Origin of the sequence: Bradyrhizobium sp. Mp27 (assembly GCF_029953005.1) — a bacterium.
Taxonomy (GTDB): domain Bacteria; phylum Pseudomonadota; class Alphaproteobacteria; order Rhizobiales; family Xanthobacteraceae; genus Bradyrhizobium; species Bradyrhizobium barranii.
Genome location: NZ_JASAUS010000009.1, coordinates 1 through 56,802, shown reverse-complemented (window position 1 = coordinate 56,802; position 56,802 = coordinate 1). Strand labels below are relative to the sequence as shown.

Sequence of the window (56,802 nt, the reverse complement as noted above, 5' to 3'; positions counted from 1 at the left end):
GGTGCGGCCTTCGTGATCAGCCGCGAGCGGACCGGCGAGGCCGGCGTGCGCATCCGCGGCTGCGCCCAGGCGCATACCCATCAGCATGTCACGGCCGCGCCCGCGCTCAGCGAGCTCGGTGCCGAAATCTCCATCGCCCGCGCCAGGGAGGCCACCGGCCTTGCGATCTCCGACGTGCGCTACGCCGCGATCTACGACAGCTTTACGATCACGCTCGCCATGCTGCTGGAGGACCTCGGCCTTGCCGGCCGCGGCGAGGCGGCTGCGCGCGTGCGATCAGGCCATTTCAGTCGCGACGGCGCGATGCCGCTCAACACCCATGGCGGCCTGCTCAGCTATGGCCATTGCGGCGTCGGCGGCGCGATGGCGCATCTGGTCGAGGCGCATTTGCAGATGACGGGGCGGGCGGCTAGCCGCCAGGTGCGCGACGCATCGATCGCGCTGCTGCACGGCGACGGCGGCGTGCTGTCGTCCCACGTGAGCATGTTTCTGGAGCGCGTGCGATGAGTGAACGAATCGCGGACTGGACCAAGGGTGAGCAGGCCATCACCTTTCAGACCTGCGGCGCATGCGGCCATGTGCAGTATTTCCATCGCGCCTTCTGCGCGGCCTGCGGCGCGCCCGATCCGCGCGATGCGCGCGCCAGCGGCAAGGGCAGGGTCTATGCGACCTCGCTGGTCTGCCGCGCCGCCACGCCCGAGATCCGGGCGCACGTGCCCTACAACATCCTGCTGGTCGATTGTGCCGAGGGTTTTCGTATGATGGCCCATGGCGACGACGGGCTTGCCATCGGCGATGCCGTGACTGCGAGCTTCAAACCGTTTGCCGGCAAGCTCGTGCCGTTCTTCGCCAAGGAGAAATAGTTGGATGGTCACCCGTAGCCCGGATGGAGCGCAGCGAAATCCGGGGTTCTCACCTCGCGGATAGACTTTCCCGGATTGCGCTTCGCTTCATCCGGGCTACGGCCACCAAGGGCGGGGAGAGGGATTCGTCATTCGGGGGCGGTCCAAGGGACCGAACCTGGAACGGGAATTCTGGGTCTGGCCTGTGCGAGGACCACCCCGGAATGACGAAAACTCTGAAACGCTTAACGCAACAACGCTTAACTCAACGCCCGTAGAACAGGATGCTGGCGATGACGAGCATCGCCGTCACCGCCAGCATATGCGCGAGCGCTCCCGAGGCCGCCCCCTTGGTGGCTTCCTTCATGCCTTTTTCTCCCTAGACTTGGGCGTGACTCATCGTTGCGCGGCTAGCGCACCCGACGGTCAATTGTTTTTTACTCGGAACACCCCTTGCGAGTATTCACCGTGATTTGTCCCCACGCGGCGAATATCGACTGTGCCAAGGTCGATCAGCAATGCGGCGGCATTTTGACTCGATGATGTTGCTGTTGCGGTCACGCCAGAATACAGTTTCGTGGAACTCTCGCCGCTAACGACAAAAAGCATCAAAGGCGCAGGGAAATCTTCAAGGAAATCTTTAGGTAAATCATGGCCCGCATCAACTACAGCGACCCGTTCAAGGCGTCCGACCGTACCCGCGAAATTCTCGACAAGAACCGCAACGCCAACATCTTCCGCATGATGGCGCACTCGCCGAGCTACTTTGAGCAATACTGCCGGCTCGGCGGAGCTATTCGCCACAAGGGCGAGCTCGATCCCATCGTGCGCGAGCTCGCGATCACCCGGACCGGCATTTTGTGCGAGGCGCCGTATGAGATCGTCGCGCACAAGCGCATCGGCAAGAATGTCGGCGTCACCGACGAGCAGAACGAAGCGCTGGAGAACTGGCAGGCCGCGACCTGCTTCAACGAGGTGCAGCGCGCCGCACTCGCCTTCACCGACGAGATCGTGAAGCTGAAGAAGCCGACGGATGCGACGTTCAAGGCGATCGCATCGAAGCTGACACCGGCCGCGCTGGTCGAGCTCCAGCTTTCGGTCGGCTTCTACATCATGACCTCGAAATTTCTGGAGACTTTTGAAATCGACCTCCAGCCCGTCACCGAAGTGGTGGGCTGATCCAAAACTGTGGCGAGGTTTGCCGATGACGATCGATGAATACGCGGTCTGGGCCGCGAGCATTGCGAAAGTCGATGAGCATCCGTCCAACGAGCGGCTGTCCTATCTCGGGCTCGGCCTCGCCGGCGAATCCGGCGAGGTCGCCGACCACATCAAGAAGCTGCTGCGCGATGACTGGCTCGACAAGGCGGGCCTCGTCGATGAGCTCGGCGACGTCATCTACTACTGGGCTTGCCTTTGCGCGGCGACTGGCCAGCAGCCGTCCGAATTGCTCAAGGCGAGCGCGGCCAAGATCAAGCGACGGCTGAGCGAAGCCGCGAGCCGCTGACACGGATCAGCGCGCTTACGTCGACGTCAGAATGTCGACCTTGGCATTGGCGACGATCAGGCGGTCGGCGAGCAGCTGCGCCAGATTGCGCATGATGCGCTCGGAGGCGCGCGGGTGCTGCTTGCGGAAGCGCTCGAAATCCTTCAGCGGCACCTCGAATGCGGTCGCCGCCATGTCCGCGAACACGTCAGCCGAACGCGTCGGCTCCAGCAGCGCCATCTCGCCAAAGGCCATGCCGGCGGTCAGCGTCGCGAGCCGCACGCCGTCGGGCAGGGTGACATGCACGGCGCCGCTGCGCAGGAAGAACAGGAAATCGGCGGGGGCGCCTGTCGTGATGATCTTTGCGCCGGATGGAAACGTCCGGATCGTGCAGATCGAGGCGAGGTCGGTCAGCTCTTCCTCGCTCATGCCTGATAGCAGCGGCTGTTCGGCAAGCTCGGTGGTCTCGTGGAAATCGATCGAGCCGCCATAGCGGTAGACGATCTGGTCTTCCGCCCATTCGATCGCGGTGTCGAGCAGATAGAAGTCGCGGACGTTCTTCAGCTCCGCCGTCCATTCCCGCAGGCTGTCCCATTCCTTCGACGCACGCCTGACCCCTGACAGTACGACGGTCACGTTCAGCGCCGCCAGTTCCTCGAACGCCTCGGCCACGAGCCGCGCCCCGGCGCGCGTGGTGGAGGTGACGCGGTGGAGATCGAAGATCACGATTTGCGGCCGGGGCTGTCCGGCCAGCCGGCGCGAGACATAGTCCACGGCCGACAGCGACAGCGTGCCGACCAGCTCGATGACCCGCACCTCCTGCTCATGCCCGGCCAGAATCTCGCGCTCCTGCGGCCGGCGCACGCGCCGCGACGGGCTCTTGCCGATGTCGTAGTCGGCGATGACGGCGTTGCGCGCGTCGTCGCTGCGGTTGAGCATGTGCAGGTCGTAATGCGAGGACAGCGCCTCGCAGACCTTGATGCCGCGCACGCTGTTGCCGTGCTTGTCGAGCTTCGGCGAATAGCTGCCGAGGCCGAGGCGGGCAGGGAGTGCGGCCAGGATGCCGCCGCCGACGCCGCTCTTGGCGGGGATGCCGATCCGGTAGATCCACTCGCCGGCATAGTCGTACATACCCGACGACGTCATCACCGACAGCGTGCGCGAGATCGCGTAGGGCGTCAGCACCTGCTCGCCCGTCACGGGATTGACGCCGCGGTTGGCGAGCGTCGCCGCCATCACCGCGATGTCACGCGCCGTGACCAGCACCGCGCATTGCCGGAAATATACGTCGAGGACATCAGCGACATTGTCCGAGATCACCGCATTGGTCTTGAGGAGGTAGCCGATGGCGCGGTTGCGGTCGCCGGTCTGGCTCTCCGAGCTGTAAACGGCCTCGTCCACCGCGAGATCGCGCCCCGCAAAACGGCTGAGCGCAAGCCGGATCTGCTCGAAGGCGTCCGGGCCCTTGCTGTCATGGATCAGCCCGGTGCAGGCGATCGCGCCGGCATTGACCATCGGGTTGAACGGATGGTTCTCGGAATTGAGCCGGATCGAGTTGAAGGGATCGCCCGAGGGCTCGACGCCGATCGCGCTCTCGACGCGGCCGGCGCCCAGGAGGTCCAGCGCCAGCGCGAACACGAACGGCTTTGACATCGACTGGATGGTGAAGGGCACCCGGCTGTCGCCGACCTCGTAGACATGGCCGTCCAGGGTCGCGAGGCTGATGCCAAAATGGGCAGGGTCGGCCTTGCTCAGCTCGGGGATGTAGTCGGCGACGTGGCCGGAGGTCTCGGCCGAGAATTCGTTGAGACAATTGCCCAGAAACCGCAGCAAGGGCGGCTTCGAGCGGGTCCAGGCGGAGGCGAGAGGCGAAAGCGTTGTCATCGCCTGTCTTTGTGCAACGCAATCAGGGCACGCGCAACCCGTCCGGCACCGCGGCCTGCCGCCGGACCAGCAGCAGGGCGATCAAAACCGTGGGCACCAGGATCGCGAGGCCCAGCAGCGTGACCTGCATTTGCGACAGCGGCATGATCCCGCCGCCCGGGGTGGCCACGACGAAACCGCCGATCACCAGCAGCACCCGCAAAGGCCACTCCATCAGGCCCGCGCCGCGAAGGTCGCCCACGAAAGCCTGGTAGCCCTGGATGCCGCCGCAGATGAAGACGATGCCGAAGCAGGCAAGTCCGGTCAGCCCGAATGCCTCCAGATACGGGTTGCTGCCCTGAAGCAGCAGCGCCGGATTGAGCACGAAGAAGAACGGGATGAAATAGATGATGCTGCCGACCCACATGCTCTCCCAGCCCGTCTTCATCGCGGGCGCACCGGCGATGCCGGCCGCCGCGAAGGAGGCGATCGCCACCGGGGGCGTGATCGAGGACAGCATGCCCCAGTAGAAGATGAACATGTGCACCGCCATCTTGTTCAGCCCGAGCTTCTCCAGCGCCGGCGCCACCAGGATGGCCAGGAAGATGTAGCAGGAGGTCGTGGTCAGCCCGAGCCCGAGGATCAGGCTGGTGATGGCGCACATGATCAGCAGCAGGAAGGCATCACCCCCGGCGATGCTGAGCAGGTCGTTGGCGAGGCTCGAGATCACGCCGGTGAGCGAGAAGGCGCCGATCAAGAGGCCACAACCGGCGAGGATCGCGATCAGCTCGACGAAGGTCTTGCCGTTGAGTTCGAGGAAATGCAGCCAGCGCGCGCCGCCCCAGTTCTTGCCGGGGAAGAATTCGTTCAACGCCGCCAACAGGCACATGCCCCACAGCGCCGCGTTGAGCACGCCGAACCAGAACATCGCAGCCGTTGCCGCGATCGAACCGGCGAGCACCAGCGTATTGCCGAGCCTCCAGCGCGCCGGCCCGGACCATTGATGCAGGATCACGAGCAGCACGGAGGCATAGAACGGCGCGTGGCTCTCGCGCTTGAAGTAGAGCAGCATCACCACGAGCACGACGATCACGAAGAGATAATACCAGCCCTCTTTGAAAGCGTCCCAGAAGCGCGGCAGTTCGGCGCGCGGCAGGCCCTTCAGCTTGTGGCGGGCGGCATAGGCGTCGACTTGCGCGAACAGGCCGACATAATAGAGGATCGAGGGGATGGTGGCGGCGAGCGCGACGTCGGCATAACCCGTGTTCATGAACTGCGCCATGACGAAGGCGGTGGCGCCCAGCACCGGCGGGGCCAGCACGGCGCCGGTCGAGGCGCAGGCCTCGATCGCACCGGAATAGGACGGGGTGAAGCCGGTCTTTTTCATTGCCGGGATCGTCATCGTTCCGGCGGTCAGAACATTGGAGACGATGCTGCCGCCGACGGTGCCGAGCAGGCCGGATGCAAACACGCAGACTTTTGCCGCGCCGCCGCGGAAGGTACCGCACATCGCGAAGGCGATGTTGATGAAGAATTTGCCCGCGCCCGTCATCATCAGCGCGGTGCCGAAGACGAGGAAGCCGATCACGGTGTCGGCAAAGGCCTGGATGGGAATGCCGAGCAGGCTCTCACCGGAGAGCATGTGATAGGACGTGGTCTGTTGCAGCGTCGATTGCGTGCCGCGGAACGGCCCGAGCCAGGAAGAGTCCGCAAACAGCGGATAGAGCGTGAAGGGCAGCACGCTGAGCAGCAGGCTCCAGCCGCCGGTGCGCCGTAGCGCCTCCATCAGCACGAACCACATCACGAGTCCGGCGGCGATGACGTTGCCCGGCGCGCCATCGAACTCCCAGCCGAATTGCGCGGCCTTGCGGATGTTGAGCATCAGCCAGATCGCCGAACCGAAGGTCGCGGCGAACAGCAGCAGGTCGTACCAGGGGATGCGGTCGAGCGGCGCCTTCTCCGATCCCGGAAAGATCAGGAAGGTGAACGGCAGCATCAACGCGATCAGCAGGTAGAAATATTCGGTGTTGAGCTGGGTGTAGTCGATGAAGAAGCGCAGCGAGAATTGCTGATTCACACACAACAGAATGGTGGCCGCGGTGGCCGCCATCAACACCCAGCGCCACGCGCCCTTCAATGTGCGGACGCGCGTGACCTCGGCTTCCTGCAGATCGGCGGCGGCACCGAGATGCGGATCTGCGAACTCAACCTTCGTCGCCGGCGCTGCCGCAGTCTCTGACATCGGCGCTCTCCTCAAACAGTTCTGCGGCAGGCAGCTTGACGGTCAGTCAAACCCGTTCGGCATGTCGGCCTTGGCCAGCGCCGTGGCGCGCGCCTTCATCCATCCGTCGAGGAAGGCCTTCTCGTCAGATGGCGGATTGGACTTGCCGTAATCCGCCCATGCCGCGCCAAGCACTTCCTGTCGCTTGAACAGCTTGTTGTTGTGGGCGTCCTGCGCGTCAGACCATTGCCCGGCTTCTTTCAAGGCCTTCACCGCGCCGGGATGCACGGGCACGACCCAGTTCTTGGTCTGGCGGTCGGCGGCGAGCCCGCCGGCGCCGGGTGCGGAATCCTTGTAGGCGTCGTAGTTGACGATCATCGCCTTGGTCATCGCATAGACCTGGTCGGCCGGTTGCGAGGCATAGGCGACGAAGATCGGGTAGGGGTAGTTGCCGAGCTCGATCGGCTTCTCCGGCGTGATGCCGGCACCGCAGGTTGCCGTCTGCGGGAAGAAGAACGAGCCGACCTTCTGCATCCGCGCCCAGCCCTCCTTGTCCTTGGCGGGCAGTGGCGGCCAGACCAGGCCGCGCGGCGAGGTCTCGGCTTCCTTGGCCGGGCCGGTGATGGTGGTGCCGAAGGCGGCGTCGGTGTCGTTGTTGATCAGGCCTTTCCACATCGCGCCGTAGCTCGCGAACTCGACGACCTTGACGTCCTTCTGCGTCAGGCCTGCGAAGGCGAGAACCGCGAGCGAGTTCTGGTTCAGCGCGGGCGAGCCGACCACGAAGCCCACGCGCTTGCCTTTCAGGTCTTTCAGATCTTTCACGCCACTATCGGCTGCGACCCCAAGCGAACCGCAATTGCAATCGACGCTCGAGAGCATGATCTGGAGCGGCTGCGGGCCCCATTCCTTCGAGCCGAACTCGAACACGCCTTCCTGCGCGAAATAGGTGCCAGATCCCATCGCGGATGACGCCGCGCGCTTGGCGCGCAATGGTGCTAGCCGCGCGACGTCGTTGCCTGCGGGCAGCACGCGCACATCGGTGCCGTATTTGTCCTTCATCATCTTGCCGACGCCGACCGCGATGTTGAAGCCGGCGGTGCCGGTGTCATAGGCGGTGAACGTCAATGTCGCCGGCAGCTTGATGTCTTCGGCGATTGCATAGCTTGTAGACGCAAAAGAAATGCCCGCAACCAAGGCAGGCGCGAGCATGGTCAGCCCACGAAGCATGTTTCCCTCCAATGATCCTCGCGTTTGCCGCGAAGAGTTTCATTCTTTGTTTGAAACAGATTTTTGTTTGAAACGGATCATGTCATCGCGATCAAGCGATGGCAACGCCGTACCGCGAACGCGGCGATGAGGCAGACAGATTGTCGCGGAAGCCACGGATAATGCAGTCAGTTCGCGACGATCGCGATCGCCTGTCCTTCGGCGACGACGTCGTCGAGCTTGACGAGCAGCGATGTGATCGTGCCGCTCGCGGGCGAGGGCACAGGTATCTCCATCTTCATGGCTTCGACGACTACAACGTCATCGCCATCCGCAACGGTTCCTCCAACTTGCACGGGAGTTGCGCAGATGCGACCCGCGACCTCCGTGACGATCTTAATTTCTGGCATGCCATCGCCTTTTTGTTGTCGTCGCAAAATGCCTGAGGTAGCGTCGTCTGCAAGTGGAATTTAATTCCGCAGCGCGGAACGAACGGTAGGGAACATGGGACGACGATCGGAGCGGTTAAGCAGGCAAGGTGCGCTCGCTGGCGATGCCGGCGAGGGTGATGTCATCCAGGTGGTGTCGCGCGCGTTCGACGTGTTGCGATGCTTCGAGGGCCACGAGGCCCGGCTCGGCAATCTCGAGATTTCAAATCGCTGCGGCTTGCCGCGCTCGACGGTGTCGCGGCTCACGCACACGCTGACGCGGATGGGGCAACTCGTGTACCTGCCGCGCGACCAAAAGTATCGCATCGGTCCGAGCGCGGTGGCGATGAGCGCCTCGATGATGAAGGGTGCGCAGCTGCGCAGCATGATCCGGCAGCGGCTGCAGGAAGTCGCCGAGCAATTGCCAGGCACTGTCGGCTTCGTCGTCCCCGATCGCTTCCATCTGGTCTATCTCCAGTTCGCGCGCTCGGCGACGGCGCTCGGCCTGCATGAGGGCACCGGCAGCCGCATCTCGATGGCCTCGACGGCCGCGGGCGCGGCCTACACCGCGGCGCTGGCGCCGGAGGTCGGCGACACCTTCATCGCGGACATGGAGCGGGAAGCCCCCGAGGCTGCGAAAATCCTGCGGCCGCGCATCGAGGCCAACCGGCAGTCGCTGCGCGAGCACGGCTATGTCGTGGCCTGCGGTCTGTGGAGCCCGCACATCAACGGGCTCGCGGTGCCGATCTGGTCGCCGCAGTACCAGACCTTCGTCGTCATCACGATCGGCCTTCTGTCGTCGATGTATGACGAGCAGCGCCTGCATGGAGAGGTCGCGCCGCTGATGCTCGCGCTCGGCCGCTCGCTCGGCAGCCTGATGGAGGGCGCGGAAGGCGACGTCTTCAACAACCGCCTCTCGCGCAAACCGGTCGCAATGGCCGTGCATAACAATAACAAGCCGATCAATTCGGAGGGAGTGAATGAACTGGAAGCCGGAACTCGACGAGCTAGCCCGGCGCGAAGCCTTCGCGCTGGAGATGGGCGGCGTTGACAAGGTCAAGCGTCAGCATGACCAGGGCCGACTGACTGTTCGGGAGCGCATCGACAGACTGATCGACGGCGGCAGCTTTCACGAGATCGGTGCCGTCTCCGGTATCGGTGAGTACGATTCCAGCGGCGAGTTGCAGAAGTTGACGCCGGCGAACTGCGTGTTCGGCCGTGCGCGCGTCGAAGGCCGCACGGTCGTCGTGGTCGGCGACGATTTCACCGTCCGCGGCGGCTCGGCCGATGCGTCGATCTCGGCCAAGCCGTTGATGGCGGAGGAGATGGCGCATGATTTCCGTCTGCCCATCGTCCGCATCATCGAGGGCTCCGGCGGCGGCGGCTCGGTCAAGACCATCGAAACCAAGGGCGCGGCCAACTTGCCGGGCGGCATCGGCGGCACGCGCTGGTATCGCTTCACGACGGAGAATTTGTCGCGCGTGCCGGTCGTCGCACTCGGTCTCGGCTCGGTCGCTGGCCTTGGCGCGGCGCGCCTTGCCGCCAGCCACTATTCCATCATGACCCGGAAGTCCGCGATGTTCGTCGCGGGGCCGCCGGTGGTGAAGGCGCTGGGGCAGGACCTCACCAAGGAGGAGCTCGGCGGTGCCGACATCCAGACTCGCGCCGGCGCGGTCGATCACGCCGTCGATACGGAGGAAGAGGCGTTCGCCTGCGCGCGGCGTTTCCTCTCTTATCTGCCGTCATCGGTCTACGAGCTGCCGCCGACCTTGCCCTGCACCGACAATCCGGAGCGCACCGAAGAAGCGCTGATGAATGCGGTGCCGCGCAACCGCAAGCAGGTCTACAAGATGCGGCCGATCGTCGAATCGGTCGTCGACAAGGGCTCGTTCTTCGAGGTCGCCAGAATTTCGGCAAGCCAATCATCGTCGGTCTCGCCCGGCTTGAGGGCAGGGCGGTGATGGTGCTCGCCAGCGACAGCTTCCACTACGGCGGCTCGTGGACCGCGGATGCGTGCCAGAAGGTGGTGCGCTGGGTCGACTTCGCCGAAACCTTTCACCTGCCGATCGTCTATCTCATGGACTGCCCGGGCTTCATGATCGGCCTCGATGCCGAGAAGGCGGCGACCATCCGCCACGGCGTCCGCGCCATGGCCGCGGTCAACCAGACCACCGTGCCCTGGTGCACCGTGATCCTGCGCAACGCCTTCGGCGTCGCCGGCGTGGTGCATCAGCCGGCCGACCGATTCTCGATCCGCTACGCTTGGCCCTCGGCCTATTGGGGCTCGCTGCCGCTCGAGGGCGGCATCGAAGCCGCCTACCGCGCCGACATCGATGCGGCCGAGGACAAGGCGGGTAAGCTGAAGGAGATCGAGGAACGTCTCAACAAGCTGCGCTCGCCGTTCCGCTCCGCCGAAAAATTCTGGGTCGAGGAGATCATCGATCCGCGCAAGACGCGGTCGCTGCTGTGCGAGTTCGCAAGGCTCGCCGAGCCGCTGCGAAAGGCCGGGCCGCCGGAGAACATGACGATCAGACCGTAGGTTGCGGTCATGGCGAGCAACCGGGGGCGCGCGAAGTCCCGATGACGGGCTCCGCGAAGCAATCCGGACTTTACCCGCGGAGGCCGTCTGGATTGCTTCGTCGCTTCGCTCCTCGTGGAGCGGCGCGGTGAAAGTCGTGATGGACGGAACCATTCGCGGCGCTGCGCATTCAAACGCGCATGAGGAACCTGTATTTCGGCATCGGGGCTCTCGCCGCCGCGCTGGTTCTCTTTACGATTTGGTTGGGCCAGCATGAACGGGAGGCATCAATCGATCGCCTCGAGCAATGGGTGATTCCGCGCCCGCCACCTGAGCGCTAAAGGAATCGCGGCCGTCACCGACGACCCTATCGAAATACCCACAAACACATTTCCTGTAAGCCGCCAGACGGGAGCGGCCACGCCTTCCGGACAGATCGACATTTTAAACCTGCGGGGCATGCCACTGCCGCCGGTCTTCGGCGGCAATGGCATGAGGATTGACGATTAGCGCTTGGGCAGCGAGGCCATCACTTCGCCCGCGTCGCCATCCTCCAGACAGGGTGTGACGGTCAATGGGAGCAGGTCAGCCCACTGCGCGAGCCAGCGATACATCGCCTTTGGATCGCTCGATTCAGAGATCGCAAATCCCTGTCCGTTCATGCCATGCCACCGGCCCAGCATCTTGACGCCTTCGGGTGGCGCTCCGCCGGTTTCCAGAAAACGGCTGACGGCCGCATTGAAGGTGCCTTGAGGTACACTCCAGGTTGTAATGAATTTCATGCGATTCTCTCATAATCTGAATTATTGGATGAATGCCGCGGCTGCGCCGCCCGCGCACAATAGCGCTGGCGTGTCGAATAACAACGGCGAATGAAGCCGTGGGTTAGTGCGATGCGGAAGGCGAAACGGACTTGGTCGTGCGTCCAAGGCGAGTATTCGTGTTCTGCTACCGCTCTGACATCGACGCAGCCGGAGACAAGGCGGCGAAGCGTCACCTCATCACAGCCGCAGCACCTTGCCCGGATTCATGATGTTTTGCGGATCGAGCGCGCGCTTGATGGTGCGCATGATGTCGAGCTCGGTCTTCGAACGGTAGTGACTGAGCTCGTCGAGCTTGTCGATGCCGATGCCGTGCTCCGCCGAAATCGAGCCGCCCATCGAGGTGATGAGATCGTTCACGGCCCGCGTGATGGCGGACGAATATTGGGTCAGCGTCTGCTGATCCATGCCTTTGGGGCCCATGAACGAGAAATGCAGATTGCCATCGCCGATGTGCCCCAAAGGATAGGGGCGAATGGTCGGGAGAATGTCGAACACGGCCTTGAGCCCCTGGTCGATGAACCCGGGAATCCTGGAGATGGCCACCGACACGTCGTAGCTCAGTCCCGGCCCCTCGGCACGGGAGGCCTCGGCGACGCTTTCCCGGATGCGCCACATGTTGCGTGATTGATTTCCGGTGTGCGCGATCACCGCGTCGAGCACACGGCCGGCCTCGAGCTGATCGGCGAGAAACTGCTCCAGCTTCTCGGTCATGCCCTCGGTCCCATCCTGTCGGGCCCGCGAGGACGACCATTCAAGCAGGAGGTACCATGGCGTGTCCGCCTCGAGAGGATCCTGGGTGCCGGGAATATGGCGCAGCACCATGTCGATGGCGCTGCGGCTCATCAGCTCGCAGGAGCCGACATTGTCCCCTGATGCCGCATGGGCATCGGACAGGATCTCCAGCGCCGCGCGCGGATCGCGGATCGCCAGCCACGCCGTGCAGACGTCCTTCGGCGCCGGCCACAGCTTGAGGACGGCCTTCGTGATGATGCCCAGCGTTCCCTCGGCGCCCATGAAAAGGTGCTTGAGGTCGTAGCCCGTGTTGTCCTTCTTGAGCGCGCGTAGTCCGTCCCAGACATCTCCGTTGGCCAGCACGACTTCGAGCCCCAAGACGAGATTGCGGGCATTGCCATAGCGGAGCACCTGCACGCCGCCAGCGTTCGTCGACAGATTGCCGCCGATCATGCACGAGCCCTGGGCGCCAAGGCTGAGGGGCAGGAACCTGTCGTGACGGGCTGCGGTCTCTTGAAGCGTCTGGAGAACGCAGCCGGCCTCGACCGTCATTGCGTAACCGACGGCATCGACGTCCAGCACGCGGTTCATGCGGCCGAGCGACAACACGATGCCGGTGTGCGCCGGCCAGGGCGTGGCCCCGCCCATCAGGCCGGTGTTGCCACCCTGCGGCACGATCGCGACGCCGTGCTCGTGGCAAAGCCGAACGACGTTCGAGACTTCCTCGGTGCTGCCAGGACGAACGACGGCGCCCGCGCCGCCGACCAGCAATCCACGCCAGTCCGTCACGAACGGCTGCTTGCCGTGCTCGTCCTCGATGAGGCCCTTCTCGCCGACGATCGCGCGCAACGCATCGCGCATCCGGGCGGTCAAAGGAGCGGTCGGGATGGTGGGTAGGGACGACGGGAAGGCAGCCGGCATTTTGTTTCCCCTGGCGCATCTTGGTGTGCACTGCGCACGTAACGTGCGGGGGTATTCTCCACGTTTGCGGCGGGGAGTCTAATGGCAATATGTCTCGAAGCGGGGACCGTGGACCAACGCGCCGAGCCGGTGCCCGTCACCGACGGCGCTTGGTCTCGGCCGAGCGGGATCCTAGTGGATGATCTGGTTCAGGAAACCCTTCGCCCGTTCCGTGCGCGGAGCCCGGAAGAATGTCTCCGGATCCGCTTCCTCCACGATGCTTCCGCGATCCATGAAGACGACCCGATCGGCGACCTCGCGGGCGAACCCCATCTCGTGCGTCACGCAGACCATCGTCATTCCGTCTCGCGCCAGCTCGACCATGGTGTCCAGCACTTCCTTGACCATCTCGGGGTCGAGAGCGGACGTCGGTTCGTCGAACAGCATGATCTTGGGCTGCATGCACAGCGCCCGCGCGATGGCGACGCGTTGCTGCTGGCCACCCGACAATTGCGCGGGATACTTGTCCGCCTGATCCTGGATGCGGACCTTCCGCAGCAGGCCGAGTGCGCGATCGCGCGCTTCCGCTTGCGAGATGCCGCGAACCTTGATCGGAGCCAGCATGCAGTTCTCGGCAACCGAGAGGTGCGGAAAGAGGTTGAAGCTCTGAAAGACCATCCCGACCTCGCAGCGCACGCTGTTGATGTCGGCCATGCGGTTGCTCAATTCGACACCGTCGACGACGATCCTGCCGCCGTCGTGTTTCTCGATATGGTTGATGCACCGGATGAGCGTCGACTTGCCGGAGCCCGAGGGACCGCACAGGACGATCTTCTCGCCCTTGCCGACCCTGAGATTGACGTCGTTCAGCGCATTGAATGCACCGAATCGCTTCATCACGTTCTCGACGAGGACGATTGCACCGGGTTGCGAGGCATTGCTGACAGTCTCTTGAGGCATGTTCGTCTCCCAAATACGAGGCCGTTTGGTATCCCGATGATCATCGTGCCGTCGCAAGGCCATATCGCTTGCGAAGGGTGGCGACGCACTGGGAAGCCGCCGAGCTGATGGCGAGGTAGGCCACCGCGACGACGAGGTACATCTCGACGAGACGTCCATTGAGCTGTGCGAGCTTGGAAGCCGCGCCCAGAAGATCCGTCAACGACAGCACGTAGACGAGAGACGTGTCCTGAAACAGGATGATCGTCTGGCTCAGGATGATCGGACTCGCCACGCGAAGGACTTGCGGCAGGACGACATGGCGGTAGGTGTCGTAGGTCGACAGCGCGAGCGCCTGGCAGGCCTCGAACTGCCCCTTGTTCACGGCTCGCAGCCCGACGCGGATGATCTCGGAGTAGTAGGCGGCTTCAAACAAGCCAAAGGTGATGAACGCCGTGTACGTCGCTCCGATCGGAATCGGGCGGCCGTTGCCGCTCAGGTGCCCAAGCACGATCGGCACCAGGAAGAAGAACCAGAAGAGGACCAGGATCAACGGGATCGACCGGATGATCGCAACGTAGCCGCGGACGATCTGCGCGAACACCGGGACCTCGAAGTGCTGTACCAGCGCAAGACAGGTTCCGAGGACCATGCCGATGGCGAATGCGGCCGCCGTGAGCGAAAGCGCGAAGAGCAGGCCCGACCAGAGATAAGGCCACGACTGCGCGACGATCGAGAAATCGAGGGTATTCATTTCACGGTCTCCATGGCGCCCGGCAGAGCGCTGCCTTGCTGCATGTCGGCGGCGAGGTCCTGTTCAGCAGTGAGCTTCACCGGGGCGCTACCCGGAATCCTGACGGCCTTGTCGATGAGCGTCATGATCTGATACGCAACCAGCGCCAGGCAAAGATAGATGATCGTCGCCGCGCCGAATGCCGAGAATGTCTGGAACGTTGCCTCGCTGATCTGGCGCGCCTGTGCGGTGAGCTCCATCAAGCCGATCGTGAGTGCCACGGACGTGTTCTTGTATATTCCCATCACCTCGCTGGTGAGGCTCGGCACGATCAGGCGCAAAGCCTGCGGCACGACGACGTATCGATAGGTGAGGTAGCCGCTGAGACCGAGAGCGTTGGCGGCCTCGATCTGCCCCTTCGGAAGCGCTTCGATGCCGGCCCGGACCTGCTCTGCTATTCGAGACGCCGTGTAGAGTCCGAGGCAAAGGAGAGCCGGGAAGAACGATGCCCAAGGCGGCGGCATCTGCTTGATGGCGTTTCCGAGCGCGGTCGGCACCACCTCCGGAAAAACGAAGTACCAGAGGAACATCTGCACCAGGACAGGGATGTTTCGGAATATCTCGACGTAGAGCCTAGCCGGAATCGACACAAAACGATTCTGGACCGTGCGGCCCACGCCGACGAACACGCCGATGCCGAAGGCGATCCACCAGCCGAAGAAGGCCAGAGCCAGGGTCCAACCGAGACCCGACAGAAGCCAGTCGATATAGCGCTGGCCGTCTGCCGCCTGTTCAAAAAGCACTCCGAACATCGCGAGCCTCCGGGTTGCAGGTGCGGACGAGGATGACTTTCGATCAGCTCCGTCAATCAGTCGACGGCATCGCTGGGATGTGCGATCCGCCCCATCAACTCGTCTGTGAGCGGGAATGCGAGGTTCTCACCCTTGGGCGGGATCGGCCTGGTGAACCATTTCGCGTAGGTCTTCTCGAATTGGCCGGATGCCATCTGCTTGGAGAGAACGTCGTCGACGAGCCTCTTGAAGCCGGCATCGCCCTTGGTGAACATCAGCCCATAGTAGATCTTCGCGTAACCCTCGGAAAGGAACAGGAGCGTGTCCGGATTCGGCGCCGCAGCCTTGAGCCCGGCGAGAAGGATATCGTCCTCCATGAAGGCGACGGCACGGCCGGTGTTCAGCATGAGGAAAGATTCCGCATGGTCCTTGGCCTGGACGATGTTGAGGCCGAGCTGCTCCTTGACGTTGACGCTCTGCGCGAAACCTACCGCGTTGGAGCCTTGCGTGGCGACAACCGTCTTGCCTTTCAGGTCGCCGGCGGTCTTCACGCCACTGGCGGCCTTGACGAGCCAGCGCGGCTGGCTGACGAACGTTGCGACCGAGAACGAGACCTGTTCCTGCCGCTTCTTGTCGTTGGCGGTGCCACCGCATTCGATGTCGACAGTCCCGCTCTGGATCAGGGGAATCCGGTTCGAGGAGTTTACCGGCGTGTAGTTGACCTTCAGACCGGGCAACTTCAGCTCATCCTTGATGCGATCGACGATCGCCGCGCAGAGATCGAGCGAGAAGCCGATCGGCTTCTGATCCGGCCCGAGGTACGAGAACGGTATCGAAGCCTCACGGTAGCCGATCGTGATCGAGCCGCTGGATTTGATCTTGTCGAGCGTCGGGCTGTCGGCTGCCGCGGACGGGCCTGCGCTGACAGCGAGGAGCGCCGGGAGAAGTCCCAATAGCTGAACGAGCTTCTTCATGGTTCTTGCCTTCCGATCGTTTGTCAAACTCAAGCTGCGACGGACGGGCGTCCGAGCCCTCGCCGGCGGATGACGTCGATCAGGCGATCGATGTCGGTGGCAGTGTTGAACATGCCGAGCGAGATGCGAATGCCATCTCGTTCGGGCGACACGCGCACGCCGTTCTCCTCGAAATGGCCGAGCCAGTCTGCAGCGGGCAGGGCGATGACATAGATGTGCGGAGCGCGATGCTTGCGCTCGCGCGGACCAACGAGGCGGACGCCCAGCTCGTCCAGGCGTGCAATCAGGTGATCGCCGAGATCGAAGCAGTGGTTCTGGATATTCTGCACCCCGATCTGCTCGATCATGTCGAGCGAAGCACCGAGGGCGTGGACTGCGGGCAGGTTGAAGTTGCCCAGCTCGAAGCGCCTGGCGGCCGGCGAGGGCGCCATCCTGTCGGCACGCGCGATGAGATCGCTCGGGATCTCGGCGAGGCTCGCAGCCGCCAGATAGGCCGGCTCGAGCTCTTTGAGCGTCTGGTCCCAATAGAGCAGCCCGAGCCCTTGCGGAACCAGTAATCCCTTGTGGCTGCCGGAGCCGATGAAGCTTGCGCCGATCGCCTTGGCGTTAACAGGCACGACTCCGATGGCCTGCATCACGTCCACCACGAAGTGGAGCTTGTTCCTGACGCACAGCGCGCCGACGCTCTCGATGTCAAAGCGGTGACCGGCGTGAAAAGTCACATGCGACATCGAGATCGCGCGCGTCCTGTCGTCAATAAAGGGAGCAAAGCTGTCGGCGTCGACGACGTCCGTCATTGGGATGAAGCGGACCTCGACGCCTTTCCGTTGCAGATTGAGGAACGCGTAGGCGTTGTTCGGATGATCGCCGTGGATCATCAGGACGTTGTCGCCGGCCTGCAGCGGCAGTGCGTTTGCCGCAATGTTCATGCTTTCCGACGTGTTTTTCGTGAAGGCAATTTCATCCGCCGTCACACCGAGAAAGCGGGCGACCTTGGCACGGGTCTGCTCGACCCGATCGAGCCAGATGCTCTTCGGACCGGCTGTCTCGAAGCCCTCGCGAAGGAAAAGCTCGATCGCGGCCTTCACGGGACGTGCGAGCGGCGTTTGAAACCCGGAATCCAGATAAACCATCCGTTCGACGGCGGGGAATTCCTTCCTCACGGCGTCCACGTCGTAATGACGAGACATGCACATCTCCTGTTGAGCGCGCCGGCAGAACTTGGCTCCCAGCCAAGCGGCGGAGCGCGATTTTCGGAACGGCGAGACCGCACTGCACAATTTCTGGTCAATCGCCGGTGACGCCAAGAATATGAGCTTTCAGGATTTCGACAATCGATTATATCGAATTTCAATATATTTTATTCCGAAAAATGATAATGATTGGCGTTGATCTTGATTTCACTCCCAGTTTTGGCCGGTGGGACATGACGAAGCGAATTGAGAAGGAAGGACCCTTGGATCGTGCTTTCGCGATCGTTCGGCATGTTGCCGACCAGCGCAAAGCCGTCTCAGCCGCGGAGATCGCAAAGGCTCTTTCGCTGCCGCTTCCAACGGCACACAGGTTGATCGGAAACCTCGAAGACCGCGGACTGCTTCAGAAGGCGTTGGGGACCAAGCGGTACGTTGTGGGCAACCAGCTCGTCACACTGTCCGCCACCGTCATCGGCGCTGCGTTTCGCACTGCGCGGCGGCACGCGGTGCTTCGGGCGGTCGCGGGAGAAATCGGCGAACAGTGTGAGATCGGCGTCGTACGCGACAACGTCGTTGCCTATGTCGACAGCGTTCGCGTTTCGGAGCCGCAAGGTCTTCAGTTCAATCCGGGGGAAGCGGCGCCGTTACACTGCACGTCGACCGGAAAGATCTATATGAGCAGACTGCCCGAGCGGATCCGGGCGAAGCTGTGCCGCGCGCTACCCCTGACCAAATTCACCGAAACGACGATCGTCGACGTCCACGCGCTGATGAAGGTTCTCGAGGAGACGCGACAACGCGGCTGGGCCAAGACAAACGAAGAGTACGTCAAGGGGGTGGTGGGGTGCGCCGTCCCCATTCTGTCGCCGGATCGGGAATTGATCGCTTGCCTCGGCGTCTCTGTACCGGTGGCCCGCGTGAGCTTCGCCGAACTGGACCGGTTCATCGCGCCGCTTCAAAAGGCCGCCGCTCTGCTATCCGGGACCATTCTGCAAGTTGAAGACGACGATGGCGCGGATGCCCAATGATGGCATGATGCCTTGGCGTCGGCGCCATAGTCGCCACTAACTAGACCGACGTGCCTGCTGCGCGGTGATGCTGCGCAGCCCACCGGACGCACGCGCCAGCGCCGGCGTTAGGCCGCATCGACCTCACCGGAGGCCGCTTACCCCTCAATCTCTGCGATCGCGTTTAACCGACGTTAATGATGTCTTCTCGATATGGAACATCCCACTCCGTTGCACTCCCTGTTTGTGGATTGCCCGTAAGTGTTGATTAAGAACGCCATATCCATATTCCAGCCTGCGATTGGCGGGCTGACCGGCAGCGGTCATCTCACCGGTTGCCCCGATCAAGAGACTTTAGGAATTGCTCTCTGCCGCCACGACGGCAATCAGGATGAAGGTCATGCTCCGCCGGGTAGTGCTCCGTTTCGCAAGAGACCGGAAGGCCAACATCGCCGTTATCTTCGCCCTCACGATGGTCCCGATCATCTTCCTCCTGGGCATGACGCTCGACTACACGCAAGCCGTCCGCAAGCGGGGGCAATTGGACGCCGCCGCCGACGCGGCCGCGATCGCAGCCGTGAGGCCGGCGATGCTGACCCAGAGCGACAAGACCGTCGTCCAGGCGACCGCCGCAGCCGTCTTTGCAGCGAAGGCGAATCTTCCCGGTCTCACGGCGACGCCGACGCCGACGATCACCGTCACGGATTCCGGCCTCGCGCGAACCATCACGGTTTCCTACACCGCGAAGTCCGTCAACAATTTCCCCAGCGTTCTCGGCAAGCAGACCTGGGACGTCGCCGGCTCCGCGACGGCGAAGGCGTCGAGCGCGCCCAACATGAATTTCTTTCTGCTGATGGATGACTCGCCGTCCATGGGGATCGGCGCGACCACGACCGACATCAGCAATCTCATCAAGTACACCGCCCCCGCGTACCAGACGGCAACCGCTTCGCAGAATTGCGGCTTCGCCTGTCATCAAACCAATATCGCTCACGACGGCGGGACCAAGGATAACCTCGCGATCGCACGACAAAGAAACATCGCCTTGCGGATCGATCTCGTGACCAGTGCCGTCAACCAGTTGCTCAATACATGGTCGAACTGCCCGCAGTCGGGCATTTCGGGGGGCGTCATGCAGTGCATGTCAGCATTGAACAACACCACCTACAAAGCGGCGCTCTATACGTTCGACCTGAGCCTGAACGAATTGGCCAAGCTGGCCACCCCGAGCCTCGCCGGAGGCCAGGTTTCCAACATCTCGCTGATGCCGGTCGCCTACCAGAACTGTGTCGTTGTGACAACCAACTGCAAGACCGACAACGGCACAAATATCGCCGGCGCGCTTAAAAGCATCAACGACATCATGCCCACTCCCGGGCTTGGCAGCAACGCGCAGGGAGATACGCCGCAGGAAGTGGTATTCCTTGTCACCGACGGCGTCGAAGACAAGATCTCCGCGACTTGCCCCAACGCGACCTTCGCCTCCAACAGTCGATGCCAGCAGCCGCTCGACACCGCGATGTGCACGACCATCAAGAACCGGGGCATCAAGATCGCGGTTCTCTACACGGAGTATCTGCAACTTATCGCCAATGCCGCTACCGGTATCCAGAAAACGGATCAATGGTACATGAGCTGGATCGACAAGTATAACCAGCCTACTTCCTCAACCGGCCAGATCGCGCAAAACCTCCAGGCGTGTGCTTCGCCTGGTTTCTATTCCCACGTTCAAACTGGCGGCGATATTTCCGCGGCGCTGACGGACCTCTTCATCAAGGTCGCGTCAAGCACTGCCAGCCTCGTGCAGTAGAGAAAGCGCCATGACTGGTCCAAAGGCTACAACGAGAAAGAGGCGCGGCGGTCGCTGCGCAACTTTCGCCCGGGACAGCAGAGGAGCCACGGCCGTCGAATTCGCACTCGTCGCCGCGCCGTTCCTCGCCCTCATCATCGCGCTCGTCCAGACGTTTCTGGTTTTCTTTGCCCAGCAGATGCTTGAATCCGTGGTGCGCCAGTCGGCGCGCCTCGTCTTGACCGGGCAGGTTCAGTCGGCGCAGATGAACCAGGCGGTTTTCAAGCAGAAGGTCTGCGATCAGATCGTGATCTTGTTCAATTGCAGCGGCCTGATGATCGACATGCAGGTCGCAACGTCCTGGTCTTCCGCGAACACGGCGACGCCCACGCTGACCTTCGACGGCTCGGGCAAAGTGACCAATACCTGGCAGTACGATCCGGGCGATTCCGGCGATATCGTCGTTCTCCGCGTCATGTATGTCTGGCCGGTCGTGCTTGGGCCGCTCGGCTTCAATCTCTCGAACCTTAGCAATGGCAACCGGCTGCTCATGTCGTCCGCCGCGTTCCAGAACGAGCCAGGAGCTTCCTGATGATCACCGCCCTGTCGTCTCGCGCTCGGCAGATGTTGACCGATGTACGCGCCGTTGCAGCGACGGAGTTCGCCATCGTGACGCCGTTCATGCTGGTGCTCTATGTCGGCGGCGTCGAGCTCGGCAACGGGCTCGCCATGAACGTCAAGGTCAGCGCGACCGCGCACAGCGTTGCCGACATGGTCTCGCAGAACACGGCCGTCACGTCGACCCAGATGGACGGCATTCTCGCGGCAGCGAGCGCCATCATGGCTCCCTATCCCATCAAGAACGGCAGCACCTCGCTGATGACGATCACGGTCTCCGAGGTCTCGACCGACAGCAACGGCAACGCGACGGTGCAATGGAGCAAGTCGACCAGTACGTCGGGGGCGAGGGCCGCCGGTCAGCAGATGACCTTGTCGTCCTTTACCGCGCCGGGCGGTACCAGCAATGCCAACATCTCGCTCATCCTGAGCGAGGTGTCCTACGACTACGCGCCCAACCTCGGCTTCACGATCGCCGGCACGGTGAAGCTGTCCGACAGCTATTACCTGTTCCCCCGCTGCTCGACGAACAGCCCGGCCACATTGAGCCCTCCGTACTACGACGTGAAATATCCGGCGACGAAGACCTGCACCTGCGTGCAGCACTTGCAGCAGAAGTCCTGTTAGTTTCACGGAACGCGGCCGAATGAAGCCGGATGCCGCTGAGGCAGGCTTCTGTCCCGATTTCCTCCCGGCCCCTGTGCGCAGTTGCGCACGAGGCCGGGATGACATTGGGGTGAACGCTTACGCCGCCACAGTGGCGCGGTCGAGCGCTGCGATCAGCTTTGCCGCGATGGGATGGTCGGACCGCGGATTCTGGCCGGTGATCAGCTCGCGGTCCTCGACGACGTAAGGCTCGAAGTCGACGGCGCTTCTGCTGACCTCGGCACCCGCAGCTCCCAGCGCGTCCGGCATGGTGAAGTAGATCTTGCCGTGCAGGAACTGCTCCTCGATCGGTATCTCTTCCGAGGCGGTGAACACCGTCATCTTGTATCCCGCATATTGCCAGCCCTTGCCCAGCTCCGCGACCTTGGCCTTGTCGCCGGCGATCAGGGCGGCGCGATAGGCCTTGGCGTCGGGCAGGGCGGCCAGCGTCGCGATCGGTCCGTGGCAGAGCAGGGCCGTCGGCTTCTTGCGTTCATGGAAGTAGCTCAGGATATTGCCGAGCTCGGCATCCTGCATGAGGTCGACGACCGGACCCTGTCCGCCGGGAACGAAAATGGCGGCATATTGATCCAGTCCTCCGTCCACGATCGCGTGCAACGTATGGACGTTGGTCATCGCCGGGTCCTTGTCGAAGAAGTCGCGTCCCCGCCGGTAGGCTTCCTCGTCGCCGCCGAAATGGGCCGCATGATCGGAGGCCGGATCGATGTATGGTTGCTTGCCGTTCGGCGTCGCCAGCACCACCTCGTAGCCGGCATCGATCACGGCCATTGCCGGCACGACGGTTTCATTGAGGTATTGGCCGGTCGGTCCGGTGCCGCCGCCCTGGATTTCGATACGGGTGGCATTGGAGCCGACAACGAGAACTTTTCCCTTGGACATGGTGTCTCCTGATTGTTGATTCATGACTGGCCGGCGGCACCCTCGATCGCGGCAAGGGCTGTCCGGGCCACTTCTTCGTCCTGCTCCACCGAGCCTGCGCTTGTTCGGCGATTACCTGAACACGATCATCTTCTCCGCCGTCATCTCGTGCATCGTGTAGGGAATGCCGCCGACGCCATGGCCGGACACGCGGCGGCCCGCGAACGGCATCCAGTCGGTGCGGAAGGCAGTGGGGTCGTTGATCATCACCGCCGCCGCGTCGAGGCGCTCCGCCGCATCGAGCGCGACCGCGAGATCGCGCGTGAAGATGGCGGACTGGAATGAGACCGGAAGCGAGTTGGCTTCCGCGATCGCGTCGTCGATGCGATCGAACGGATAGACGCAGGTCACCGGCCCGAACACCTCCAGCGTGGAAACCTTGGCATCGCGCGGCGGCGAGATCAGGATCGATGGCTTGAGCGTGGTCTCGCTCAACCGGCCGCCCCCGATCTGTCGTGTCCCGGCCGAAACCGCCTCATTGATCCAGCCTTCGACACGCGCAACCTCCTGCGGCGTAATCAGCGGTCCCACCTCTGTCTCGGGGAGCGTCGGGTCTCCCACCTTCAGGGCCTCGACCCTGGCCGCGAAGCGGTCGACGAACTGCTTCTGAAGCGCGGAATGCACATAGATGCGCTGGACCGACACGCAGACTTGCCCCGCGTGGTAATAGCCGCCCTTGGCGATCGGCTCGATGATCTTTTCGAGGTCGGCGCTGCGGTCGACGATGAGGGGCGCGACACCGCCGTGCTCGAGGGCGCAGCGTGCACCGGGGGTGATGACCGATCGCAGATGCCAGCCGACGCGCGCCGAGCCGATGAAGCTCAGGAAGGCGACGCGCGGGTCGGTCGCGAATTTTTCAGGCAGGCTATGATCCTCCGGGAGGAACGTCTGCACCCAGCCTTCGGGCATGCCGGCTTCGTGGACGAGCTTCACGAGCTCGACGCAGCACAGGGGCGTTGTGCCAGCCGGCTTGACGATGACAGGGCAACCCGTCGCGATCGCCGGTGCGACCTGGTGAACGATCAGGTTGAGGGGATGATTGAAGGCCGAGATCGCCGCGACAATGCCGATGGGTTCCTTGATGGTCCACGCCCGGCGGCCATCGCTTGCGGGCGTCAGGCCCATCGGGACCTCGACCCCGCCACGGGTCCGCAAAAAATCCGCTGCCGAGCGGATGCCGTCGATCGCCCGATCCGTCTCGATCAGCGCATCCGTGAGCGGCTTGCCGCCTTCGCGCGCGATCAGGATACCAAAATCCTGCCGCTTCGCCGAGACCAGATCGGCGAGCCTGTTGAGAATGGCGATCCGCTGATGCGGCTTCAGCCAGGCCTTTCGGTCCGCGAACAGCTTTCGCGCGGTCTCGAACTTTGCCTCCAGCGCGGCGGCGTCGTCACTGGCGAGCTCGGTGATCTCTTTTCGGTCGAAGGCCTGTACAATCTTGATCATCATTTTCTCCACGCCGTGTTGTGCTCTTCGCCTGGCGTCCACTATGGCATGGGGCGCGGTGTGGCCAATGTCGCGGATTGGCGCTGAGCGGATCCGTCGTGCGATTTGGCAATCGAAGTTCGCTCCCGCGCAAAAGCTGCACCGAGGCTGCGCACTGCGCGCACGCTAATTTCGCCGAGGACAGATGGTCAAGCCGAAGAGATCGACCGGTATCTTGTTTGTGATGACATCGAGACCGCGAGGCCGATACTTTGCGTCACGTCATCGAAGGTCAAAATGGATGGGAGGCTACGATAGTATCATGCTCCTGTTTTGCCCGACGGGTCAAGTTTCCTTCGGTAAAACGTAAGTCATTGATCCGCCATGCCCCGGCTACCGTGCATGGGGTTGTTTTCGCAGTTTTGTTTGGAGCAGCGCGCGCGGCGCTTTACGCGCTCTCCGTCTCCCGGTGCACGTCGTGCACCACGAGGCCCATGCCTTCGTCCGGCATCTTGATCCAGTCGCGGCGCTTCAGCGTGCGCTTGGTGTCCTCGTAGCCGCTTGTCCAGTGCTCGCGCATCGAGGTCCCCGAGAACTCATGGTCCTTGGCGTCGCCCTCATAGGCCTTCTGCTGGTAGATCAGGTGCAGGATCGCGATCTCCGGCATGCGTCGCAGGCTCGACTTGAGCTGGCGATCCTCGTCGGAGAGTTGCTCGTCCGGGATTTTCGCCAGCGCCTTGTAGAGCAGGACCTTGAGGTTGTGCGTGCGGCGGTAGACGTCGGTGTTGTGGCGCGTGCGCGAGGAATACATGATGTCCTTGTGGCGGGCCATCACGTCCTGGATCGAGCGCGGCAGCACGCCCCGCGCGCTGAACAGATCGACCTGGAACACCAGCGAATTGAGCGCATCCTCCTGGTCGAGCAGATGCTGGAGCGGCGTGTTGGAGACGATGCCGCCGTCCCAGAAATGATCGGTGCCGATCCGCACCATCGGCAGCGCCGGGGGCAGGGCGCCGGAGGCCATGATGTGCTCCGGCTCGATCTCGTCATGGGAATTGTCGAAATAGATGAAATTGCCCGAGAGCACGTTGACCGCGCCGACCGCGAAGCGGACCTTCTTCTCGTTGATGAGGTCGAAGTCGACGAGCTCCAGCAGGCTCTCCTTCAGCGGCATCGTGTCGTAATAGCTGGTGGCGGTGCGCGCGCCGACCGGGCTGAACCAGGGATTGACCTGGTGCGGGGTGAAGAAGCCGGGCTGGCCCATCGCCGACGTCATCCACGCACTGGTGAGATTGCGCCACTGGCGGAAGATGTCGCCGTCGGGCGTGTAATGCCAGATCTTGCGATTGGTGATGCGCTCCCAGAAGATGCGCAGCGCTTCCAGCCGCTTCTCCGGCTTGTTGCCGGCGATGATGGCGGAATTGATTGCACCGATCGAGACGCCGCAGACCCAGTCGGGCTCGATGCCGGCCTCGTGCAGCGCCTGGTAGACGCCGGCCTGGTAGGCGCCGAGCGCGCCGCCTCCTTGCAGCACCAGCGCGACGCGGTCGCAGCGTTCGGGGCGCCAGCCCCGTGCGGGAGGCTGATGCGACTGATGAGCCGGTTGCGACGTGCGGGCGTCCATGGTTGCCTCCTAGCGTGGACCAAACGATTGCGTCCGGCAGTGACGGTGTGATGACAATTTCAGCGCCGATGCGTCGTCTGCATGCAGGCCGACCGCAGCGGGAATGGCGGGAGGTCGTGCGCCTGACGGAAATCCTTCACATCGCAGTCAATGACGGCGGCTAGCAATTTGCGGTCCAGGCCTGACGCCGCCGGGCGGGCATCACACACAGGAGATCAGGATGCGCAGGGAAGACGTGCTGAGACTTCCGTCCATGCCGGCGGCGGGGCCGAGCTATCCGGCCGGGCCCTATCGCTTCGTCAACCGCGAATTCCTCGTCATCACCTACGAGACCGATCCGGAGCTGATCCGCGCCGGCCTGCCTGAGCCGCTGGAGCCGATCGACCAGCCGATCGTGCATTACGAATGGATCAAGATGCCGGACTCCTCAGGCTTCGGCAGCTACACCGAATCCGGCCTCGTCATTCCCGCGCGCCTCAACGGCGAGGAGGTCAATTTCGTCTCGCAGATGTATCTGGATGATGATCCGCCGATCGCGGCGGGCCGCGAGATCTGGGGCTTTCCCAAGAAATACGCCCATCCCAAGCTCGAGATCGTCAAGGATACGCTGACGGGCACGCTGGAATATGCCGGCCAGCTCGTCGCAATGGGTACGATGGGCTACAAGCACGAGAGCATGGCCGGCAACGGCGATCGCACCCGTGCGACGCTGTCGAAGACACAGATCAATCTCAAGATGATCCCCGGCGTCGACGGCCGTCTCGAAGTCTGTCAGCTCGTCGCGATCAACCTCATCGACATCGTGCCGAAGGGCTCCTGGATGGGGCCCGGCCGGCTGCATCTGGTGCCGCACGTCAACGCGCCGGTCGCGGATTTCCCGGTTCGCCGCTGCCTGGGTGCGCACCACTACATCGCCGATCTCACGCTGCCGTTCGGCCGCGTCGTCCACGACTACGTCAAGGAGGCCGAGGCGGTGGCCGCGACGGGGCTGGCCGCGGAGTAGGGCGGCATCATCATCAAACTGCAACAAAGCCGTAATTGAGTACCCGTGAGAGGTCCGGAAGATGCCGTCAGCCATCTTCCGGAAGCGGGGCATTTGTTGACGGTTGGGGTTGGCCATGGCTGAGCCGGCGAAGCTTGTCAGCGCGATATCGGATTCCGTGCCCGCCATTCCCGGCCTGGTCTGGGCGTTCCGGCTGCACGGCGACGGCAGTGCCGAGGCGCTGCCGATCGACCAGCCGATCGAGTTCAGCCATGACGGCCGGCTCTGGCTGCATTTCAACCTGACCGATGCGCGCGCGCGGCCCTGGATCGCAGCTTCACAGCTGCCGCCGCTCGCGCGCGACCTCCTGCTGTCCAACGACACTTTCCAGCAGCTTCACGTCATCGACCACTGCGTCTACGGCGTCTTCTCCGATCTCGTGCGCGACATCGACAGCGCGACGGAAGAGACCGCGTTCCTGCGTTTCGCGATGACCGAGCATCTTCTCGTCAGCGGCCGGCATCAGGCGCTGTGCTCGGCCGATGCGACGCGCCGCGTGCTCGAAGGCGGCTACCGCGTCGACAACGTCGCCCATCTCCTGGAAAAGATCGTCGACGAGGTCGCCGACACGCTGGACCGGATGGCGGACAAGCTCGGCCAGGAGATCGACGACATCGAGGAACGGATTTTGGCCGACGACGCCAAGCCGGAGATGCGCCGCAATCTCGGCCGGCTGCGCCGGACCTGCGTCAGGTTGCATCGCCAGCTCACCGGCCTGCGCGTGCTGTTCCACCGCCTCGATCAGAAGAACACCGATCATCTCACGCCGGCCTTGCGCATTCACGCCGGCAAGCTGGCGCAGCGGCTGGACGGGCTCGATCACGACATCGTCGAGCTCCGCGAACGCAGCCGCCTGCTCGAGGAGGAGCTGCGATTCAAGAACGAGGAGGAGAGCAACCACCACCTCCACACGCTCTCCATCGTGACCTCGCTGCTGCTGCCGCCGACCTTGATCACGGGCATCTTCGGCATGAACACCAAGGGCCTGCCGCTCACCGACGTCGAGAGCGGATTTCTCTGGGCGGCGCTCCTGATGGCCTCGTCGGTCGGCGCGGCCTATCTGTTCATGCGACGCACGGGTATCTTCAGGTAGCGTACGCAGCCGGTATCAGCCGTGATCGGGACGTCCTACAGATTTCCGCTGCGAAATGCGGCCGCGATAGTGCTGGCCTCAACGGTGGCGAGCACCGGCGCGCTCGCCGGCGCCAAGGACGAAAGCGCGGCCGCATGGCTGGCGCCAAAATGGTTCAACGAATGGCATGACGGGCTCGCCAACAAGGGCCTGAATTTCGGCGCCACCTATATCGCCGACAACATCGCCAACGTCTCCGGCGGCGTGAAGCGTGGCGCCATCCATTTCGGGCGCCTCGATCTCTCGGTCGATGCCGATCTCGACAAGCTCGTCGGCTGGACCGGCGGCCGCTTCTACGCCAATGCGTTCGTGATCTACGGCCAGGGGCTGAGCCGCAACTACGTGATGAACCTCGCCACCATCAGCGAGATCGAGGCACTGCCGGACCAGCGGCTCTACAACGCCTATTTTGAGCAGAGCTTCTTTGGCGACCGCCTGAACATCAGGGCCGGCCAGCAGGCCGCCGACGTCGAGTTCTTCGACAGCCAGACCGACGACCTCTTCATCAACGGCACCTTCGGCTGGCCCGCGATCAAGGCGAGCAATCTTCCCGCCGGGGGCCCGGCACCGCCGATCGCTGTGCCCGGCATCCGCATCAAGGCGGCGCTGACCGAGAACATCACTGCGTTCGGTGCGGTGTTCAACGGCGATCCGTCAGGTCCGGGCGAGGCGGATCCGCAGCTGCGCGACCATCATGGCCTGGCGTTTCGCGTCAACGATCCGCCGTGGGTGATCGGGCAGGTCCGCTTCAACTACGACATCGATATCGGCGGCCGGCCGCTCGCCGGCAATTTCACGCCGGGCGCCTGGAAGCACTACGGCTCGTTCGACAGCCAGCGTTTTACGGCCGAGGGGCTCTCGATCGCCGATCCCGGCGGAAGCGGTGTGCCTGCAAGACTTCGCGGCAATTACGGTATCTTCGCCGTCATCGAGCAGGTGCTCTATCGCCCACCGGAGGTGAAGGACAACAGCACGTCAGCCTCGATCCCGGGCGTCACCGCGTTCGGCCGCATTGCCTCGCTTCGGCGTGGCAATGGCCTACATGCGGATTTCAAACACCGCGCGTAATCTTGATCTCGATACGCAGGCCTTCACCGGCATCCAGAGCCCGGTGCGCAGCAAGGAGACGCTGATCGAGATGATCTACGAGGCGCATATCAAGCCGGGCTGGCTGATCGCGCCTTACTTCCAATATGTGTTCCGCCCCTCCGGCGGCATCCCCAACCCGAACGATCCGACCGGCGTTTCGCGGATCGGTGACGCCGCAGTCTTCGGCGTCACCACCACGATCAGGTACTAGGCCATTGCCGCCTTCGGCTCGGCCTTAGGTTGCCGCGACAGCGCCAGCACGATCAGCGAGGCGAACACGCAGAGCGCGCCGGCGATGAAGAACGCGGGCAGGTAGCTCTCATAGACCGTCCGCGAGAAACCGGCGCCGAACGCCGCGGTGCCTGCGCCGAGCTGATGGCCGGCAAAGATCCAGCCGAACACCAGATTGGCGCGCTCGGGCCCGAACTTCTGCGCGGTGAGCCGCACCGTCGGCGGCACCGTGGCGATCCAGTCGAGGCCGTAGAACATCGCGAAGATCGATAGCCCGTAGAACGAGAAGTCGCTGAAGGGCAGGAAGATCAGCGAGAGCCCGCGCAGGCCGTAGTACCAGAACAGGAGGTAGCGGTTGTCGTAGCGGTCCGACAGCCAGCCCGACATGATGGTGCCGAAGAAGTCGAAGATGCCCATCGCGGCAAGCAGGCTAGCGGCCTGCACCTGCGGGATGCCGAAATCGAGGCACATCGGGATCAGGTGGACCTGGACGAGGCCATTGGTCGACGCGCCGCAGACGAAGAAGGTCGCAAACAGGATCCAGAACGCGCGCGACTTCGAGGCGTCGCGCAGCGTGCCGAGCGCTACGCCCGTGATCGAGCCATGGCTGACCGGCGGGGCCGGCAGGGGCTCGGTGCCTTCGTCGCCAAATGGGCGCAGGCCGACATCGCTCGGCCGGTCGCGCATCGCAAGGAGAACCGCCACGGCGGAGACGCCGAGCGCAATGCAGACGAAGCCGAGCGCGAGCCGCCAGCCGTAACGTTCGGTCAGGCTTGCGAGCAGCGGCAGGAATACGAGCTGGCCCGTGGCGACGCTCGCGGTCATGATGCCGACGACGAGGCCGCGCCGCGCGGCGAACCAGCGTGTCGCTATGGTGGCGCCCAGCACCAGCGCGGTCATGCCGGTGCCGATGCCGATCACGACGCCCCACAGCAACACGAGCTGCCAGACTTGCGTCATGCCGAGCGAAGCCACGAGCGCCGAGACGACGATGAGCTGGGCGGTCAGCGTGACGTTGCGCAGGCCGTAGCGATTGAGCAGGGCGGCCGCGAACGGCGCCATCAGCCCGAACAGGATGAAGCGGATCGACAGCGCGGAGGAAATCTGCGCCGTGCTCCAGCCGAACTCGTGCTGAAGCGGGACGATGAACACGCCGGGCGCACCGACCGTGCCGGCGCTGATCAGCGCAGTGAGGAAGGTCACGCCGACCATCACCCAGCCGTAGTGGATATTGCGGCGGCCGAGTGTCGCCGCGAGCCAGTTCGAGATCATTGGGCCTCAATGTTTGATGGGCAGGCTTCGAAACACCTGCACGAGCTTGCAGAATGGCACGGGACGTGTCTGTCGAAAATGACAGAGTTCCCTCATTTTCGGACGTATCTTGGTCAGTGCGTCAGACGCTCCACGGCGATGGCCGTGGCTTCACCGCCGCCAATGCAGAGTGCCGCAACGCCGCGCTTGAGGTTTTGCGCCTCGAGCGCGTGCAGCAGCGTCACGATCAGCCGCGCGCCGGTGGCACCGATGGGATGGCCAAGCGCGCAGGCGCCGCCGTTGATGTTCAGCTTGTCGCGGGGGATGCCGAGATCGCGCTGCGCCGCCATCGCCACTACGGCGAAGGCCTCGTTGATCTCGAACAGGTCGACGTCGCCGGCGCTCCAGCCGACCTTGTCGAGGAGCTTGCGGATCGCCGGGATCGGTGCCGTCGTGAACCATTGCGGCTCCTGGCTGTGGGTGGCGTGCCCCTTGATCTCGGCAATTGCCGGCAGGCCGTTGCGATCCGCGAGCGAGCGCTTCGTCAGCACCAGCGCGGCGGCGCCGTCGGCATTGGCGGAGGAGGCGGCCGGCGTGATGGTGCCGTTGGCGCGGAACGCCGGCTTCAATCCGGGGATTTTCGCAGGATCGACCTTCAGCGGATGCTCGTCATTGGCGATGATGCGCGGGCCTGCTTTCTCGGTCAGCGTAATCGGCGCGATCTCGGCCTTGAATGCGCCGCCCTCGACCGCCTTGCGCGCGCGGCTCAGCGTCTCCATCGCATAGGCATCCTGGTCCTTGCGGGTGAACTGATAGGCTTCCGCGGTGGCCTCGCCGAAATCGCCCATGGAGCGGCCGGTCTCATAGGCATCCTCCAGCCCGTCCATCATCATGTGGTCGATGATGCGGTCGTGGCCGGCGCGATAGCCGCCGCGTGCCTTGGCGAGGAGATAGGGCGCGTTGCTCATGCTCTCCATGCCGCCGGAAACGACGATCTCGGCCGAGCCCGCGCGGATGATGTCGTGCGCCAGCATGGTCGCCTTCATGCCGGAGCCGCAGACCTTGTTGACCGTGGTCGCGCCCGCGGCGTCGGGCAGGCCGGCCGTGCGTGCCGCCTGGCGAGCCGGCGCCTGGCCTTGTCCGGCCGGCAGCACACAGCCCATGAAAACCTCATCCACCTTCTCGGGCGCAAGCTTGGCGCGCTCCAGTGCGGCATTGATCACATGCGATCCGAGCTTGTGTGCCGCCAGCGGCGACAATTCGCCCATGAAGCGGCCGAGCGGGGTGCGGGCGGCGGAGACGATGACGACGGGATCGGCGGCTTCGGCCATGATGAAACTCCCAGCGATGACGGGAAAGATTATGGTCATCATATGATGCGGCGCAAAAAATGCAACCGCGGCCGGCATGAGAAATTGTCGTGGTTCGGATGAGATTTGGTCGTTCGATTGGAGGAGGGGTGCGGCTTGGGCTGCGGCTAGGGGGCGGTAGCCGCCACACCAAACACTGTCATCGCCCGCGAAGGCGGGCGATCCAGTACTCCGGGACAGCTGTGATGAATCGAGGGGCCGCGGCGTACTGGATGCCCCGCCTTCGCGGGGCATGACACTGTCTTTGGACTACCGCTTCCTGTTCACGAACGCCTGCATCAGTCGCGTCGGCTCGTCCGTCAGGAACGATTCGCCGAACACCTTGACGCTGAGATTTACCGACTCCGTCAGCGGCAGTTCCTCCCATTGCCGCAGCAGCGCCTTTTGCGAGCGCAGCGCCTCGGGGCCGCATTCGAGTAACGCCTTCACAACGTGTTCGACCTCGGCATCCAATCCGCCCTCCGGCGCGACCTTGTCCACTAGCCCCCAGGCCAGCGCGGTCGGCGCGTCGATGTTCTCCGCCGTCATCACCAGCCAGCGCGCGCGGGCCCAGCCGATCAGGCGCGGCAGCAGGGCGGCATGGATCACCGAGGGGATGCCGACGCGGACCTCCGGCATGCCGAAATGTGCATCATGTGCCGCGATCCGGAAGTCGCAGGCGGCGGCGACTTCGAGGCCGCCTCCGAGGCACCAGCCCGGCATTCGCGCGATCACGGGGGCCGGGAATTGGCGCACGGCTTCGCAGAGATCGCGCAGGCGGCTGATGAAGGCTTCGGCTGACTTCTGGTCGAGCTTGGCCATCTCCTTGATGTCGGCGCCGCCGATCATGCTCTTCTCGCTCTGCCCGCGCAGCACCACGACGCGGATGCTGCGGTCAGTCGCGAGGGTCTGCAGGCCTTCGCGCACGGCATCGGTGACGGGTGAGCCCAGAATGTTGAGCGAGCCGGCGTTGCAGATCGCGACATGAACGACGCCGCGCGCATCGCGCGTCACGCCGCAGTGATTGTTGAGCATTTCCATCGGGGCATCTCGGAGGTTTCGTGGACATGCGCGAGGCGCGCGGGTCGGGATCACTTCGGTGCCGAAACGCTCTGCTTGTCAAGCGGGTGGGGGACGGAGTTGCCATGGCGAAGTTCGTGACATAGTATGACATTCGTCATACAAAGAGACCGCCATGACCTGTAACGATCAACTCGACCTGTTTTCGCCCGCGCAGCGGCGTGAGCGCGTGGTGGACTGGCAGGTGCCTGCGCCGGTTACAAAAGTAGCGATGGGGCTTTCAGGCATGGACGCGATGCTGGGAATCCGCGACGGCCGGTTGCCACCGCCGCCCTTCGCAAAATTGATCGGTTTCAACATGGCCGTGGTCGAGCCGGGCCGGATCGTGATGGAACTGGAGCCGCGCGAGGATCTCGAAAATACCATCGGCCTCCTGCACGGCGCGACCGCTGCGGCGCTGATCGATACCGCCATGGGCTGCGCCATCTCGACGCGGCTGGAGGCCGGGCAGTCGTCAGTGACGCTCGACCTGAAAATGACCTTCCTGCGCCCGCTGTCGGTCCGTTCCGGGTTGATCTCGGCCGAAGGCAAGATCATCAAGCTGGGACGCCAGACCAGCTACACCGAGGGCTTTGTCCGCGACGGCAAGGGCGCGCTCGCAGTCCATGCAACTGCAACCTTTTCCATGATCGGCGCGACAACTTAACATGAATTAATGCACCGCCTGGTCCATTTCTGTGTTATGAGATGATCTCCGACATTCAATGAGACCCGCATGCGCTATTCCCGGGAACACAAGCAGGAAACCCACGACCGAATCGTGAAGAAGGCTTCCGTGCGGCTGCGCGAAAAAGGCGCCCACGGCATCGGCGTCGCCGACCTCATGAAGGAGGCGGGCCTGACCCATGGCGGCTTCTACGCGCATTTCGATTCGCGCGAGGCGCTGGTGATCGAGGCCTTTGCCTACGCCATGGACCGCTCGATGGAGCACTGGCGCAAGCAGTCCGATCAGGTCGCGCCCGAAAAGCAACTGACCCAGATCGTCGAGACCTATCTTTCGGCGCTGCATCGGGACAATCCCGGCCACGGCTGCTCGATTCCCGCGCTCGGCGCCGAGATCGCCCGCGAGAGCCCGAAGACGCGCAAGGCCTTTGCCGGAAAGCTCGACGAGATGGTCGAGATGATGACCGATTTCATCCCCAACCTGCCGCGCAAGGCCGCGCGCAAGCAGGCGATCGCGACGCTGGCCACGATGGCCGGCACCATGCTGCTGGCGCGCATCGCAGGATCGAGCGAACTGTCGGACGAGGTGCTCAAGGCCGGCAAGGACAGCGCGCTCGATGGCGCGAAACGCGAGCCGAAGGTGACGGCGGCGAAGAAGGCGAAGCAGAACTGAGATGCGGTAGGGTGGGCAAAGGCGCTCCAGCGCCGTGCCCACCATCTCTCCACGCTCTGCAAGAGACATGGTGGGCACGCTTTCGCTTTGCCCACCCTACGAGACCGTCGTTACCGCCCCGCAAACAACGCCCGCTCGCGCTCCACGATCTCGCCGATGTAATCGGCCACCGCGCGGATCCGCGCGAGATCCTTGCTGTCCGCGTGCATCAGCATCCAGAACGTCCGCGTGATTGATATCTCCTCCGGCAGCACCGCCACCAGCTGCGGGTAGTCGCTCGCCATGAAATGCGGGAGCACGGCGATGCCGAAGCCTGCGAGCGTGGAATTGAGCTGCGCGATCAGATTGGCGCTGCGGAAGCGCGCCGAAATCCGCGGCGATACTTGCGGGAGGTAATCGAGCTCGGGCGTGAACAGGAGCTCCTCGATATAGCCGACGAAGCGATGCTGCGGCAGGTCCTGCCGCGAGCTGATCTTCGGGAAGCGGTCGAGATAGGCCGGCGCCGCATAAAGCCCGAGGCGGTAGTCCAGGAGCTTGCGGCCGACGATGCGGCCTTCCTTCGGCATGGTCAGGCTGATCGCGATATCCGCCTCGCGCTTGGAGAGACTGAACAGCCGCGCGGTGGCCACAAGTTGCAGATCGAGGTCGGGGTAGCGGTCGGCGAACGGCGCCAGCCGCGGCGCCAGGAAGGCGGTGCCGAACCCGTCGGGCGCGCCGATCCGCACCGTTCCGGTCAGCCGTGCCACCGAGCCGCCGACCTGCTCCTGGTTGGCGACAATGGTCGATTCCATGGCTTCCGCGCTGTCGGCGACGCGCTGGCCGGCCTCGGTGAGGAGATAGCCGGTCTTGCGCCGGTCAAACAGCTTCGCCGAGAGGTGTCTCTCCAGCCGGTCGACACGGCGGATCACGGTGGCGTGGTCCACTCCGAGCTGTTTAGCCGCAGCCGAAACCGAGCCGCCCCGCACGATGGCCAGCACGAAGCGGAAGTCGTCCCAGTCGATGCTACCTTGATCCAGCATTTTCGCACATCTATGGTGCATTATCTCAGACTTGAATCCTATAAAATGCAGGTCGATAGGATTTGTCAAAGCGTTCACGCTCGACCTCAGGAGATCATTCCATGCGTTCAATCGGACATTTCATCGGTGGCAAGGAGGTCAAGGGCACCTCAGGCCGGACGGCGGACGTTTTCGAGCCGATGACCGGTGACGTCCAGGCCAAGGTGGCGCTGGCGTCCAAGGCCGAGGTCCGCGCCGCCGTGGAGAACGCCCGTGCCGCCCAGCCGGAATGGGCCGCGACCAACCCGCAGCGCCGCGCCCGCGTCATGATGAAGTTCGTGGAGCTGGTGCAGCGCGACTACGACAAGCTCGCCGAGCTGCTCGCGCGTGAGCATGGCAAGACCGTGCCGGACGCCAAGGGCGACATTCAGCGCGGCCTCGAAGTCGCGGAGTTCGCCTGCGGCATCCCGCATCTGATGAAGGGCGAATACACCGAAGGCGCCGGCCCCGGCATCGACATCTATTCCATGCGCCAGCCGCTCGGCGTCGTCGCCGGCATCACGCCGTTCAATTTCCCGGCGATGATCCCGATGTGGAAGTTCGCCCCAGCCATCGCCTGCGGCAACGCCTTCATCCTGAAGCCGTCCGAGCGCGACCCCGGCGTGCCGATGCTGCTCGCCGAGCTGATGATCGAGGCGGGCCTGCCGGCCGGCATCCTCAACGTCGTCAACGGCGACAAGGAAGCGGTCGACGCCATCCTGGACGATCCCGACATCAAGGCCATCGGCTTCGTCGGCTCCACGCCGATCGCGCAATACATCTACGAGCGCGCCGCCCAGACCGGCAAGCGCTGCCAGTGCTTTGGCGGCGCCAAGAACCACGCCATCATCATGCCCGACGCGGACATGGACCAAGCGGTCGACGCGCTGATTGGTGCGGGCTACGGCTCGGCCGGCGAGCGCTGCATGGCCGTCTCCGTCGCCGTTCCCGTCGGCAAGTCCACCGCCGACCGGCTGATGGAAAAGCTGATCCCGCGCGTCGAGTCGCTCAAGATCGGCACCTCGATCGATCCGTCCGCCGACTACGGTCCGCTGGTCACGCGCGAGGCGGTCGAGAAGGTCAAGAGCTACATCGACATCGGCATCAAGGAAGGCGCGACGCTCGCCGTCGACGGCCGCGGCTTCAAGATGCAGGGCTACGAGAAGGGCTTTTATCTCGGCGGTTCGCTGTTCGACAACGTCACCAAGGACATGCGGATCTACAAGGAAGAGATCTTTGGTCCCGTGCTCTCGGTCGTGCGCGCGCACGACTACAAGGAAGCGCTGGCGCTGCCGTCGGACCATGACTACGGCAACGGCGTCGCCATCTTCACCCGCGACGGCGATGCCGCGCGCGACTTCGCGGCCAAGGTCAATGTCGGCATGGTCGGCGTCAACGTGCCGATCCCGGTGCCGATCGCCTATTACACCTTCGGCGGCTGGAAGAAATCGGGCTTCGGCGATCTCAACCAGCACGGCCCGGACTCGGTGCGCTTCTACACCAAGACCAAGACGGTGACCTCGCGCTGGCCGTCCGGCGTCAAGGAAGGTGCGGAGTTCTCGATCCCGCTGATGAAGTAACCCTCTCAAGAGCGAGGCCGGGATGCAGTTCGCTCTGAACGAGGATCAGGTCGCGGTTCGCGACATGGCGTTGGCGTTTGCGGCCGAGAAGATCGCGCCGCACGCGTTGCGTTGGGACGAGGAGAAGCATTTCCCCGTCGACGTGATGCGCGAGGCGGCGACCCTCGGCATGGGCGGCATCTACATCCGCGAAGATGTTGGTGGTTCCGCCATGACGCGGTTCGACGCGGCGCTGATCTTCGAGGCGCTGGCGACGGGCTGTGCGACCACCTCGGCCTTCATCTCCATCCACAACATGGCGTCCTGGATGATCGATGCCTTCGGCAGCGACACCCAGCGCCACAAATGGCTGCCGAAACTCTGCTCGATGGAGCTGATCGCGAGCTACTGCCTGACCGAGCCGGGCGCCGGCTCCGATGCGGCAGCGCTCCGCACCCGCGCCGTGCGCGAGGACGACCATTATGTCCTCAACGGCCAGAAGCAGTTCATCTCAGGTGCCGGCGGCACTGACCTTTTGGTCGCGATGGTGCGCACCGGCGGCGATGGCCCCGGCGGCATCTCGACGCTCGTGATCGACGGCAAGACGCCGGGCGTCTCCTACGGCGCCAATGAGCGCAAGATGGGCTGGAATGCGCAGCCAACCCGCGCCGTGATGTTCGAGAACGCGCGCGTGCCGGTCGCGAACCGGCTGGGCGAGGAGGGCATCGGCTTCAAGATCGCGATGGCCGGCCTTGACGGTGGCCGCCTCAACATCACCGCATGCTCGCTCGGCGGCGCGCAGACCGCGCTCGACAAGGCGCGCACCTACATGAAGGAGCGCAAGGCTTTCGGAAAACGTCTCGACGAATTCCAGGCATTGCAATTCCGGCTCGCCGACATGGCGATCGAGCTCGAGGCCGCGCGCACCTTCCTGTGGCGCGCAGCGGCCGCGCTCGACCGCAAGGACCCCGATGCCACCATGCTCTGCGCCATGGCAAAGCGCTTCGGCACCGATGTCGGCTTCGAGGTCGCCAACCAGGCGCTCCAGCTTCACGGCGGCTATGGCTATCTCAGCGAATACGGCATCGAGAAGATCGTGCGCGATCTGCGCGTGCACCAGATCCTCGAAGGCACCAATGAAATCATGCGGCTCATCGTGGCGCGCAAATTGATCGAGGGCGCGCGATGAGTTCAGTGGAGGAGGGCGATCTGGTCGCCCGCGTCGAGGGCGCAGCCGGGGTGATCCGGCTCAACCGTCCGAAGGCGATCAATGCCGTGACGCTGGAGATGTTTCGCGACATCGAAAAGGCGCTCGACCGCTTCGAGGCCGATCCGGCCGTCGCCGTGATCCTGCTCGAGGGTGCCGGCGAGCGCGGCCTGTGTGCCGGCGGCGATATCCGCACGCTCTGGGAAAGCTCGAAGGTCAATGGTGACCTCGGCAAGGTCCTGTGGCGCGAGGAATACATCCTCAACGCCCGGATCAAGAGGTTTCCGAAACCCTATGTCGCGTTCATGGACGGCATTGTGATGGGCGGTGGCGTCGGGCTCTCCGCCCATGCCAGCCACCGCGTCGTCACCGACCGTACCAGGCTTGCGATGCCCGAGGTCGGGCTCGGCTTCTTCCCGGATGTCGGCGGCACCTTTCTGTTGTCGCGCTCGCCGGGGGAGATCGGCACGTATTTCGGCCTGACCGGCCAGACCATGAACGGGCCCGATGCGATCCACGCGAAGTTCGCCGATGCTGTCGTGCCGGCAGTGAAATTGCCGGAACTGCGCGAGGCTCTGACAGTGGCTTGTTCCGGCGCGACCGCGGCCGATGTCAGCAAGCTCATCAACGGTTTTGCGACCGGTGAGACTGCGGGACCGGTCGCCGCGAAAGAGCCTGTTATCGACGCGCTGTTCGGTTTCGACCGCATGGAGGACATCGTCGCTGCGCTCAAGCGCGACGGCTCCGAGTTCGCGCAGGCGACGCTGAAGACGCTCAACGAGAAATCGCCGCGCGGCATGGTGGTGACGTTGAAGCTGCTGCGGCTCGCGCGCACTGCATCGAGCCTGGAAGAGTGCCTGGTGCGCGAATATCGCGCTGCGCTGGAGGTCTTTCGCAGCGACGATTTCCGCGAAGGCGTGCGCGCGGCCGTGATCAACAAGGACCGCAATCCGACCTGGTCGCCGCCGCGCATCGAGGACGTGACGCCGGCGATGATTGCGCCGTATTTCGCCGAGATCGGCGCCGACGAACTGAAGTTCAACTAATCAACGAAACGTCTAGCGGAGGATATCGATATGGCCACGATCGCATTCATCGGTCTCGGCAACATGGGCGGCCCGATGGCGGCCAATCTGGTCAAGGGCGGCCACAAGGTGGTGGCGTTCGATCTCGTCGAGGCCTCCCGCAACCAGGCCAAGGCTGATGGCGCCGCCATCGCCGAAAGTGCGTCGGGTGCGGTGAAGGGCGCCGATGTCGTCGTCACCATGCTGCCGGCCGGCAAGCACGTGCTCGGCGTCTGGGGCGAGGTCGTTCCCGCCATGGCCAAGGGCGCGCTGATCATCGACAGCTCCACCATCGACGTCGAGAGCGCGCGTCAGGCGCATGCGCTGGCCGCCAAGCACGGCGTGCTCTCGGTCGACGCGCCGGTGTCCGGCGGCACGGGTGGTGCCAAGGGTGCGACCCTCACCTTCATGTGCGGCGGTGAGGAGAGCGCGTTTGCTGCGGCAAAGCCCGTGCTGGAGAAGATGGGCAAGAAGATCGTGCATTGCGGCGGCACCGGCGCCGGGCAGGCGGCCAAGATCTGCAACAACATGATCCTCGGCATTTCCATGATCGCGGTCAGCGAGGCCTTTGCGCTGGGCGAGAAGCTCGGGCTCTCGCATCAGGCGCTGTTCGACGTCGCCTCGACCTCGTCGGGCCAATGCTGGTCGCTGACGACCTATTGCCCGGTGCCGGGCCCGGTGCCGACCTCGCCCGCCAACAACGATTACAAGCCAGGCTTTGCCTCGGCGCTGATGGTGAAGGATCTGACGCTGGCGCAGGACGCCGCCAAGGCCGCCGGCGCGGCCACGCCGCTCGGCAAGCATGCGCAGGAGATCTATCAGTCCTTCGATGCCGCCGGGCAGGGCGGGGTGGATTTTTCCGGAATTATCAAGCACGTTAGGGGGCTAGCCGGGAAAGCCTAATGACGACATTTCAGGACGCGCGCGCGTTTCTGCTAAAGCACCGCACGGATTACGAGACAGCGGTCAAAGACTTCCGCTGGCCCGATCCGGTTCCCTTCAACTGGGCGCTCGACTGGTTCGACGAGCTCGCGAAGGATGCGGACGCCAAGGAACGGCCCGCGCTCTGGATCGTCGATGCCGCACAGGACAAGCAAACCAAGCTGTCTTTCGCGGCGCTCTCGCAGCGCTCCAACCAGGTCGCCAACTTCCTGCGTGCGCAGGGTCTGAAGCGCGGCGACCACCTGCTGCTGCTGCTCGGCAATGTGGTGCCGTTGTGGGAGACGATGCTGGCGGCGATGAAGCTCGGCGTCGTCGTGATTCCCGCGACCACGCTGCTCACCGCGGACGAGCTGCGCGACCGGCTCGATCGCGGCAAGGCGAAGGCGGTGGTCGCGGCGCAAGACCAGGTCGCGAAATTCGCCAGCCTCGGCGCTGAGAATATCGTCCGCATCGTCGTCGGCGCAGCCTCCGATGGCTGGCTTGCCTATGACGAGGCAGCGGAGGCTTCCGAGAGCTTTGCGGCTGACGGTCCGACCAACGCCGACGACCCGATGCTGCTCTATTTCACTTCGGGCACCACGGCAAAACCAAAGCTCGTGCTGCACAGTCAGCGCAGCTATCCCGTCGGCCATCTCTCGACCATGTATTGGATCGGGCTGAAGCCGGGCGACGTCCATCTCAACATCTCATCGCCCGGCTGGGCCAAGCATGCCTGGAGCTGTTTTTTCGCGCCGTGGAATGCCGGTGCGACCGTGTTCGTCGTCAACCAGCCGCGCTTCGATGCCAAGGGTCTGCTCGCCACCATCGGCCGCTGCGGCGTCACCACGCTGTGCGCGCCGCCGACGGTGTGGCGGCTGTTCATCCAGGAAAACCTTGCGTCGTTCAAGGTGAGCTTGCGCGAGGTCTGCGGCGCTGGCGAGCCGCTCAATCCGGAAGTGATCGACCAGGTGCAGGCCGCCTGGGGCCTCACGATCCGCGACGGCTACGGCCAGACCGAGACCACCGCGCTGGCCGGCAACTCGCCGGGGCAAAAGATCAAGGTCGGCTCGATGGGCCGGCCGCTGCCGGGCTATCGCGTGCAGGTCAGCGACACCGACGGCCATCCGGCGAAGGAGGGCGAGGTGGCTCTGGTGCTGGGTGCTGACCGTCCGGCCGGCCTGATGCAGGGCTATCAGGGCGACGACGGCAAACTGTCGGGTGTGGAAGGCGAGCTCTACCGCAGCGGTGACGTCGTGTTCGCGGACGAGGATGGCTATCTCACCTTCGTCGGCCGTTCCGACGACGTGTTCAAATCCTCCGACTATCGCATCAGCCCGTTCGAGCTGGAGAGCGTGTTGCTCGAGCATGAGCTCGTCGCAGAAGCCGCGGTGGTGCCGAGCCCGGACCCGATCCGGCTTGCGATCCCCAAGGCCTTTGTGCTGCTGACATCAGGTGCGGAGCGCTCACCGGAGACGGCGCTCTCGATCTTCAGGCATCTGCACACGCGCCTTGCACCGTTCAAGCGCATCCGCCGCCTTGAAATCGTCACCGAGCTGCCGAAGACGATCTCGGGCAAGATCCGCCGCGTGCAGTTACGACGGCTGGAGCGCGATGACGACCGCAATGATCCGCTGCGCGGCCAGGAATTCCGCGAGGAGGATTTTCCGGAGCTGCCGAAAACACGGAGTGAGACCTAAGTGAACGAAGTCTGGAAGAAGCCGCCGATTTCCCTCGAAGCCTATCAAGCCTTGGTCGGCAAGGAGATCGGCGTGTCGTCGTGGCACCTGGTCGATCAGCCCCGCATCGACACCTATGCCGACGTGATCGAGGATCACCAGTTCATCCATGTCGATCCGGAGCGCGCGAAGAAAGAGACCGCCTTCGGCACCACCATCGCCCACGGCTTCCTGACGATGTCGCTGCTGTCGATCATGTCCTACGAGGTGATGCCGGTCATCGCCGGCACCACGATGGGCATCAATTACGGCTTCGACAAGCTGCGCTTCATCTCGCCGGTGCGCTCGGGCAAGCGCGTCCGCGGCCGCTTCGTGCTGGCGGAAGCCAAGCTGCGCAAGCCCAACGAGTTGCAGTCCCGCACCAATGTCACGGTGGAGATCGAGGGCGAGGACAAGCCGGCACTGGTCGCCGACTGGCTGGGCTTGGTCTATTTCGCTTAGGCCCAAGCCGCCATGGCCGGGCTTGACCCGGCAACCCATCGCTGCTCAAAAGCTGTCCAAATCTCGTGCGGAGCGCTCTTACCCTCTCCCCCTGTGGGAGAGGGTGGCTTCGCGGAACGCGAAGCCGGGTGAGGGGTATCTCTCCACGAGCGCATCCGTCGCGAGAGACCCCTCATCCGGCGCCGTAGCCGACGCTACGCGTCGGCGTCTTTTTAGGACGGCGGCCGTAGGCCGCCTATGCCACCTTCTCCCACAAGGGGGGAAGGAAGAAAGGAAGCACACTCATGGCAATCAGGTTCGACGGGCGTGTCGCCATCGTCACCGGCGCGGGTAATGGCCTCGGACGCGCGCATGCGCTGGGGCTGGCCAGCCGCGGCGCAAAAGTCGTCGTCAACGATTTCGGCGGCGCGCGTGACGGCAGCGGCGGCTCGCTGTCGCCGGCCGAAGCCGTCGTCGAGGAGATCCGTAAAGCCGGCGGCACTGCGATGGCCGACGGCGCCGACGTCTCCAATTTCGAGCAGGTCACCGCCATGGTGGAGCGCGCCACCAAGGAGTGGGGCAGCGTCGACCTGATGTGCGCCAATGCCGGCATCTTGCGCGACAAGTCTTTCGGCAAGATGGAAGCGGCCGATTTCCAGAAGGTGCTCGACGTGCATCTCGTCGGCACCTTCTATTGCTGCAAGGCGGCCTGGGCCGGCATGCGCGACCGCAATTACGGGCGCATCGTGCTGACGACGTCGTCCTCCGGCCTCTACGGCAATTTCGGCCAAGCCAATTACGGCGCGGCCAAGTCCGGCATGGTCGGCCTGATGAACGTGCTGGCCGAGGAAGGCCGCAAGAACAACATCCGCGTCAACATCATCTCGCCGACCGCGGCGACCCGCATGACGGAAGAGCTGCTGCCGCCGCAGGCGCTGCAACTGATGAAGCCGAACGCGATCACGCCCGCTGTCGAGTACATGCTGAGCGAGGATGCACCGACCCGTACCATCATGGGCGCTGGTGCCGGCTCCTTCGCCGTGATCAAGATCCTGGAGAGCGAAGGCATCAACCTGCCGGAATCCGAATGGACGCCGGATGCGGTCGCCGCGCATTTCGCCGAGATCAGCGACATGTCGAAGGCGAAGGCGCTGCAAGGCGCGTTCGAGCAGACGCAGAAATACGTGGCGCAGGCCGCGGCACGGGCGGGGATCAAGCTCTGACCGACGTCGCCGTCATCGGTGCCGGTCCCGCCGGGCTGATGGCGGCGGAGGTGCTGGCGCAGGGCGGCGCCCGCGTCAGTGTCTACGACGCCATGCCGTCCGCGGGCCGCAAATTCCTGATGGCCGGTCGGGGCGGGCTCAATCTCACCCACAGCGAGCCGCAGCCGGAGTTCACGGCGCGCTACCGCGAGGCGGCACCCAAGCTGCAAGCGGCGATTGCGGCGTTTTCGCCCGACGGGCTCCGCGCCTGGAGCGCGGCGCTGGGCGAGCCGACTTTCGTCGGCAGCAGCGGGCGCGTGTTCCCAAAGGCGTTCAAGGCCTCGCCCTTGCTGCGCGCCTGGCTGCGGCGCCTCGATGCCGCGGGCGTACGTTTCGCGTTTCGTCATCGCTGGACCGGCTGGGACGACCAAGGACGGCTTCGGTTTCAAACAGCCGACGGCGTGCAGGCCATCGAAACCAAGGCCACTGTGCTGGCGCTCGGCGGCGCAAGCTGGCCGCGGCTGGGCTCCGACGGCGGCTGGGCCGATATCCTTGCGTCCAAGGGCGTTGCGGTCTCAAAGCTGCGGCCGGCCAATTCCGGCTTCACCGTCGCATGGTCCGACGTGTTCCGTGACCGTTTCGAGGGCCAGCCGCTCAAGGGCGTGGCGCTGACGATCGGGGCGCACACGGTCCGCGGCGAAGCCATGATCACGCGCAGCGGCATCGAAGGTGGCGCCATCTACGCGTTGTCGGCCGAGCTGCGCGAGGCGGTGCTGGGTCTCGGGCAGGCGACGTTGACGATCGCATTGCGGCCCGAGCTCGACTTGGCTTCGCTGACCACGCGCCTGTCGGGCACGCGCGGCAAGCAATCGCTCGCGAACTTCCTACGCAAGGCGGCGCAGCTGTCGCCGGTCGGCATCGGCCTGATGCAGGAGGCCGCCATCGCATCCGGCCGGCCGCTGGCGTCGTTCTCGCCGGCGGAGCTTGCCAAGCTGATCAACGCCATTCCGGTTCATCTCACCGGCGTTGCCCCGATCGAGCGCGCCATCTCGACGGCGGGCGGGGTGACCTTCGACGAGCTCGACGAACGCCTGATGCTGCGCAAGCTGCCCGGCGTGTTCGCCGCCGGCGAGATGCTGGACTGGGAGGCGCCGACCGGCGGCTATCTGTTGCAGGCGTCGTTTGCGACGGGCGCTGCCGCGGGCAGGGGTGTGTTGGAGTGGCTCAAGAAATCGTAGGGTGGGCAAAGGCGCGAAGCGCCGTGCCCACCATCTTTCCGCGCGTGCCGCACTGATGGTGGGCACGCTTCCGCCTTCGCTCTTCGAGCTTCGGCGGACAAGTCGCTTTGCCCACCCTACGGCCTTGCGCCTAGCGCAGCTTCCCGCGCGCCGCCACCGGCAGCGTACCGATGATCTCCTCGCCGCGGACCATCACGACCTCGTCCATCATGTTGACGACGACGCAGACGTGGTTCGGCACGATCCGCACGACGTCGCCGACGTTCGGCCTTGTGTTGCTGCGTGAGAGGTCGAGGAAGCCGTGCTCCTCGGCGAAGCGCGCGATCTTGGCTTCGGGGTGCTCCAGGATCAGGCCGTGGCCGTCGAGCCCGCCGGTGTCCGTCGTCAGCGTCTTCGAGCCGGCGTCCAGAATGCCGCGCTCGGGCGCGGCGCGGCTGACGACCGTCGAATAGATGTGCAGCGCGCAGTCGTCCCAGGTGGCAGAGCCGGCGGCGACCTGCATGCGGTCATTGTAGATGTAGGTGCCGAAGCGATGCTCGGTGCCGCCCTTGAGCTTGCCGAGGTTCTTCAGGTTCGGCGTGCCGCCGGTCGAGACGATCTTGGCGTCCAGTCCGTGCGCGCGCACGCCGGCCAGCGCCTCGTCGTAGAATTTCTGCGCGTCGGCCCAACCGGTCTCGGTCGGGTAGAGCATGAAGCCGGCGAATTCGAGCCCCTTGGAGCCGGCGATCTCGCGGGCCAGCGCAATTGCCTCAGCCGGGGTCTCGACGCCCGCGCGCTTGCGCCCCGTGTCGCATTCGACCACGACCGAGAGCGAACGACCCGAGGCCGCGGCCGCCTTGGGCAGGCCGGCGACGACCGTCGAATTGTCGGCGGCGACCGTCATGTTCGCCTTCGCCTGCAGTGCGCCCAGGCGTGCCATCTTCTCTTCGCCGAGCAGATTGTAGCTGATCAGGATGTCGTCGATGCCCGCATTGGCCATGATCTCGGCCTCGCCGAGCTTCTGGCAGGTGATGCCCTTGGCGCCCGCTGCGACCTGCAGCTTGGCGATCGTCGGGTTCTTGTGCGTCTTGATGTGCGGCCGGTTGGCGACACCCGCATCGTCGCAGGCCTTCTGGATCCGCGCGATGTTGCGCTCGACCCGGTCCATGTCGATGACGGCGCAGGGAGTGCCATATTCACGGGCGATCTTGGCGGCGAGGGGAGTGGTCATGAGTTAAGCCTGTTCAATCTCTTCGCGGAGCATTTCCAGTTCGAGCCAGCGCTCTTCGGCGGCGGACAATTCGTCGTGCGCCTTGGCGATGGCGGCGGAGGTGTCGTCGAATTTCTTGCGGTCTTTGGTGTAGAGATTGGGATCATCGAGGAAGCGCTGCAGCCTGGCAATGTCGGCGTGCAGGGTCTCGATCTTCTTCGGCAGCGTTTCCAGCGCGTGCTTCTCGTTGAAGCTCAGCCGCCGCTTTGCCGTGGCAAGCGGAGCAGCCAGCCGCTCCTCTTTCTTCTCCGCGGGGGCTTGCGCCTTCGTCGTCTCGCGCTTGAGATCGGCACCGCGCTGCGCCAGCATGTCGCTGTAGCCGCCGGCATATTCGGTCCACTTGCCGTTGCCTTCGGGGGCGATCACGGACGTGACGACGCGGTCGAGGAAGTCGCGGTCGTGGCTGATCAGGATCACAGTGCCCTCGTAGTCGCCGAGCATGTCCTCGAGCACGTCGAGCGTCTCGAGGTCGAGATCGTTGGTCGGCTCGTCCAGCACCAGCAGGTTCGAGGGTTTTGCCAGCGCGCGGGCCAGCATCAGCCGGCCGCGCTCACCGCCCGAGAGCACCTCGACAGGCGTGCCGCGCTGCTCCTGGGCGAACAGGAAGTCCTTCATGTAGCCGACCACATGCTTCGGTTTGCCGCCGACCATGATCTGGTCGCCACGGCCGCCGGTTAGCGCCTCGGCCAGCGTCGACTTGGGATCGAGGCTTTCGCGGTGCTGATCGAGCGTGGCCGTCTCAAGATTGGCGCCGAGCCGCACGATGCCGGAATCAGGCTCCGCGCCGCCGGTCAGCAGGTTGACCAGCGTGGTCTTGCCGGCGCCGTTCGGCCCGACGATGCCGAGCCGGTCGCCGCGCTGGATGCGGGTGGAGAAATTGTCGACGATCACGCGGTCGCCGAACGCCTTGGTGACGCCCTTGGCCTCGATCACCAGCTTGCCGGATTGCTCGGCTTCCGCCGCGGCCAGACTGGCGGTGCCCGCCGTACCGCGATAATTGCGCCGCTGGTCGCGCAGCGCATGCAGATTGCCGAGCCGCTTGACGTTGCGCTTGCGGCGGCCGGAGACGCCGTGGCGCAGCCAGTGCTCCTCGTCGACGATCTTGCGGTCGAGCTTGTGCTGGTCGCGCTCTTCCTCGGCGAGCACCTCGTCGCGCCAGCTCTCGAACGAGGCAAAACCGCGGTCGATCTGCTTGATCTTGCCGCGGTCGAGCCACGCCGTGGAGCGCGAGAGGTTGGTGAGGAAGCGGCGGTCATGGCTGATCAGCACCAGCGCGCTGCGGCGGCTGTCGAGCTCCTTTTCCAGCCATTCGATGGTGGAGAGATCCAGATGGTTGGTTGGCTCGTCCAGCAGCAATATGTCGGGCGAGGGCGCCAGCACGCGAGCCAGCGCGGCACGGCGGGCCTCGCCGCCGGAGACGTTGGCCGGGTTCTCGTTGCCGGTAAGCCCGAGTTGCTCCACGAGGTAGCGCGCCTGGTACGGATCGTCGCCGGGCGCCAGGCCCGCCTCGACATAGGCGAGCGTGGTCTTGTGGTCGCCGAAATCCGGCTCCTGCGGCAGATAGCGAACGGTCGCGCCCGGCTGCACGAAGCGCGTGCCGCCGTCGGGCTCGACGAGTCCGGCTGCGATCTTCAGCAGCGTCGACTTGCCTGAGCCGTTGCGGCCGATCAGGCAGACGCGCTCGCTCGGCGCGACGTTGAGCTCGACGCCGCTCAGCAGCGGCGTACCGCCAAAGGTGAGCTTGATGTCTTTGAGTTGGATCAGGGGCGGCGCCATGACTAGCCTTGATTCAAATTCTGGCTCGTCGCGGCCTGGTCGGCGCGGCGGCGCTGGATCCGGCGCAGCGTCTGGTCGAGCGCGGAGAGGAACGCGGAGCGGTCGCGCGGCGCGAACGAGCGCGGCCCGCCGGTGACCTCGCCGGCCGAGCGCAGATCCGTCATCAGGTTGCGCACCGCCAGCGTCATCCCGATCGACTCTTCCGTGAACGGCTTGCCATTCGGTGCGATCACGTCGGCGCCCGCTTTCACGCAACGGCTCGCCAGCGGAATGTCCGATGTCACGACGACGTCGCCCGGCTTGGCCCGCTCCGCGATCCAGTCGTCGGCGGCGTCCATGCCGGCGCCCGCTGCAATCCGTTCAATGAGCGGATCCTGGGGCACGCGAATAAAATTGCCGGCAACCACGCTCACGGGCACGCCGTGGCGGAGCGCGACGCGGTAGATCTCGTCCTTCACCGGGCAGGCGTCGGCGTCGACATAGATGCGGGTGGGGGTGTCAGTCATTCGCCGCGTGGTACCCCATTCGGGCCGCAAAGGCGAGGGGATTGACCGGTGTTCCCGGGGGCCTACGATCAACCCTGAAACAACAAGAATTCAGGGAAAGGCCCGCCATGCCGAACCGGCTCGAAACCTACCGCGTCGAGGCCTACAACACCGCCAAACAGTCCGAAAACAAGATGCATGACGACACGGTGGCGCGCCGCTTCGGCTTTTCCGGCGGGCTGGTCCCCGGCGTCGATGTCTTCGCCTACATGATGCACGTGCCGGTGGCGCGCTGGGCCCGCGATTTCCTGTCGCGCGGGCTGGTCGAGACCCGCTTCATCAAGCCGGTCTATGACGGCGAGACGGCCGATGTCGATGCGACCGAGCACAACAGCCTGCTCACGATCGAGGTGTTCAGCCGCACCGAGCTCTGTGCCACGGGGACAGCGTCGCTCCCGGCGGCCGCGCCCGTGGTGTCATTGAACGACTTTGTCGAGGTCGCGGCCATTGCCGAGCGCAAGCCTGTGAGCCCGGCAGCGTTCGAGGTGGGCAAATGGCTGGGCACGACGCCGCGCCGCTGGGCCGGGCAGGACGCGACCGACTATCTTGCCGACATCAGGGAGGCCGATCCGATCTTCGCGCGCGAGGGTCTCGGCCATCCCGGCCTGATCCAGCGTGTCATGAACCGCGTGCTGGTCGACAACACCATTCTGGGCCCGTGGATCCATGTCGGCAGCCGCATGCAGCTGCTGTCGGCCGCGCGCGCCGGCGACGAGATCACCGCGCGGGCAAAAGTCATCGCGAACTACGAGAAGAAGGGCCACCGCTTCGTCGAGCTCGACGCGCTGATCGTCGCCAACGGCACGACGCCGCTGGCGCACTGCCAGCATACTGCGATCTACCAGCCGCGCGAGCAGGCGGCGGCCTGAAAGCCAGTTGAGGTCTCCTTGCGCGCCCTCGTTTGTTTCGGAATAGCACTCCTTTTGTCGCTCCATGCGCCTTGCGTCGTGCATGCCGCCGCACCGGTGCCCGAGAGTGTGTCGCTCAGCGAGCAGACGACCACGTGGAGCACCGTCAAGTTCGCCGTCGATGCGGAGAATGGCTTTGTCAGCGGGTCGCTCGACAAGAGCATGATTGTCGAACGCAGTTTCAAATCCTACGTGCTTGAGAACCGATATCTGAAGGTAACGCTCGTGCCCGAATTCGGAGGGCGTATTCTTTCCATGGTCTACAAGCCGACCGGCCACGAGCAGCTTTATCGAACGGAGGTCGGAGTGCCTTACGGCATGAAGGCCGGAAATTTCTACTACGACTGGCTGATGGTGTACGGCGGAATCTTTCCCACGTTCCCGGATGCCGAGCACGGCAAGACGTGGCTGAAGCCGTGGGCTTTCCGGGTGGTGAAGGAGGGCGCCGACGAGGTCACGGTCGTGATGTCGTTCCGGGATGACTTCGACTATTCCGCGCGGCCCAGCAAGTTCAGGGGCGCGACCGGCATCGAGGCGAACTACTACGTCACGCTGAAAGCCGATCGTGCCGCACTCGATGCGCGCGTGGTGCTGAAGAACCCGAACGACGAGGCTGTCCAATACGAGTACTGGACGTGCACGACGCTCGCCCCGGGATCGGAGCCGAAAAATCCGAGGGCAACGGGCGGCGCCGAAATCATCGCGCCGATCCGAACTTACACGACGCCTGCCTGGTCGGCCAATCTGGCAGACGGCGACGAGAGCGCGGGTATGGGCAGGCGGCGCTTCGAAAACCTGCGTTACTTCAAGAACTGGCCAACGATGGGCATCGCCTATGCTGCACCAGATATGCAGGGCGGGAATTTCTGGGGCGTCATCAACCATGACAATGCAGAAGGCATTATTCGCATTGCGGACAATACCCTCACGCGGGGCTTGAAAATGTGGACGTGGGGGTTCCCGTCGCTCACCGGCGAAACCGATGCCCGGAAGGATCCGAACGAGTGGCGGCCATATGTCGAATTATGGGCGGGCGTGTCAGACCAGTTTTTCCACAGCACAGACTTTCCCGCACGCAGTGAGGTGTCGATTCCGGAAACCTACAGCCCGACCGTCGGCATGAGCAACGTGACGCATGCGAACGAGAAAATCCTGATCAATTTCTCGGCCGAGGCGTCTCGCGCCGTTCTCGAGTTCTTCAGCGTCGAGCCGGCCATCCCGTTGTTTGTCACGTTGAAACAGGGTGACACGGCTCTGTTCAGCGGGGTCGTGAGCGCCGATCCGAACAACGGAAATCGCATTTCGGCAGCGATTGCCGACGGCCGTAGCGGGGAAAAGATACGGCTAACGATCACGACCACGGAGGGAAAGGAGTTGATCGCCGCCGAAACGGCGATCAAGTGATCTCTTTCGGAATGCCGGTCGAACCCCCGGCGTTGTCACGATCGCGGAACTCCCCCTACGCCGCCTTGCCCTTCGCATCCTGGATCGCACGCCACACCCGCTCCGGGGTCAGCGGCATGTCGATGTGCTTGATGCCGTAGTCGGAGAGGGCGTCGAGCACCGCGTTCACCACCGTCGACAGGCTGCCGGCGCAGCCGGCTTCGCCGCAGCCCTTGCTGCCAAGCGGATTGGTCGTGGCCGGCACCGGGTGATCGCCGACCGTCATGTTCGGAACGTCCTCCGCGCGCGGCAGCGCGTAGTCCATCAGCGAGCCCGTGATCGGCTGGCCGCTCTCGTCGTAGCGGACATGCTCCATCAGCGCCTGGCCGATGCCCTGGACCACGCCGCCATGAAGCTGGCCCGCGACCAGCAGCGGGTTGATCACCGTGCCGAAATCGTTGACCGCGCTGTAGCGCACGATCTGCACCACGCCGGTATCAGGATCGATCTCGACCTCGGCGGCGTGGCAGCCGTTCGGGAACGCTGAAGGCACCGGCTCGCTGGTATGGTCGACGTCGAGGCTGTCAGGCACGCCGTCCGGCACCTTGCCGTCATGCAGCTTCCTGGCGAGCTCCATGATGTCGATGCTGCGGTCGGTGCCGGCGATGGTGAAGCTGCCGTCGGCGAACTCGATGTCGGCCTCGGAGGCCTCCAGCATGTGCGCGGCGGCTCGCTTGCCCTTCTCGATCACGAGCTTGGCGGCGCCCACGATCGCCATGCCGCTCGCCGTGATCGAGCGCGAACCGCCGGTGCCGTTGCCGGTGTGGACGATGTCGCTGTCGCCCTGCACCAGCTTGACGCTGTCGAAGGGGACGCCGAGCTGCTCGCACAGCACCTGCGCGAACGGTGTGGCATGCCCCTGGCCGTAGTCCAGCGTGCCGGTGATCAGCTGCACGCTGCCGTCAGCATCGAACACGATCTTGCCGAGTTCGGGGCTCGGCGGCGCGGTGACCTCGAGATAGGAGCCGACGGCGATGCCGCGCAGCTTGCCGAACTTCCTGCTCTCCTTCTTGCGCTTGGCGAAGTTCTCATGGTCGGAGATTTCGAGCGCCTTGTTGAACACCGCCTGGAAGTCGCCGCTGTCATAGGTGACGCCGGAGGAGGCCGGGAACGGCATCTGGTTCGGCTTGATGAAGTTGCGCTTGCGCAAGGTCAGCCGGTTGATGCCCATCTCGTCGGCGGCGCGGTCGATCAGCCGCTCCATGTAGTAGTTCGCCTCGGGCCGGCCGGCGCCGCGATAGGCGCCCATCAGCGTGGTGTTGGTGAGCACCGTCTTGATGTCGACGGCCATCAGCGGCGTGCGGTAGACGCTCGAAAAGTTCTTGCCGGTATTGAGCGAGAGCGGCCCCGGCGCGACGCCGGTGATGTAGGCGCCGAGATTGCCGTAGCCTTCAAGCTTTGCCGCGAGGAAATGCCCTTCGGCGTCGAGCGCCAGCTCGGCATGGATTTTCTGCGCACGGCCGTGGCTGTCGGAGAGGAAGCTGGTGGAGCGCTCGTCCAGCCACTTCACCGGGCGGCCAAGCTCCTTGGCCGCGTACAGGATGCACATGTATTCGGGGTAATTGACGTTTTTCATGCCGAAGGAGCCGCCGACATTGGCGGTGAGGACCCGCACCTTCTCGTTCGGCACCTTCAGGTTCTTGGCGAGGTTGGCGCGGTTGCCCGCAACGCCCTGCGTCGGCATCTGGATGGTGTAGCGCTCGGTCTTCTTGTCGTAGGAGGCGAGCCCCACGCGCGGCTCCATCGAGACGACGGCGACGCGGGTGTTCTCGATGTCGACCTTGGTGACGTGGGCGGCACTGGCGAAGGCCGCGTTCACCTTGTCCATGTCGCCATAATGGTAGTCGAGCGCGACATTGTTCGGGATGTGGTCATAGAGCAGCGGCGCACCGGGCCTGGCGGCTTCCTCGGGATCGGTCACCGCCGGCAGTGGCTCGATATCGAGCTCGACGGCTTCGGCGGCGTCGCGCGCCTGCGCCAGCGTGTCGGCGACCACGAAGGCGACGGGATCGCCGACGAAACGGACCTTGTCGGTCGCCAGCGGCTGCCGGTTGGTCTGGAGCAGGGGGGAGCCGTCGCGGCTCTTCAGCGGCAGGCCGCAGGTGAAGGGGCCGTATCCGGCGGCATCGAGGTCCTGGCCGGTCCACACCCCCAGCACGCCGGGCATCGCCCTGGCGGCGTCGGTGCCGATGCCGCGGATGAGCCCATGGGCATGGGTGGAGCGGACGACCACGGCATGGGCCTGGCCGGGCAGGTTGAAATCGTCGGTGTAGCGGCCCTTGCCGCGCACCAGCGTATCGTCTTCCTTGCGGCGGACCGGCTGCCCGACGCCGTATTTTTGCAGTGCAATAGCGTTTTCGAGCGTGGACGATTTGGTGTGTTCTTGCATGGAATTGACCTGAAAAGCCGGCAATCGCGCGTTTTGGGGGGCGCCTGGAGGACCGGACCCCTCAAAATAGCCCACGGTCCCGTTCACGACAACGCACGAATGGGCATGGTCCCATGTGATGCGTTGTTGCGCAGGCTTGCCGCGCTGCTAATGTTTCAGGCGAAAAAGCAATTCCAGATCGGCCCCATCGGGCCGCGGAAAGACAATTTGTATGAATGACCACACGCGGCTCCGCGACGGCCATGCGCCGCACGGTGGGCTGGAGGGGTCGATGGCGGCGGTGGCGTTGGCCCCCGAACCGGCCGTCGTCGCGCAAGCGCCGGGAACCGGCGTCTATGCGGCGCTGGACCTCGGCACCAACAATTGCAGGCTCCTGATCGCTTGTCCGACCAGCGACGGCTTTCGCGTGGTCGATTCCTTCTCGCGCATCATCCGGCTCGGCGAGGGCGTCTCGGCGACCGGCTGCATCAGCGAGGCCGCGATCGAGCGCGCCGTCGCCGCGCTCAGCATCTGCCGCGACAAGATCAATCTGCGCAAAGCCAAGCGGCTGCGGCTGATCGCGACCGAAGCCTGCCGGGCCGCCTCGAATGCGGAAGGTTTCCGCAGCCGCGTCGCGGCCGAGACCGGTATCGAGCTCGAGGTGATCGACCGCGAGACCGAGGCCTCGCTCGCCGTGCTCGGCTGCGCGCCGCTGGTCGACCCCCGGGGCAGGGGCGCGATCCTGTTCGACATCGGCGGCGGCTCGACCGAGCTGGTGCGGATCGAGCGCGATCCGCAAAATCCGGAGCCCCGCATCAAAGCCTGGATGTCGATCCCGCTCGGCGTCGTGACGCTGGCCGAGCAGTTCGGCGGCCGCGACGTCACGCCGGAAATCTATGCCGCGATGGAGCAGGAGGTCGCCAACCACGTCGCGCCGTTCGCCGAAGCGCACGGCGGCGATCTCGCCGACATGCACCTGCTCGGCACCTCAGGCACGGTAACGACGCTCGCCGGCATCCATCTCAACCTCGCGCGCTACGACCGCCGCCGCATCGACAGCATCTGGATGAACGATTCCGACATCACCGCGACCATCAGCAAGCTGCTCGGCATGAGCTACGAGGAACGCGCCAATAACACCTGCATCAGCGTCGAGCGCGCCGATCTCGTGCTGGCCGGCTGCGCCATCCTCGATGCGATCCGCCGCGCCTTTCCGCTGCCGCGCCTGCGGGTCGCCGACCGGGGCCTGCGCGAAGGCATGCTGGTCGAGATGATGCGCGAGGACGGCGCACTCAGGAGCTGGTGAGATGGCCAAGGACACCACCGGCCGCTTGCACGTCCAGGTCAAGACCGGCGGCAAGCGCAAATTGTCGTCGAAGCTGTGGCTGGAGCGGCAGCTCAACGATCCCTATGTGGTCAAGGCGAAGGCGCTCGGCTATCGTTCGCGAGCCGCGTTCAAGCTGCTCGAGATCGACGACAAATACCGCCTGCTGAAACACGGCATGGCCGTGGTCGATCTCGGCGCTGCGCCGGGCGGCTGGAGTCAGATCGCCGCCAAGCGCGTCGGCTCGGTCGACGGCAAGGGCAAGGTCGTCGCGATCGACCTGCTGGACATGCCCGAGATTGCCGGCGTCGACTTCGCGCAGCTCGACTTCATGGACAACGGCGCACCCGCGAAGCTCACTGCGATGCTCGGGGGCGGCGCCGACATCGTGATGTCCGACATGGCCGCCAACACCACCGGCCACCGCAAGACCGACCAGCTCCGCATCGTCGGCCTGATCGAGACCGCGGCCGCGTTCGCCTGCGACGTGCTGAAACCGGGCGGGGCATTCCTGGCCAAGACGTTCCAGAGCGGCGCCGACGCCGATCTGCTCGCCCAGCTCAAGCGCGATTTCGCGACGGTGCGGCATGTGAAGCCGGCTGCGAGCCGACAGGATTCGTCGGAGCGCTATGTGCTGGCGACGGGGTTTCGCGGCGGGCAGCCGGACCCGCGCTGACGTGTCACGCTCACATCAGCATGACATTCACATCGATAACATCTTGAGCTGATAGATCCATCATCTGCAATTACAGCGGGTGAAATCAATCCATGCCGTGCCTTCATCAACGCTTGCGCGTTTGCAAGCATCGCCTTTCCCTTGCCTCGGTCTCCTTGCTGGCGTTGGCGTCGCTCGGCCTTGCTTCGGCGACGGCGTCGCGTGCAGGGACGTCGATCACGGTCAGCACCCAGACGCCTTACAATATCGGCCTCAGCGGCAACGACGATCTCGGTGATCTCAAGAAGATCTACCAGAGCGCGAACAGCCCGTCCGAACAGGCGCTCGACCAGTTCAACCAGATCATCACCGATACCGGCATGAAGCGGACGCGCCTGCTGCTCAGCGATGTCTATTGCGATGTCGATCAGACCGGCGATGTGTTCGGGTACACGCAGGACGGCGTTTTCCATCCGGGCGACTGCCAGCCTCTGGCCTGGCATCTTGAGTGGGCGCTGGGTCGCGGGCTCTCGCCTCACGTGGCTGTCGCGGCCTTCATGCCGCCGCGCCTGGTGCAATACGGACCCGGCGAGAGTTGGAAGCAGAACGGACCGGCTCCGGCACTCTACAAGAAATACGCCGAAGCTCTGGTGCGCTATATCGCGACGAAGTCGTTCAACGGCGGCGCTTCATCCGTCATCTTCGAGGTCAGCAACGAGGCCGACATCGCCGATTCCACCCCTGAGAACTGGAGCAGCACAAATCCATCCGCCTATACACTCAAGCCATTGGGGCCGTGGGGCCGCTGGCTGTGGTGGACGGACCCGGCCAAGTATGTCCTCAAACAGTGGACCCCGCTGCAGACCCACGTGATGTCCAACGCCGAAGATCCGACCTTGTCGTACCCCTACGGGCTCGATGCGCGCCGTCTGCCCAGGCAGCTCCTGCCCGTTCAGAAGATTTTCTCGCAGGCGATCGACACGGTCAGGGCCCAACTCGCCAGCAACACCAGCTATCGCGGCAAGACGCTCGAAATGGCCGGGCCGGCCCTGGTCGGACTGAGCTTCAACTATTATCCGGCGGAGAATCTTCCGACGCTGGAGGAAGTCTTCTTCGACCAGACCTTCAATCCGCTGGCAAACACTTACGCTGCAAAATTCAATGCGCGGCTCGATCGCTTCTCGTTCCACTATTACGGCTCGACGGACGGCACCGGCGGGTTCGCGTTCTTCGATAATCTGGTCGACAAGGTCAGGGCCAAGCTGGACGCCTTGAAGATGAACAATGCCAACATGCCCGACGTGAAGCTGTTCGTGTCGGAATGGGGGCCGACGGCCTTTGAGGAGACTGACGTCAATTATTCGCACAAGGGGGCGGCCTGGACCGCGGCGTTCCTGCTAGAGGCGGTGAAGAAGAAGATCTCGATGGGGTCTTACCTCATTATCGGTGACGGCCAGGGGGATCCGAACATCACACCTTTCCTCGGCCAGGCCAGCCTGCTGCACAAGGTGCCGCACGGCGACAAGCCGGCCGACTACTACCCGAAGCCGGTCGCGAACCTCTTCAAGATGTACAACAAGATGTCCGGCCAGCGCGTGCAGGCCGCTCTCACCGGCGGGGCGGGCTCCCACCTCAACGCGTTCGCGACCTGGGATGGCGCTAACTCGACCGCGAACATCATGGTCTACAACTATGATCCGGCACGTGTCTTCGGCAACAACATTTCGACCGAGACGCCGGAGGGGATTTCGCTTGAGGTCGACAACCTGCCGTTCAGCGATGGCTCGACCGTGACGATTGAGCGCTACCTGATCGATGCGAATACCAGCAACCTAGTACCCACTTTTCTTGGAACGTGAGTCGTGATTCAAGGTCGGGATGATACCCGAAGCAAGAGAAGTCCACCTTTCGAGGAAAGATCGCAAGGTGCTTGAGGCGTGCTG

50 protein-coding genes and 1 pseudogene (1 of these 51 only partly in view) are annotated in these 56,802 nt (G+C 64.2%); 29 read left to right on the top strand and 22 right to left on the bottom strand.

What is annotated here, in order from left to right:
* The 4 genes from QJT78_RS08520 to QJT78_RS08505 form a co-directional block, all read left to right on the top strand.
* On the top strand, nt 1-507 hold the final stretch of the coding sequence (locus QJT78_RS08520) for a thiolase family protein (RefSeq protein ID WP_028146559.1). 630 nt of this gene lie to the left of the window's left edge; 507 of the gene's 1,137 nt are visible here — the last part of the coding sequence; its start codon lies beyond the left edge, outside the window; the stop codon is at nt 505-507.
* Complete coding sequence (locus tag QJT78_RS08515) at nt 504-863, top strand: OB-fold domain-containing protein (RefSeq protein ID WP_028146558.1); 360 nt, start codon at nt 504-506, stop codon at nt 861-863. Before QJT78_RS08520 ends, QJT78_RS08515 begins: the two co-directional genes overlap by 4 nt.
* Before the next feature lie 630 nt (nt 864-1,493).
* Nucleotides 1,494-2,021 carry a carboxymuconolactone decarboxylase family protein gene (locus tag QJT78_RS08510; protein WP_028146557.1) on the top strand — a complete coding sequence of 176 codons (528 nt, stop codon included), beginning with the start codon at nt 1,494-1,496 and terminating at the stop codon, nt 2,019-2,021.
* Nucleotides 2,022-2,046: 25 nt separating this feature from the next.
* Complete coding sequence (locus QJT78_RS08505; protein WP_014495972.1) at nt 2,047-2,349, top strand: nucleoside triphosphate pyrophosphohydrolase family protein; 303 nt, start codon at nt 2,047-2,049, stop codon at nt 2,347-2,349.
* Nucleotides 2,350-2,364: 15 nt separating this feature from the next.
* Here QJT78_RS08505 and glsA read toward each other — a convergent pair whose 3' ends face one another.
* From glsA to QJT78_RS08485, 4 genes are all read right to left on the bottom strand, one after another.
* Nucleotides 2,365-4,212, bottom strand: coding sequence for a glutaminase A (gene glsA, locus QJT78_RS08500; protein WP_028146556.1), 1,848 nt, complete (start codon nt 4,210-4,212; stop codon nt 2,365-2,367).
* A gap of 22 nt (nt 4,213-4,234) precedes the next feature.
* Nucleotides 4,235-6,433: a TRAP transporter permease gene (locus tag QJT78_RS08495; RefSeq protein ID WP_038941962.1), complete on the bottom strand. Its 2,199-nt coding sequence runs from the start codon at nt 6,431-6,433 to the stop codon at nt 4,235-4,237.
* A 42-nt stretch (nt 6,434-6,475) separates the two neighbouring features.
* Entirely contained in the window at nt 6,476-7,639 is a 1,164-nt protein-coding gene (locus QJT78_RS08490; RefSeq protein WP_038941961.1) for a TAXI family TRAP transporter solute-binding subunit, read from the bottom strand.
* Between the two features lie 167 nt (nt 7,640-7,806).
* On the bottom strand, nt 7,807-8,028 hold the full coding sequence (locus tag QJT78_RS08485; RefSeq protein ID WP_014495968.1) for a biotin/lipoyl-containing protein: 222 nt from the start codon (nt 8,026-8,028) through the stop codon (nt 7,807-7,809).
* A 94-nt stretch (nt 8,029-8,122) separates the two neighbouring features.
* Here QJT78_RS08485 and QJT78_RS08480 point away from each other — a divergent pair, with 94 nt between their 5' ends.
* Together QJT78_RS08480 and QJT78_RS08475 are read left to right on the top strand one after the other, a co-directional pair.
* Nucleotides 8,123-9,097, top strand: a complete 975-nt coding sequence (locus QJT78_RS08480) for a helix-turn-helix domain-containing protein (protein WP_028146553.1) — start codon at nt 8,123-8,125, stop codon at nt 9,095-9,097.
* Nucleotides 9,027-10,585 (top strand): annotated as a pseudogene (locus QJT78_RS08475) (carboxyl transferase domain-containing protein). Before QJT78_RS08480 ends, QJT78_RS08475 begins: the two are co-directional and overlap by 71 nt.
* 485 nt (nt 10,586-11,070) lie before the next feature.
* Here QJT78_RS08475 and QJT78_RS08470 read toward each other — a convergent pair.
* The 7 genes from QJT78_RS08470 to QJT78_RS08440 form a co-directional block, all read right to left on the bottom strand.
* Complete coding sequence (locus tag QJT78_RS08470; protein WP_038941960.1) at nt 11,071-11,346, bottom strand: DUF3303 family protein; 276 nt, start codon at nt 11,344-11,346, stop codon at nt 11,071-11,073.
* A 219-nt stretch (nt 11,347-11,565) separates the two neighbouring features.
* Nucleotides 11,566-13,041 (bottom strand): FAD-binding oxidoreductase, encoded by a 1,476-nt coding sequence (locus QJT78_RS08465; RefSeq protein WP_028146550.1) that lies wholly within the window; start codon nt 13,039-13,041, stop codon nt 11,566-11,568.
* A 171-nt stretch (nt 13,042-13,212) separates the two neighbouring features.
* Nucleotides 13,213-13,980: an amino acid ABC transporter ATP-binding protein gene (locus QJT78_RS08460; RefSeq protein ID WP_028146549.1), complete on the bottom strand. Its 768-nt coding sequence runs from the start codon at nt 13,978-13,980 to the stop codon at nt 13,213-13,215.
* Between the two features lie 40 nt (nt 13,981-14,020).
* A complete protein-coding gene (locus QJT78_RS08455) occupies nt 14,021-14,713 on the bottom strand; it encodes an amino acid ABC transporter permease (protein WP_028146548.1) in 693 nt (230 codons plus the stop codon).
* The gene (locus QJT78_RS08450) at nt 14,710-15,504 is read right to left on the bottom strand and encodes an amino acid ABC transporter permease (RefSeq protein WP_028146547.1); all 795 of its coding nucleotides are present in this window, start codon (nt 15,502-15,504) and stop codon (nt 14,710-14,712) included. The genes QJT78_RS08455 and QJT78_RS08450 overlap by 4 nt, the downstream gene beginning before the upstream one ends.
* Nucleotides 15,505-15,560: 56 nt before the next feature.
* Nucleotides 15,561-16,457, bottom strand: a complete 897-nt coding sequence (locus QJT78_RS08445; RefSeq protein WP_028146546.1) for an amino acid ABC transporter substrate-binding protein — start codon at nt 16,455-16,457, stop codon at nt 15,561-15,563.
* Nucleotides 16,458-16,486: 29 nt separating this feature from the next.
* Nucleotides 16,487-17,647, bottom strand: coding sequence for an aminotransferase class V-fold PLP-dependent enzyme (locus QJT78_RS08440; RefSeq protein ID WP_028146545.1), 1,161 nt, complete (start codon nt 17,645-17,647; stop codon nt 16,487-16,489).
* Nucleotides 17,648-17,883: 236 nt separating this feature from the next.
* On the opposite strand from QJT78_RS08440, the gene QJT78_RS08435 reads away from it, so the two are divergent.
* From QJT78_RS08435 to QJT78_RS08420, 4 genes are all read left to right on the top strand, one after another.
* Nucleotides 17,884-18,678 (top strand): IclR family transcriptional regulator, encoded by a 795-nt coding sequence (locus QJT78_RS08435; protein WP_028146544.1) that lies wholly within the window; start codon nt 17,884-17,886, stop codon nt 18,676-18,678.
* Between the two features lie 379 nt (nt 18,679-19,057).
* A complete protein-coding gene (locus tag QJT78_RS08430; protein WP_028146543.1) occupies nt 19,058-20,467 on the top strand; it encodes a pilus assembly protein TadG-related protein in 1,410 nt (469 codons plus the stop codon).
* Between the two features lie 10 nt (nt 20,468-20,477).
* Entirely contained in the window at nt 20,478-21,038 is a 561-nt protein-coding gene (locus QJT78_RS08425) for a TadE/TadG family type IV pilus assembly protein (RefSeq protein WP_028146542.1), read from the top strand.
* Complete coding sequence (locus tag QJT78_RS08420; protein WP_038941957.1) at nt 21,038-21,691, top strand: TadE/TadG family type IV pilus assembly protein; 654 nt, start codon at nt 21,038-21,040, stop codon at nt 21,689-21,691. Before QJT78_RS08425 ends, QJT78_RS08420 begins: the two co-directional genes overlap by 1 nt.
* Before the next feature lie 117 nt (nt 21,692-21,808).
* Here QJT78_RS08420 and QJT78_RS08415 read toward each other — a convergent pair whose 3' ends face one another.
* From QJT78_RS08415 to QJT78_RS08405, 3 genes are all read right to left on the bottom strand, one after another.
* Complete coding sequence (locus tag QJT78_RS08415; RefSeq protein WP_038941956.1) at nt 21,809-22,609, bottom strand: type 1 glutamine amidotransferase domain-containing protein; 801 nt, start codon at nt 22,607-22,609, stop codon at nt 21,809-21,811.
* Nucleotides 22,610-22,720: 111 nt separating this feature from the next.
* Nucleotides 22,721-24,094: an aldehyde dehydrogenase family protein gene (locus tag QJT78_RS08410; RefSeq protein ID WP_028146539.1), complete on the bottom strand. Its 1,374-nt coding sequence runs from the start codon at nt 24,092-24,094 to the stop codon at nt 22,721-22,723.
* 427 nt (nt 24,095-24,521) lie between these two features.
* The gene (locus tag QJT78_RS08405) at nt 24,522-25,697 is read right to left on the bottom strand and encodes a patatin-like phospholipase family protein (protein WP_028146538.1); all 1,176 of its coding nucleotides are present in this window, start codon (nt 25,695-25,697) and stop codon (nt 24,522-24,524) included.
* Between the two features lie 220 nt (nt 25,698-25,917).
* On the opposite strand from QJT78_RS08405, the gene QJT78_RS08400 reads away from it, so the two are divergent.
* The 4 genes from QJT78_RS08400 to QJT78_RS08385 all read left to right on the top strand — a co-directional run bounded on the left by QJT78_RS08400 (nt 25,918) and on the right by QJT78_RS08385 (nt 29,171).
* Nucleotides 25,918-26,700, top strand: coding sequence for an acetoacetate decarboxylase (locus QJT78_RS08400; protein WP_028153388.1), 783 nt, complete (start codon nt 25,918-25,920; stop codon nt 26,698-26,700).
* Between the two features lie 115 nt (nt 26,701-26,815).
* Nucleotides 26,816-27,832 (top strand): transporter, encoded by a 1,017-nt coding sequence (locus tag QJT78_RS08395; protein ID WP_028153389.1) that lies wholly within the window; start codon nt 26,816-26,818, stop codon nt 27,830-27,832.
* Nucleotides 27,833-27,853: 21 nt separating this feature from the next.
* Nucleotides 27,854-28,939 carry a carbohydrate porin gene (locus tag QJT78_RS08390; protein ID WP_281460211.1) on the top strand — a complete coding sequence of 362 codons (1,086 nt, stop codon included), beginning with the start codon at nt 27,854-27,856 and terminating at the stop codon, nt 28,937-28,939.
* On the top strand, nt 28,914-29,171 hold the full coding sequence (locus QJT78_RS08385) for a carbohydrate porin (RefSeq protein ID WP_038952619.1): 258 nt from the start codon (nt 28,914-28,916) through the stop codon (nt 29,169-29,171). The genes QJT78_RS08390 and QJT78_RS08385 overlap by 26 nt, the downstream gene beginning before the upstream one ends.
* Here the strand turns inward: QJT78_RS08385 and QJT78_RS08380 are convergent.
* The 3 genes from QJT78_RS08380 to QJT78_RS08370 form a co-directional block, all read right to left on the bottom strand.
* On the bottom strand, nt 29,168-30,463 hold the full coding sequence (locus QJT78_RS08380) for an MFS transporter (protein WP_028153390.1): 1,296 nt from the start codon (nt 30,461-30,463) through the stop codon (nt 29,168-29,170). The two genes, QJT78_RS08385 and QJT78_RS08380, sit on opposite strands and share 4 nt — an antisense overlap.
* Before the next feature lie 113 nt (nt 30,464-30,576).
* Nucleotides 30,577-31,773 carry an acetyl-CoA C-acyltransferase gene (locus tag QJT78_RS08375; RefSeq protein ID WP_028153391.1) on the bottom strand — a complete coding sequence of 399 codons (1,197 nt, stop codon included), beginning with the start codon at nt 31,771-31,773 and terminating at the stop codon, nt 30,577-30,579.
* Between the two features lie 288 nt (nt 31,774-32,061).
* Nucleotides 32,062-32,832, bottom strand: a complete 771-nt coding sequence (locus QJT78_RS08370; RefSeq protein ID WP_038941954.1) for an enoyl-CoA hydratase — start codon at nt 32,830-32,832, stop codon at nt 32,062-32,064.
* A 154-nt stretch (nt 32,833-32,986) separates the two neighbouring features.
* On the opposite strand from QJT78_RS08370, the gene QJT78_RS08365 reads away from it, so the two are divergent.
* Together QJT78_RS08365 and QJT78_RS08360 are read left to right on the top strand one after the other, a co-directional pair.
* Nucleotides 32,987-33,517, top strand: a complete 531-nt coding sequence (locus QJT78_RS08365) for a PaaI family thioesterase (protein WP_028153392.1) — start codon at nt 32,987-32,989, stop codon at nt 33,515-33,517.
* Between the two features lie 69 nt (nt 33,518-33,586).
* Nucleotides 33,587-34,207 carry a TetR/AcrR family transcriptional regulator gene (locus tag QJT78_RS08360; protein WP_028153393.1) on the top strand — a complete coding sequence of 207 codons (621 nt, stop codon included), beginning with the start codon at nt 33,587-33,589 and terminating at the stop codon, nt 34,205-34,207.
* Between the two features lie 110 nt (nt 34,208-34,317).
* On the opposite strand, the gene QJT78_RS08355 is transcribed toward QJT78_RS08360, so the two are convergent.
* Nucleotides 34,318-35,226 carry a LysR family transcriptional regulator gene (locus QJT78_RS08355; RefSeq protein ID WP_038941953.1) on the bottom strand — a complete coding sequence of 303 codons (909 nt, stop codon included), beginning with the start codon at nt 35,224-35,226 and terminating at the stop codon, nt 34,318-34,320.
* Nucleotides 35,227-35,327: 101 nt separating this feature from the next.
* Between QJT78_RS08355 and QJT78_RS08350 the strand changes: the two genes are divergently transcribed.
* The 8 genes from QJT78_RS08350 to QJT78_RS08315 all read left to right on the top strand — a co-directional run bounded on the left by QJT78_RS08350 (nt 35,328) and on the right by QJT78_RS08315 (nt 44,591).
* Nucleotides 35,328-36,824 (top strand): CoA-acylating methylmalonate-semialdehyde dehydrogenase, encoded by a 1,497-nt coding sequence (locus QJT78_RS08350; protein ID WP_028153395.1) that lies wholly within the window; start codon nt 35,328-35,330, stop codon nt 36,822-36,824.
* 22 nt (nt 36,825-36,846) lie between these two features.
* Nucleotides 36,847-37,992, top strand: coding sequence for an isobutyryl-CoA dehydrogenase (locus QJT78_RS08345; protein ID WP_028153396.1), 1,146 nt, complete (start codon nt 36,847-36,849; stop codon nt 37,990-37,992).
* Nucleotides 37,989-39,056 (top strand): enoyl-CoA hydratase/isomerase family protein, encoded by a 1,068-nt coding sequence (locus QJT78_RS08340; protein ID WP_028153397.1) that lies wholly within the window; start codon nt 37,989-37,991, stop codon nt 39,054-39,056. The genes QJT78_RS08345 and QJT78_RS08340 overlap by 4 nt, the downstream gene beginning before the upstream one ends.
* Nucleotides 39,057-39,086: 30 nt before the next feature.
* Nucleotides 39,087-39,977, top strand: coding sequence for a 3-hydroxyisobutyrate dehydrogenase (gene mmsB, locus QJT78_RS08335; protein WP_028153398.1), 891 nt, complete (start codon nt 39,087-39,089; stop codon nt 39,975-39,977).
* Nucleotides 39,977-41,692, top strand: coding sequence for an AMP-binding protein (locus QJT78_RS08330; RefSeq protein ID WP_028153399.1), 1,716 nt, complete (start codon nt 39,977-39,979; stop codon nt 41,690-41,692). The genes mmsB and QJT78_RS08330 overlap by 1 nt, the downstream gene beginning before the upstream one ends.
* Complete coding sequence (locus tag QJT78_RS08325; RefSeq protein WP_028153400.1) at nt 41,693-42,172, top strand: MaoC family dehydratase; 480 nt, start codon at nt 41,693-41,695, stop codon at nt 42,170-42,172.
* A gap of 284 nt (nt 42,173-42,456) precedes the next feature.
* Nucleotides 42,457-43,374: an SDR family NAD(P)-dependent oxidoreductase gene (locus QJT78_RS08320; protein WP_014495942.1), complete on the top strand. Its 918-nt coding sequence runs from the start codon at nt 42,457-42,459 to the stop codon at nt 43,372-43,374.
* Complete coding sequence (locus QJT78_RS08315; protein WP_080586473.1) at nt 43,371-44,591, top strand: TIGR03862 family flavoprotein; 1,221 nt, start codon at nt 43,371-43,373, stop codon at nt 44,589-44,591. Before QJT78_RS08320 ends, QJT78_RS08315 begins: the two co-directional genes overlap by 4 nt.
* Before the next feature lie 130 nt (nt 44,592-44,721).
* Here the strand turns inward: QJT78_RS08315 and QJT78_RS08310 are convergent, their stop codons facing one another.
* From QJT78_RS08310 to QJT78_RS08300, 3 genes are read right to left on the bottom strand one after another with little or no spacing between them, the layout of a single operon-like run.
* Nucleotides 44,722-45,801: a D-TA family PLP-dependent enzyme gene (locus QJT78_RS08310; RefSeq protein WP_028150964.1), complete on the bottom strand. Its 1,080-nt coding sequence runs from the start codon at nt 45,799-45,801 to the stop codon at nt 44,722-44,724.
* Between the two features lie 3 nt (nt 45,802-45,804).
* Complete coding sequence (locus QJT78_RS08305; protein ID WP_028150963.1) at nt 45,805-47,616, bottom strand: ATP-binding cassette domain-containing protein; 1,812 nt, start codon at nt 47,614-47,616, stop codon at nt 45,805-45,807.
* A gap of 2 nt (nt 47,617-47,618) precedes the next feature.
* Nucleotides 47,619-48,122 carry a YaiI/YqxD family protein gene (locus QJT78_RS08300; protein WP_014495938.1) on the bottom strand — a complete coding sequence of 168 codons (504 nt, stop codon included), beginning with the start codon at nt 48,120-48,122 and terminating at the stop codon, nt 47,619-47,621.
* Between the two features lie 107 nt (nt 48,123-48,229).
* On the opposite strand from QJT78_RS08300, the gene QJT78_RS08295 reads away from it, so the two are divergent.
* Both QJT78_RS08295 and QJT78_RS08290 read left to right on the top strand, forming a co-directional pair.
* Nucleotides 48,230-49,030 carry a hypothetical protein gene (locus QJT78_RS08295; protein WP_028150962.1) on the top strand — a complete coding sequence of 267 codons (801 nt, stop codon included), beginning with the start codon at nt 48,230-48,232 and terminating at the stop codon, nt 49,028-49,030.
* Between the two features lie 18 nt (nt 49,031-49,048).
* A complete protein-coding gene (locus QJT78_RS08290) occupies nt 49,049-50,473 on the top strand; it encodes a DUF5107 domain-containing protein (RefSeq protein ID WP_162136481.1) in 1,425 nt (474 codons plus the stop codon).
* A 55-nt stretch (nt 50,474-50,528) separates the two neighbouring features.
* Here the strand turns inward: QJT78_RS08290 and QJT78_RS08285 are convergent, their stop codons facing one another.
* Entirely contained in the window at nt 50,529-52,901 is a 2,373-nt protein-coding gene (locus QJT78_RS08285; protein ID WP_281460210.1) for a xanthine dehydrogenase family protein molybdopterin-binding subunit, read from the bottom strand.
* A gap of 211 nt (nt 52,902-53,112) precedes the next feature.
* Between QJT78_RS08285 and QJT78_RS08280 the strand changes: the two genes are divergently transcribed.
* The 3 genes from QJT78_RS08280 (at nt 53,113) to QJT78_RS08270 (ending at nt 56,718) form a co-directional block, all read left to right on the top strand.
* Entirely contained in the window at nt 53,113-54,186 is a 1,074-nt protein-coding gene (locus tag QJT78_RS08280; protein ID WP_038941949.1) for a Ppx/GppA phosphatase family protein, read from the top strand.
* Nucleotide 54,187: 1 nt separating this feature from the next.
* Nucleotides 54,188-54,880: an RlmE family RNA methyltransferase gene (locus tag QJT78_RS08275; protein ID WP_028150958.1), complete on the top strand. Its 693-nt coding sequence runs from the start codon at nt 54,188-54,190 to the stop codon at nt 54,878-54,880.
* Between the two features lie 92 nt (nt 54,881-54,972).
* Nucleotides 54,973-56,718: a hypothetical protein gene (locus QJT78_RS08270; protein ID WP_281460209.1), complete on the top strand. Its 1,746-nt coding sequence runs from the start codon at nt 54,973-54,975 to the stop codon at nt 56,716-56,718.
* The last annotated feature ends 84 nt before the right edge of the window (nt 56,719-56,802 follow it).

Excerpts from the sequence above, each read along its gene's own strand:
- QJT78_RS08280 (WP_038941949.1), top strand. The coding sequence starts at position 53,113 with ATGAATGACCACACGCGGCTCCGCGACGGCCATGCGCCGCACGGTGGG.
- QJT78_RS08275 (WP_028150958.1), top strand. The coding sequence starts at position 54,188 with ATGGCCAAGGACACCACCGGCCGCTTGCACGTCCAGGTCAAGACCGGC.
- QJT78_RS08340 (WP_028153397.1), top strand. The coding sequence starts at position 37,989 with ATGAGTTCAGTGGAGGAGGGCGATCTGGTCGCCCGCGTCGAGGGCGCA.
- QJT78_RS08495 (WP_038941962.1), bottom strand. The coding sequence starts at position 6,433 with ATGTCAGAGACTGCGGCAGCGCCGGCGACGAAGGTTGAGTTCGCAGAT.
- QJT78_RS08285 (WP_281460210.1), bottom strand. The coding sequence starts at position 52,901 with ATGCAAGAACACACCAAATCGTCCACGCTCGAAAACGCTATTGCACTG.
- QJT78_RS08460 (WP_028146549.1), bottom strand. The coding sequence starts at position 13,980 with ATGCCTCAAGAGACTGTCAGCAATGCCTCGCAACCCGGTGCAATCGTC.
- QJT78_RS08270 (WP_281460209.1), top strand. The coding sequence starts at position 54,973 with ATGCCGTGCCTTCATCAACGCTTGCGCGTTTGCAAGCATCGCCTTTCC.
- QJT78_RS08485 (WP_014495968.1), bottom strand. The coding sequence starts at position 8,028 with ATGCCAGAAATTAAGATCGTCACGGAGGTCGCGGGTCGCATCTGCGCA.
- QJT78_RS08505 (WP_014495972.1), top strand. The coding sequence starts at position 2,047 with ATGACGATCGATGAATACGCGGTCTGGGCCGCGAGCATTGCGAAAGTC.
- QJT78_RS08350 (WP_028153395.1), top strand. The coding sequence starts at position 35,328 with ATGCGTTCAATCGGACATTTCATCGGTGGCAAGGAGGTCAAGGGCACC.
- QJT78_RS08510 (WP_028146557.1), top strand. The coding sequence starts at position 1,494 with ATGGCCCGCATCAACTACAGCGACCCGTTCAAGGCGTCCGACCGTACC.
- QJT78_RS08355 (WP_038941953.1), bottom strand. The coding sequence starts at position 35,226 with ATGCTGGATCAAGGTAGCATCGACTGGGACGACTTCCGCTTCGTGCTG.
- QJT78_RS08345 (WP_028153396.1), top strand. The coding sequence starts at position 36,847 with ATGCAGTTCGCTCTGAACGAGGATCAGGTCGCGGTTCGCGACATGGCG.
- QJT78_RS08360 (WP_028153393.1), top strand. The coding sequence starts at position 33,587 with ATGCGCTATTCCCGGGAACACAAGCAGGAAACCCACGACCGAATCGTG.
- QJT78_RS08320 (WP_014495942.1), top strand. The coding sequence starts at position 42,457 with ATGGCAATCAGGTTCGACGGGCGTGTCGCCATCGTCACCGGCGCGGGT.
- QJT78_RS08455 (WP_028146548.1), bottom strand. The coding sequence starts at position 14,713 with ATGAATACCCTCGATTTCTCGATCGTCGCGCAGTCGTGGCCTTATCTC.
- QJT78_RS08445 (WP_028146546.1), bottom strand. The coding sequence starts at position 16,457 with ATGAAGAAGCTCGTTCAGCTATTGGGACTTCTCCCGGCGCTCCTCGCT.
- QJT78_RS08435 (WP_028146544.1), top strand. The coding sequence starts at position 17,884 with ATGACGAAGCGAATTGAGAAGGAAGGACCCTTGGATCGTGCTTTCGCG.
- mmsB (WP_028153398.1), top strand. The coding sequence starts at position 39,087 with ATGGCCACGATCGCATTCATCGGTCTCGGCAACATGGGCGGCCCGATG.
- QJT78_RS08400 (WP_028153388.1), top strand. The coding sequence starts at position 25,918 with ATGCGCAGGGAAGACGTGCTGAGACTTCCGTCCATGCCGGCGGCGGGG.
- QJT78_RS08415 (WP_038941956.1), bottom strand. The coding sequence starts at position 22,609 with ATGTCCAAGGGAAAAGTTCTCGTTGTCGGCTCCAATGCCACCCGTATC.
- QJT78_RS08310 (WP_028150964.1), bottom strand. The coding sequence starts at position 45,801 with ATGACCACTCCCCTCGCCGCCAAGATCGCCCGTGAATATGGCACTCCC.
- QJT78_RS08295 (WP_028150962.1), top strand. The coding sequence starts at position 48,230 with ATGCCGAACCGGCTCGAAACCTACCGCGTCGAGGCCTACAACACCGCC.
- QJT78_RS08425 (WP_028146542.1), top strand. The coding sequence starts at position 20,478 with ATGACTGGTCCAAAGGCTACAACGAGAAAGAGGCGCGGCGGTCGCTGC.
- QJT78_RS08395 (WP_028153389.1), top strand. The coding sequence starts at position 26,816 with ATGGCTGAGCCGGCGAAGCTTGTCAGCGCGATATCGGATTCCGTGCCC.
- QJT78_RS08465 (WP_028146550.1), bottom strand. The coding sequence starts at position 13,041 with ATGCCGGCTGCCTTCCCGTCGTCCCTACCCACCATCCCGACCGCTCCT.
- QJT78_RS08420 (WP_038941957.1), top strand. The coding sequence starts at position 21,038 with ATGATCACCGCCCTGTCGTCTCGCGCTCGGCAGATGTTGACCGATGTA.
- QJT78_RS08490 (WP_038941961.1), bottom strand. The coding sequence starts at position 7,639 with ATGCTTCGTGGGCTGACCATGCTCGCGCCTGCCTTGGTTGCGGGCATT.
- QJT78_RS08305 (WP_028150963.1), bottom strand. The coding sequence starts at position 47,616 with ATGGCGCCGCCCCTGATCCAACTCAAAGACATCAAGCTCACCTTTGGC.
- QJT78_RS08385 (WP_038952619.1), top strand. The coding sequence starts at position 28,914 with ATGCGGATTTCAAACACCGCGCGTAATCTTGATCTCGATACGCAGGCC.
- QJT78_RS08365 (WP_028153392.1), top strand. The coding sequence starts at position 32,987 with ATGACCTGTAACGATCAACTCGACCTGTTTTCGCCCGCGCAGCGGCGT.
- QJT78_RS08410 (WP_028146539.1), bottom strand. The coding sequence starts at position 24,094 with ATGATCAAGATTGTACAGGCCTTCGACCGAAAAGAGATCACCGAGCTC.
- QJT78_RS08370 (WP_038941954.1), bottom strand. The coding sequence starts at position 32,832 with ATGGAAATGCTCAACAATCACTGCGGCGTGACGCGCGATGCGCGCGGC.
- QJT78_RS08300 (WP_014495938.1), bottom strand. The coding sequence starts at position 48,122 with ATGACTGACACCCCCACCCGCATCTATGTCGACGCCGACGCCTGCCCG.
- QJT78_RS08470 (WP_038941960.1), bottom strand. The coding sequence starts at position 11,346 with ATGAAATTCATTACAACCTGGAGTGTACCTCAAGGCACCTTCAATGCG.
- QJT78_RS08430 (WP_028146543.1), top strand. The coding sequence starts at position 19,058 with ATGCTCCGCCGGGTAGTGCTCCGTTTCGCAAGAGACCGGAAGGCCAAC.
- QJT78_RS08330 (WP_028153399.1), top strand. The coding sequence starts at position 39,977 with ATGACGACATTTCAGGACGCGCGCGCGTTTCTGCTAAAGCACCGCACG.
- QJT78_RS08380 (WP_028153390.1), bottom strand. The coding sequence starts at position 30,463 with ATGATCTCGAACTGGCTCGCGGCGACACTCGGCCGCCGCAATATCCAC.
- QJT78_RS08480 (WP_028146553.1), top strand. The coding sequence starts at position 8,123 with ATGGGACGACGATCGGAGCGGTTAAGCAGGCAAGGTGCGCTCGCTGGC.
- QJT78_RS08375 (WP_028153391.1), bottom strand. The coding sequence starts at position 31,773 with ATGGCCGAAGCCGCCGATCCCGTCGTCATCGTCTCCGCCGCCCGCACC.
- glsA (WP_028146556.1), bottom strand. The coding sequence starts at position 4,212 with ATGACAACGCTTTCGCCTCTCGCCTCCGCCTGGACCCGCTCGAAGCCG.
- QJT78_RS08515 (WP_028146558.1), top strand. The coding sequence starts at position 504 with ATGAGTGAACGAATCGCGGACTGGACCAAGGGTGAGCAGGCCATCACC.
- QJT78_RS08450 (WP_028146547.1), bottom strand. The coding sequence starts at position 15,504 with ATGTTCGGAGTGCTTTTTGAACAGGCGGCAGACGGCCAGCGCTATATC.
- QJT78_RS08440 (WP_028146545.1), bottom strand. The coding sequence starts at position 17,647 with ATGTCTCGTCATTACGACGTGGACGCCGTGAGGAAGGAATTCCCCGCC.
- QJT78_RS08405 (WP_028146538.1), bottom strand. The coding sequence starts at position 25,697 with ATGGACGCCCGCACGTCGCAACCGGCTCATCAGTCGCATCAGCCTCCC.